A 41539-nucleotide genomic window follows, 5' to 3' on the forward strand; every position below is an offset into this window, starting at 1 on the left:
AAGTGAATATCGTTTTGCAAGTATTGTTTGGGAAAATGAGCCCCTTGGCTCTGGAGAATTGGTAAAGCTTTGTAATGAAAAGCTCGGGTGGAAAAAATCTACTACTTATACCGTTTTGAAAAAGCTGTGCGAAAGGGAAATATTAAAAAACGAAAATTCAACCGTTTGTGCTATTGTTAAACGAGAACAGGTGCAGAAATTTGAAAGTGAGCAGTTTATTGACAAAACCTTTAACGGCTCATTGCCCCAGTTTATTACAAGTTTTATGAGCGATAAAAAGTTGTCAAAGGCCGAGGCAGATGCGCTTAAAAAACTGATTGACAGCTATAAGGGGTGATAAACATGGAAGATTTCTTGTCGGCTTTGTTTCTTAAAGTACTTAATATGAGTATTACCTCAAGTTATGTCATTTTATTTGTTATGATTGCGCGGTTGTTTCTGAAAAAAGCTCCTAAGATTTTTTCCTATACTTTATGGGCGGTTGTATTGTTTCGACTTTTATGCCCATTTTCCTTTTCCTCTGCGTTTAGTTTTTTAAAAGCTGTCACCCCAAGCTCAGGTAAAATGGATTATATCTCTTCCGATGTTGGTATGATGGTACAACCCCAGATAGAAACCGGGATAGATAAAGTAAATTCAATAGTAAACAGTTCTTTACCGGCAGCAACACCATATGCCAGTGCAAATCCTATGCAGATTATCATGTTTATTCTTTCTGTTATATGGGTACTTGGTGTTCTGATCCTAGTAATTTATAGTGTTTCATCATATTTCTTATTAAAACAAAAAGTCAGCACAGCTATGCTTTTGCAGGACAATATTTTTGAGTGCGAAAATATTGCCACACCTTTTGTACTTGGAATAATTAATCCTAAAATTTATCTGCCAATAGGACTTTCGCAAACAGAAAAAAGCTTCATTTTAAGGCACGAGCAAACCCATATCAGACGATTGGATTATATCATTAAACCTTTTGCATTTTTAGTGCTTTGTGTTCACTGGTTTAATCCCTTGGTGTGGATCAGCTTTGTACTTATGAGTCGTGATATGGAAATGTCCTGTGATGAACAGGTAATCAAGGAACTTGGCACAGAAATCAAAAAGGATTACAGCGCGTCCTTATTATTCCTGGCAGTAAACAGGGGAATGATCAATGGAAGTCCTCTTTCCTTCGGAGAAACGGGTGTAAAAGGGCGTATAAAGAACGTACTAAATTACCAGCGCCCTACTTTGTGGGTAATTGTTGCGGGAGTAATTGTTGTTGCAGCCATGGTGATAGGACTTGCCAGCAATCCTAATGCCGCTGCCAGTGATAATGATGCATGGGACAGAGTGTCTTATTTTACGCCGGATGCCAAGCAAGCTATGGAGATTTATATAAAGGCACTTCGTGAAAGTGATTATCTGACACAGCTTTCTCTTGCTCATGCTGAGCCCTTTGATCCGAAGGGACAGGAAATTTGGGACACTATAAAAATTAATCATGTAAAAGTTATTAAAGAGGATGTACGTGAAAATAAGGCTTGCTATTGGTTAGAATTGGATATTAAGGATGGAGGAAATTCTGCTTTTGAGAAAGGGGTTTTCCCCCGATGGCTGTGGCTGGTAAAAGGTGAGCAGGGTTGGTATGTCGAAGGTCTGATGACAAGCGGACCACCAATTGCAAATTGGTGGCTTTCCGGAAATAAACAAGAGAAAGAAATAAGTATTGATGATTTAACAGAAAGATCAATTATCACAAGTGATCGCTACAAGAACACAGAATATCCCTTGATCGCGGAACTTCCGAAAGAGGATATTTATTTATATGGGCTAAAGCCTACCGGTGTAGTGCTTAGATATGGAGATAAAATTCAATTTTTTAATTGGGAATATACAACGCCGAGATTTATTTTGCCTGTTTTACATAAATACGATCTAGATAATGACGGTGAAGATGAAATTATTTGTGTGCTTAATGTAGGTTCAGGTACAGGATTATCCCTTTATGAATTACATGTTTTAAAGCTTTCTGGAACATCCGGCTATGTTGACTATATGTTTAGTGATTACTTAGAACAAATGAAAACTATGCTTTCCACTGCTTATCATAAAAAGGAAAATAGTATTGTAGTAAAAACTAATAATAATAGTTACATCTATGATATTCCCATAGAATATCAAAAGCTTACTTATAAAAATGTAGCTTATGGAAATATTGTTTTCTTTGACATTTCAAATGGTTTGAAAATAAAGATACCACTTGGTGTGTTGTTTGACGAGTTTGTAAGCCCGCAGTTTTTTGAGGATACTATATTTTTTGAAGGAGATATTGTGTTTAAAAATGGTAAATTTCAAATTACAAGTCCACAAATAACAAATAAGTAATGAGGGGTATATTGCTTGCCTTTTACTGAAAATCGATTGATTACATAGCACATAAGAGGTGTAAAATGCTGAAACTACGGGAAGTTGATTGATGTCGATAAAAATCTCTGCTAAACTCTCCGACTATGGTTAGGGGTTCGAGTGAGTGGAATCAGGCTCTTAACAAAATAATTCAGAGACAAGAGAGGACAGCACTAACATTGGAAAACGTATCAAATGTAAATAAATTGGAATCAATAAAATCCTTCCAATCGACAATCAGTAAATCCGAAAAGGCCTTAGCTCATATGACTCAGAAAGGCGCAAATACTACCTTATTAAAGAAACGACTCAAAGCTCTTTACATCGGCTTAGCCATGCTAGAAAATATTTGGAATCAAAGACCCCATTATTATACCCTAGAAGATTTAGCAGAAGCTCGCAATGTTCTTACTGGTTTATTCCCATCAATTGAGAACATTTATGCTAAGTCAAAGGCAGATAGTCCTCAAAGAACGCTTTTAGAAAGAAGAATTAAAGCATTGGAACTAGCTGTTCAAGCGATTGACGATCTTTCCAAATCACACATGTGAAGTGTTTAGTAAGTATACAAAGGAAGAATTAGTGGAAATTCTAGTATTCAAGAGCGAGATTTTCACCTTCACATCTGATGGTGATGGGCTAAAGAATAAAGAGAAGATTAGTAAACTAGAGGTATAATCCATTGGTATATAGTAGAGTGAACGTGTCAACCACCGATAATTTTAGTGATTGGCTAATGCTTTGATTATTTAAAAGATGTAAGATCTTTAGCATGATTTTAGCTGTGCGTGTAAAATTATGCTATAGGTCTTTTTTACTCCTCATATGAGAAATTGAAAGTGGACTTTCGGTAAAAAGAAAGGGGATTGTATATGTGGTTTGCAAAATCACAAGAGGAAGTTCTCAAAGAATTAAATGTAAACCCGGCTACAGGTCTGTTTGCAGAGGAAGCAAAGGCAAGACTTGAGAAACATGGGGCCAACAAGCTTAAGGGAAAGCCCAAGAAAAGTCTGATTTCATTATTTTTTGCACAGCTTCAGGATATGCTGATTTATGTTTTGCTGGGTGCCGCAGTAATTACTGTTTTAATTGGTGAGTATGTAGATGCAATTATTATCCTATTGGTTGTAGTGCTAAATTCAGTGATCGGTGTATTCCAAAGGTACAAAGCAGAAAAAGCCATTGAAGCTTTGCAAAAGATGACGGCACCCAAATCGTTGATCAGACGTGATGGTGAAGTGAGAGAAATCAGTTCCGAAGAAATCGTACCGGGTGACATCGTAGTTGTGGATGCAGGAAGATATATACCCGCTGATATAAGATTGATAGAAACTGCTAACCTGCAAATAGAAGAATCAGCTTTAACAGGCGAATCAGTGCCCACAGAAAAGAATGCAGATGACATACATGAGGATCCCAATACGCCCATAGGGGATAAATCAAACATGGCATTCATGTCTACACTGGCTACATATGGCAGAGGCGAAGGCGTAGTTGTGGCAACGGCAATGGAAACTGAAATCGGTAAAATTGCCAAGATACTTGATGAGGATATTGAAGGGATGACTCCTCTGCAAAAGAGGCTGGAAGAGCTTGGCAAGACACTAGGATTTATAGCTATCGGCATATGTGCTCTAATATTTATCATCGCTTTTTTCCAAAAGAGAGATTTATTCGAAATATTTCTCACTGCCATAAGTTTGGCCGTAGCGGCTATTCCAGAAGGACTTCCCGCAATCGTGGCAATTGTTCTTGCCCTTGGGGTAACAAGAATGTCGAAGATCAATGCCATTGTGAAGAAGCTCCCGGCGGTTGAAACGTTAGGTTCTGTCAATATTATCTGCTCTGATAAGACAGGAACCCTGACCCAAAATAAGATGACCGTTGTAAAGTTCTACACCTTGGACAACCTGAAGAGTGTTCCTACAGAGGGAATAGGCTTTACTCCGGAGGCAGACGAAAAGGAATTAATCAAATCCTTTGTTTTATGCTCTGATGCTACCTATGAAAATGGGGAAAGTACAGGAGATCCTACAGAAGTTGCATTAGTCGTACTTGGTGAAAAATATAACCTTTCAAGAAAAACACTTCATGCCAAATATAAGAGGGTAGGAGAAAAGCCTTTCGATTCCGATAGAAAGTTAATGTCTACCTTGAATCAGGAAGAAAAAGGCTATAGAGTCCATACAAAGGGTGCCATAGATAATATTTTAAAGATATCAAAAAATGCTTTGGTGAATGGCGTTGTGGTGCCTTTAACAGAAGAATTGAAAGCAAATTACCTAAGGGTTGCCGAAGAAATGTCGGACAATGCGTTGCGAATTCTCGGCGTAGCCTGTAAAGACATGGCTGGCATGATCAGCCCAGATGAAATGGAAAAGGATTTAACTGTTATCGGTCTAGTGGGCATGATCGACCCACCCAGGCTAGAAGTGAAGGATTCCATAACCAATGCCAAAGGGGCCGGCATCACACCGGTTATGATCACTGGAGACCATAAAAATACAGCAGTTGCCATAGCCAAAGAGCTAGGTATTGCATCCTCAATGGAGCAAAGTATTACTGGTGCTGAAATAGATGAGCTATCGGAAGAGGAATTCACAAGAAGAATAAATAACTATCGGGTATTTGCCAGGGTATCACCAGAACACAAGGTTAAGATCGTAAAGGCCTATCAGTCACATGGAAACATAGTATCCATGACGGGAGACGGAGTCAACGATGCACCTTCACTGAAAAATGCAGATATAGGAGTAGCAATGGGCATTACAGGCACTGACGTTTCAAAGGGTGCCAGTGACATGATCCTCACTGACGATAATTTTACAACCATCGTTCACGCCATAGAGGAAGGCAGAAACATATACAGCAACATTAAGAAATCAGTGGTTTTCCTTCTTTCCTGTAACCTGGGTGAAGTGGTTGCGGTATTTGCGTCAGTACTTTTTTTCTGGCCTGTACCACTGTTGCCGACACAGATTCTATGGATAAACCTCATTACAGATACACTCCCGGCAATAGCTCTTGGTGTGGATCCAGGGGATAAGGATGTGATGAAGAAGAAGCCGAGAAACCCAAAGGAAAGCTTCTTTGCAGATGGAGCCGCATTTAGAGCGATACTTGGCGGTACATTGATCGGAGTGGTTACACTGGCTGCATTCTTCTATGGTTTGAATGAGTTTGGCTACAAACTAGGGTCAAAAGACATACCTGAACCTGTGCTGACATATGGCAGAACAATGGCTTTTGTAGTTCTTGCAGCTTCACAGCTGTTCTATTCATTGACAATGAGACATTCAGCAAAATCAATATTTCAGATTGGATTGTTCTCCAATAAGTATTTGGTTGGTGCCATCACGATAGGATTTATCCTACAGCTTGGTGTCACTTCAGTACCTTTCCTGGCAAATGCATTCAGTCTTCAAATGCTTTCAGCGAGAGACTGGGGACTTGCCGTCATGTTTGCTTTGATACCGCTTATTATCAATGAAATTATTAAATTAATTGGAACCAGCCAAGAAAAGGGCAACCAGAATTCAAAGGGCTGATACCATAATGAAATAATTAACGTGTCCCATAATTGTGAAAAAATAAGATTGGTCTTTGATGATACCCGATACTTATTCATTAAGGATTTGAACAGTGAATCGACATCCCTGAGAAGCTTCTAAAAAGTAATGGTGGGGATAAATGCTCTGAAAGGCAGGAGAAGATGTGGTTGATAACCTGAAATCGAGCGAGTCGTTTGGCGGGATTGAGAATGTTCCCGGACTGATACATCATGACTTAAAGGTGTCTGGAGGCCCAATATCTGTATATGAAGCTGGCTCAAAGGAGAAACCTGCTGTTATGATGCTTCACGGAGCGATGTATGATGAAGCTCGATTTATATGGGATCAGATGTTTCCATTTCTAAGCAAGGATTATCACGTATTTGCCCTTGACACACCCAGACACGGCAAATCGCGGCCGTGGGAAGGAAATCTGGATCATTTGAGACTGATGGATATTTTACACGGTACATTCTGCAGTCTAGGGCTTGAACGCTTTAGCTTAGTTGGCCTTTCCATGGGCGGGAGCCTTAGTATTGAATATGCATCGCTGCATCCAAAGCGTGTTGCATCAATGGTGCTGTTCGAACCGGGAGGACTGGGCGATAGGATTGACCTGGAGTTCATAACATGGCTGTATATAAAAATGCCCGGAATGCTTAGAATGCTTAGTAAAAAATATATCAGGTCAAATCATGACTCTATCAGAAAAATGCTGGATTCCATCTTCGTGGGCAGTACAAAGCCAACCGACCCTGATAGGCTTGTTGCTATTCTGGAAGATGAAATCAAAGGCAAGCATGATTACGGTGAAAAGGATATGGACGATTGGCAACTGAATGCCATCGGACCATTCAGACTGAAGTGGAACCTGCTAGACAGAATTCCACTTATAAAGTGTCCTACATTGTGGCTCAGGGGATCGGACAGTGTCCTGGTAAAGCAGCACGAGATGGAAAGAGCAGTCAGGCTGGCAAAACAAGGCGGCACGGAGGCCACATTAGAAATCATCAAGAACGCAGGGCACATATTGCCATTGGAACAACCGGAGAAGGCAAATATGGCGGTGAAAGTTTTTCTGGATAAGACGATATCGACAAGGAATATTCAATCTTTGGAGGAATTTGAGGATATTCAGTAAAAGCAAAGAAATTAAGATTGAGTATATAAGAATTTGAGCCAATATGTTCGATTAAACCTATATTGAGGCAATAAAAGGAGAGAATGGAAAGCATGTTAAAACAAGAAGAAATGATTTTAATGATTTGAGATAAAGGAATAAAAGATGAAAGAATCGATTCTATACTGATGTATGGTTCTTTTACCCAAAGTTCTGGAGATAGATTTTCAGATATAGAATTTTATATTTTTGTGGATGATATTTACTGTAAGGAATTTGATACTAAAAAATGGATTTCATCTGCATGTCCAATATATACTCATTTTTTTAATGAGTATGGTTCAGAAGTGGTCATATTTACTAACTTGATCCGTGGTGAATTCCATTTTTTACCTCGTAGTGAGATGACAATTATCGAATCCTTTGCAAGTGTGGGCTATTTTCCAGATATCAATTCTATGTGTCTCTGTGACAAAAATGGTAGACTTCGAAAATCACTGCAGGCTTTACAAGATTGTAAAGTAGAAAGACAGACAGCAGAGAATGTTGAATTTATATTCAATAACCTACTAAATGCAATTCTGTTTGGAATAAATGTGTTTAAAAGAGGTGAATGGGCTCGTTCATTAGAATGTTTATATTATTCTCAAAAATATTATTTGCAACTAATAAGGTTACTTGAAAATAAAACAGAACATTGGGTAAACCCATTTAAAAGTTTGGAGAAGGAAATCTCAGTTTCTGCTTATGAATCATACAGGAAATGTACATCAAACTTAGAACCATCATCCATTTTATCTTCATATAAAAATTTGCTGAAGGAAAGTAAGAATAATATCAATATCTTAAAGTTAAAATATAGCATTACCGATTTTAATGAGTTAATAGATAATATAGAAAAGTATATAGAATCTCATATATAGTATTACTTATGACGAAAGGCTATAATCTCTGTAGCCTTTCGTATTGTTATAGTACGATTATAATAAAGATGTAATGTGAAGCATTCATAGAAAACTGCGACTAAAGATAATCATAAATCGCTACTTTTTTGCTGCATAATTGATTAACAAGGAGGTGGATCAGATGACATCAATGCAGGACGGATGTGGTTCCAAGCCTAGAAGTGATGAAGATCTTCAGAAACTAACGGTGGGTGAGCTGAAACCGCATAATGCAACCATTACCCTCGTCGAATATGACCCACGTTGGCCGAAGTTATTCGAACGGGAGGCTAACAGGGTTCGTTCCGTACTCGGCAACAAGGCATTGAGGGTAGAGCATGTTGGTTCGACATCAGTGCCAGGGTTATGTGCAAAGCCAATCATTGATATGCTGCTGGTCGTTGCAGATTCTACCGACGAGGCGTCCTATGTTCTGGATTTAGAGGCTGCTGGTTACATACTGCGGGTCCGGGAGCCTGATTGGTTCGAGCACCGTCTATTCAAGGGACCCGATGTCGACATTAACCTTCACGTGTTCAGCGCGGGCACGTCTGAGGTTGAACGAATGCTGCGCTTCCGGAATTGGTTGCGGGTTAATGATACCGAGCGGGACAAATATGCACAAGTCAAACGAAGCTTAGCAAAGAATAAATGGCGACATGTTCAGCACTACGCGGATGCCAAAACGTCCATAATCCGGGAAATCATGGAACGAGCGAACTCGGTCGAGAGAAAGTAAAAGGGGTTTTTTGGGGTAGAGTATTTGATGCTTTAAGCATGATTTCAAGTTCTATTATGCACTTTTGAAGAAAATTATTAAATGGATTGGGTTAATACTAGCCATTATTTTAGTTTTTGTACAAGCATTTGGAGTAGCAAAATAAATCATCTTAAATTTTTACTAAAGGAAATAACATTTATGAACAATACACTGATTGTTTATTATTCGCTTTTTCAAAACACAAAGAATTTAGCATTAGAAATAGCAAAACAGACTGGTGGTACTTTAAGAGAATTAATTCCTGATAAGAATTATTCTTTTGACTATAATACGGCAGCTAAAGAAGTAAGAAATGAAATTTCTCGAGGATTTTGTCCTAAGCTAATATCTGGAAATGAGTCAATAAATGATTACCAGACAATATTCATAGGTACTCCTAACTGGTTTAAAACACTAGCCCCGCCAGTAATGAGCTTCCTTAGACAACACGATTTTACAGGCAAAATAGTAATTCCCTTTTGTACTCATGGAGGCGGTGGATTTTGCCAAATTGAAAGTGATATAGCTAAAGAGTGCTCAAAATCCATAATTCTGCCTGGCATTGCTGTAAACGGTACTGTTGCACCAAAAGAGGTCACAAATTGGCTTGGGACAATTGGATATAAATTATAATAAATTCTATTACCAAAAGGTAGGTTGGCTTCCCCACATTCTATAGTAATCAAAGTTAATTTACTAACCCGATTTGATTGGCCAAGGTTTCTAAGGTACTTTGTGTTAACTGTCGCCATGCTATACTATGGAGAATATTGAGTGGTGGTGAAACAATATAAAAAACGGTTCCAATAAAATTTGGTCACTTGCACTAATAAAGGAAAAAGTTTTAAAGACATTTCATGATGATAATAGTGTCTTAGGTGAATGTGCACTTATTAATACCCGAAGGATTTATTATTTATCAATTATTGCCATCCCATTACGTATTATCACCATTTATTTATTTATTTTTACGGGATCCTATGACACATTGATTTTAAAGACGTGGAGCCAGGGAATTATTGCCTCTCATTTTGTATTGCTTATTTTTATGATCGGATTTTTTTTTATAACTCATAAACTAAAAAATAGAATAGATTCAAATACAACCATGTTCGTATTGCAATACATTGCTGTGGTTGTTATTATGGCTACCGGTATTGCCATAGTCACGATTGATCAACTGGTAACCGCTAATATTACGCCTTTTTTACTAATCTGTATTATCAGCGGAACGGTTTTTTTAATTAGGCCATTAATTTCCTTAACAATATTTTCAACCTCGTATGTGGCGTATTATCATTTAATAGCGCTAACCATAACCAACGAACAGGTGCTACTTTCGAATAGAGTCAACGGAATTACTGCTATCGGAATTGGTTTCTTGCTTAGCATTATTCTGTGGCGTTACAATTACACGAATATAACACAAAAGTGGATCATTGAAAGTCAACAAAAACAATTAGAACAAATGGCATATTATGACCCACTAACAGATCTACCTAACAGGCGTTTTTTTGATAAATTAATCAAACAAGAATGTTCTTCAATGCAACGCCAGGGTCATGAATCCGTTATTCTAATTTTAGACATTGATAACTTTAAAATCATTAATGATACATACGGTCATCCGGCAGGTGACAATATACTTAGGCAACTGGCTGATCTTTTAAAAAACAACGTAAGAAAATCTGATACTGTCTCTAGGTTTGGCGGAGAAGAATTTGTTATCTTTATGCCTAAAACTTCTTTGGAAGAAGGATATTACTTTGCTGAAGAACTAAGAAATTTAATTATGGAAAAAAGATTTACCATAGGGTCGGTTACATTACGAATTACTTCCAGCTTTGGTGTATCTTTACTGGGTGATATTAAAAATCAAAGTTCACAGGATTACTATTCCCTTGCGGATAAAGCCCTTTATTTAGCTAAACGATGCGGTAAAAATAGGGTTGAAAAAGCTTAGGGCATTCTCTAACAACAAAGACAATGACCAATCGAAGTAACGATTAGATAAATATAAAAACAGGGTATGGCCACTTAACTTTAAAGGGCAGCCCTATCTTTTTGTTATTATTAGATCTAGGGCAAGTAGGTGGAAAAAATGGGTTATAATGAATTTAACAAATAGAAATATTATGAGAGCGAGTGCAGAATGAAAAAAAGAAGAGTTATTATGGGGATCATATTCATTATTTGGTCTGTATTCTTCATTACTGATTTTTCTTTAGCAAGGGCAAATAAATCACCTATTTTTGCAATTCCAATAACAATATATAAAGATGGTGGTTCAACAGAATATTACGGGTTGGGTTATAAGGTTATAAAATATGTCAATTTAACCGTTGAGAGAGGTCCCGAGGTAGTAAAAATTGATTTTGGAACATGGTTTCTGAGATTCTCACCACAATAGGATAACGACATGAATAATTAACTAAACAACATTTAGGAGAGTAAGCAACAAAGACTAATCTCCAAATCAGGATACGTACAAATAAGGGCTGTGTCTAAAGCTAGAAAGTAGTTTAGACACAGCCCTTACCTATCTAATATAGCCCGAAAGTTTTGTTTACATCAAGGACAAAGATGATTCCCTTACCAGGTTTATCAATCTGAAGATCTTCTCTGATGGATGAAACGATGGTATCGGTTAGGTTATTCTTGCTTATGATCAGTACCATTTCTTTTTCTGGCTCTATCTCCATGGCAAACAGGGTATGGGTTTCATGAATCCCTGAACCCCGTGCGTTAATTATGGTTCCCCCTCTGGCGCCACCTTTATTTGCTGCCGTAATAACATTTTCCGCATTTCCTTTATCTACAATGGTAAAAATTGCCTGATACATGGTGTTTTCCTCACCTCTTATTATTTGGTTGTCTTGACATTGGCAGCTTTTAATCCCCAACAGGTCAACCACAGATAAGGTAAAAGCTATACCATGATTCGGTTTGTAGAAAGCCAGTTCTTTATTTAGTACATCCAGAGCTTGATTTGCGGTTGTTTTATCAGCAATCATTAAAACAATTTCTTTCCGAGAATCATTTAAATCCAAAAACTCTAAAAGGCGATTTTTGATGGTTCCCCTGCCTAAAAAAACGGTACCTTCCGATACCCCGTTTTTTTTAGCAATCTTGATAGCTTTACTACCTAGGCCAAAGTTTACGATCATACAAATCAGTGTAAGTTCCTTTGTATTATGAACATTCTGCATTACCATCTGCTTTGATTCCTCCTTTGGCGGACTTGGTTTTATAAATAAAGCCCAAGACTTGTAAAGCAATCAATGGAGTTAATGCAACCATTGATATCATGCCAAAGCCCTCTCTTAAAACATCTGCTCCTTCAACTGCTTCTGCCACACCTTGGGCAAAAGCCAAAATAAAGGTTGCTGTCATTGGCCCGGAAGCAACACCTCCCGAATCAAAGGCAATACCGACAAATAGCTTTGGCACGTAATAACTCATAACAATAGCAATTATATATCCTGGCAGTAGATAGTGCCATAATTGGACTTCAGCAATGATTATTCTGACCATGGAGAGGGCAATTGCTATGCCAACCCCAATGGATAAAGCAAACAATACTACTTTTCTTTTCACAGAACCGCTGGTTACATCTTCTATCTGGTGAGTAAGTACGTGTACAGCAGGCTCTGCTAAAATGGTTACTAAGCCTAGAATAAATCCGATAATAACCACATAATACTGATTTTCCAGTGAGGCGATGCTGTATCCTACCACACTGCCCACATCCATAAAGCCTGCATTAACACCCACTAAAAACAATACTAGACCTATAAAAGTATAGACAAGCCCTTTTAAAATTTTACGAATAGCCCTTTGGGGTAGTTTAAAAGAAGTTGCCTGAAAAAGCAAAAAGAGAATAATAATAGGCGACAACGCCAAAACAATTTCCCCAGCTATTTTTGGTAATTCGTGAACAAAAGGCGCTAAAATGGAAGCTGAGTGGGAAACATTATATTCAAGGCTTCCTGACATTTCTTCTGTTCCGGTAATAATATTCATCACCATTACAGCTATTATAGCACCTACAGATGTAATGGCAACTAGGCCGAAACTATCATTTTCAGAAGCCTGACTATCCTTCTTTAATTTGGAAACACCCAAGGCAAGAGCTAAAATAAAGGGTACGGTCAAAGCACCGGTGGTAGCACCCGAAGCATCAAAGGATATAGCAAGAAATTCAGGTGAAGTAAAGATTGCCAGAACAAAAACAATTAAATATAGAATCGTCAACAATTTGTGTAACTGTATATTATATACTATTCTAATCAGACCCAGAGCAAGAAGTGCGGCAATACCGATGGATACAATGACTACTATGCTAAACTTAGAAATCACACTGCCTGTCACAAAATCCACTTGCCCTGCTAGAATATGCAAATCGGGTTCGGCAATGGAAATAAAAAAACCCAAAGCGAGTCCGGCGATACCTACGATCCATAATTTATTTGATTTCGTCAGAGATGAACCCATTAAATTCCCAATCGGAGTAATTCCTTTATCTACTCCGACTAAAAAAATAGAAAGTCCAATGATGATTAGAAGAGCGCCGAGAAGGAATCTGATTAATTGGGGTATTTCCAAGGGTGTAAGGGTAAAGTGTAGAATCAAAACGATAATTGTAATGGGCAAGACGGAGAGTATAACCTCTTTGAATTTTTCAAAAAGTATATTCAAATAGTCACTTCCTTTCAAGTATCATTTGTTAAATTTTTTTTTACTGCGTAAAAAGTCTATAAAGCTTCTCACCTCTTCCAGTTCTTTTTCGTCCAGATCTTCAATTCCAGGTAAACTTATCTGGGTAACTGCAGTTGGTAGAAAATTATTTGTATATCCTGCCACTTGCATGATTTCATCAAAATTTATACCCAGAGCATTAGAAATGGATTTCAAGATCATGGGGGAGGGGTTTTTTCTTTCCCCGTTTTCTAAACGATATATTTCTGTATGACTGATATGAGCAAGGTCTGCCAGTTTACGCATAGAAAGGTTTTTGGCCATTCTTTGTTCAGTAATATATTTCCCTAAGAAGCTCATAAAGAAATGCACCTCTTTTTTTCTGTTACTATAATAATATAACATAAGTGTAACCTTAGAGGAACAGTTATGAGCTTTTTGGTGACAATGAGTTACAGAGATTTGTTAGATCCTTTATGAATTCGTCGTATATTCATATTAGTTGTAGGATTCAACTCTTTTTTAGCCAATATAGTAAGTAGTGAAGATACTGATTATACTTAGATTGGGGGTGTAACTAGAATGATTACTGTTTCCGATGTTTTCAAAACGTTTACGGTGGAACCTATCCTGGTGCATAAAAATGATAAAATAAAATCCATTCACCAAAAGTTTATCAAGCAGAATGTGCCAATTTGCCGATGTGCTTATGTCGTAGATGATGATAAACACGTTATTGGCAGAATAACGTTAAGAAAGATCATGGACTATATTGCGATAAAAAAAGCATTAACAGGCAGCAAGACATATTCTGTAAAAAAACTTTTTGAATATATTTCACCCGACTTAGTCGCTGAAAATATTATGGAAACTACCATTGTTGTTAACTTAGAGCAATCATTAGAAGAAGCCTTCCAACTAATGTTGGATAAACACGTGGAAGAGGCAGCAGTGGTCGATAAGGATGGGTATGCAATCGGTGACCTTAACGTATATGAGGTTCTAAAAGAAATAGAAATCGATTAGGTCCTTTATGATAATTGTAGATTCAGGCATGGTTAAAAATATGTAAATAGTTGAAAAATAAAGGTAGCCTTACGGGGCTGCCTTTATTTTAGTACGAATGACCAAAAACAAGGAATTATCACTATTTCGTCGAATAATATTTCTAATTTAGTAAACGACTTAAATTAAGGACGTAAATTATAGAGACTCTTTCCATAGTTCCTTTAAAAATGAACCCGGTCTAATCATCAATATGCAGGCATAAAGTTTTACTAGTAAGCACTATTCCTATTTTTTTATGGCAATCTCTTACCTCTCATTCTTCAAAGGGGGGCTTTTTTATGCTGATACTGGGTCTAAATGGCAGTCCGAATACCAATGGTAATACCGTCTTTATGCTGAATAAAGCACTGGATGCAGCGACTGAAATGGGTGCGGTTACGAAACTTATTCATGTAGCTGAGGTGGTGGAAACAGCCGATAAATTATTTTGTGATGCCTGTACCAATCCCTGTGCCGGGGTTTGTTATCAAGATACCCCACTAGGAGAGCTGTTTGAATTAATCAAAACAGCCGACGGTATTATTCAAGGGAGTCCTGTCTACTTTGGCACAGTGGCATCGCCGCTGAAACTACTTTGGGATAAAAGCCGTGCTTTACGAAAAGAAAAGGCGCTGGTAGATGTAGTAGGTGCAGCCCTAGCGGTGGGGGCTTCCCGCTTTGGCGGTCAGGAAACCACAGTCCGGGCCTTACAGGATATTATGCTGGTGCATGGTATGACCTTGGTAGGCGACGGAAGTTATTTAGATGATGCAGGGCACCAAGGAGCCAGTGCCCAAAGACCAGCCGAAGGCGATCTCCAGGCGGCGAAGCGTTGTCAGATTCTTGGTCGCCGGGTGGCAATGGTAGCCTTGGCCACAACCTCTTTAAGACAAAGACGAAAGGGGTAGGTTTAGGGTATGGAGATCAGGTTGCAGACGGAGAAACTGGAACAGAGGATTTTGTCACCTTATGCCTGTTGCAGCAGCAATAGCAAAGGAAGGTTACGACCAGAGGAACCTTGCCCGGTACGTACTGTGTTTCAGCGCGACCGTGACCGGATCATTCACTCCAAAGCCTTTCGGCGTTTGAAATTAAAAACTCAGGTTTTTATTATTCCCGAAGGAGATCACTATCGTACCAGGCTAACCCATACCTTGGAGGTAGCTCAAATTGCCCGGACCTGTGCTAAGGTTTTGGGCCTCAATGAAGATTTAACCGAGGCCATTGCCCTGGGACACGATTTGGGCCATACACCCTTTGGCCATGCCGGAGAGCAGGTGCTAAATAGGGTTTACCCACCGGGGTTTAAGCATAATGAGCAAAGTCTGCGAGTGGTGGATTTTTTAGAAGGACTAAACGGTCTTAACCTTACCCATGAAGTCAGGAATGGTATCCTAAATCACACCGGTGATAACAAGTCTGCTACTCTGGAGGGACAGATTGTTAAAAAGGCCGACCGCATTGCCTATATTAATCACGATATTGATGATGCTTTACGGGCAGGTATTCTAAGCCAGTCAGATCTGCCAGAGGAATGCTTGGCGGTACTTGGGCAACGGCATAGCCAGCGCATTAATACGATGGTGTTGGACTTACTACAATCGAGCCAAGGCAAGGCAGAGATTAGCATGAGCCAGCCGGTACAGGAAGCTATGGAGCGCCTAAGAACCTTCATGTTTGAACATGTATATATAGGATCGGAAGCGAAAAAAGAGGAAGACAAAGCCAGGCATGTGGTTGAAAAACTGTACTATTTCTATTGTAAAAATCCCTCCTATTTACCGGCATACACGATGAAGAATGTGGAGCAAGAAGGAATTGAACGAGTAGTTGTAGATTATATTGCCGGTATGACCGATCGATATGCTGTCGCCCAATATAAAAGCCTGTTTATTCCCAGTGGTTTTCCCCTCGGATAATGACGTTATGATATATTCATTGCAAATATTGGCAATAATAATGCTGTTGCCAGAGAAAAAATGTCGAAGTGTTGCAGGAAATTTTTTAGCAACCGCGAATAAACTTTAAACTGGTAGACGGTTGTTGGATTCTTCCAGTGGCAGGAGAATCACCCCTGAGTAGAGAAAAAGTAAGTATTTGTAGTTAAAGGGTGATTTATGGTGGGACGTATCCCGGATGCCATGATTGAAGATATCAGACAAAGAATCGATATTGTTGAGGTAATTTCTCGGTATGTTGCAATGGAAAAGCGGGGCAAAAATTATTTAGCCCTTTGCCCCTTTCACCAAGAAAAGACACCCTCCTTTAACATTAATCCAGAAAAGCAGATTTTTCACTGCTTTGGTTGTGGTGCGGGAGGGAATGTCTTTAAGTTTGTCATGATGGTGGAAGGCCTTTCTTTCCCAGAGGCAGTTAAATCCCTGGGAGCAAAGGTAGGAGTCGATATTCCCGAGGAAATTTCTCCACGGGATCAAGCTTACCATAAAAAGAAAGACAGGGCTTATAAGATATACAGCTTAGTAAGAGATTATTATCGATTCCTACTTACCTCAGATACTGGTGCCGGAGCAGTTCAATATCTGGAGAAACGCCAACTATCTGATGCCGCGAGAAATACCTTCGAATTGGGTTATGCACCTCCAAATTGGGACAGCTTAACCAAATTACTGCTCTCCAAGGGGATTTCAGGAGAAGAGTTAACAAAATTGGGATTGGTGCAAGCCAAAGAATCAGGAGGGTTTTACGATCGTTTCAGAAACCGGATAATGTTTCCCATCTGGGATAACCAAGGTCGGGTGATAGGTTTCGGTGGTAGAACCATGGGAGAGGATACACCCAAATATCTAAATTCTCCTGAAGGTGAATTCTTTAATAAGGGTCAATTGTTATATGGCCTGCATATAGCCCGCAAAGGTATTAGGGAGCAAGGTTATGCGGTGTTGATGGAAGGTTATATGGATGTAGTTTCTACCTTCCAAAAGGGTGTGATAAACGCAGTAGCCTCTCTAGGCACCGCATTTACCCGAGACCAGGGTAAGCTATTAATGACTTATACCCATAATGTTGTCATTGCTTATGATGCCGATGCTGCTGGAACCACAGCGACCCTTCGGGCGGCTGAAATACTTCAGGAACTAGGTGCTCAGGTGAGTGTGGCAACCCTTATAGGAGCCAAAGACCCCGATGAATTTATTCAGTCCCAAGGTCTGGCAGCTTGGCAGCAAGTTATAGAGAAAGCACTGTCGCTGATTCAGTTTAAGTTAGATCAAGCAGTAAAGAAATATGGTATTCAAAATAGCGCTGCTAAAGAAAGAGTTCTTCAGGAGGTGTTACCCAACTTGGCTGTTGTGGCCAGTCCTATCGAACTTGAGGATGCAATTAAACAAACGGCTACGGTATTGCAAGTAAACTGGGAAACCGTACTGGAGGCCATTAGGAATTATAAAAAAAATGCCAGAAAAAAATCCCAATTGGGGGATAATTCAGCAAAAGTAAGCCATAATATAGCGAGTGATTCCAATTATGGGAAGCCTAAAAGAGCAGCCGATGCCAGATCTCAGGCTGAAACAAGTTTATTAAGGCTAATCCTGGAAGATAAAATATGGCTGGATCGTATTGCTAAGGAATTGGGTACTGATTTTTTTCAATTTGAGGGCTACCATAAAATTTTTCAAGCCTGTCTAAAATTAGGAAAAGATTATACGCCGACCAAAGTCTTGGATACACTGGAGGAGCCTTTGCAAAGTGTGGTAAGCCAATTACTTATGCAGGAAATTCCTAGAGATCATCTAGATCAAATACTGAAAGATCTCATCTGTACCATCAAAAAAACCAGTGAGAAAGCCAAATTGGAGGACTTACTGGTTAAGTTAGCAGCGGCGGAACAGGCTGGCAATAGCCAGAGAGTGTATGAATTAAGTCGCGAAATTAATACAGCAATGAAATCCGAGGGGCCCGAGAGGGGAGTGGCAACGTGAGGGACGAAGTAAAAGTTGAACAAGTGAAAGAACTGATTGAAAAGGGCAAAAAGCGGGGAGCTCTTACCTACAACGAAATTATGGACACCCTGCAAGGAACAGAACTAACGCCCGATCAAATTGATGATATCTACGAAAAAATATCTGCTATGGGTATTGAAGTCGTCCCTGAAGCTACCGACCTTGAGACATTAGAAGTAGACGACAACGTAGAAGGCCCAACCGAAGAGGTTGAGGTTGAAGTTGATCTTAGTATTCCTGAGGGCATTGGTATAGATGACCCGGTTAGGATGTACCTTAAAGAAATTGGCCGGGTTCCCCTGCTTTCGCCGGAGGAAGAGATTGACTTAGCGAAACGCATGGAGCAGGGAGATGAAGAGGCCAAGCGACGTTTGGCTGAAGCGAATCTGCGGCTGGTAGTCAGCATTGCTAAACGTTATGTTGGCAGAGGCATGTTGTTCTTGGATTTAATTCAAGAGGGTAATCTTGGTCTGATTAAAGCCGTAGAGAAATTCGATTTCCGTAAGGGTTTTAAATTTAGTACCTATGCTACTTGGTGGATTCGCCAGGCCATTACCAGGGCCATTGCTGACCAGGCCCGCACCATTCGTATTCCGGTACATATGGTGGAAACGATCAATAAACTAATTAGGGTTTCCCGGCAATTGCTGCAAGAGCTTGGTAGAGAACCAACCCCGGATGAAATTGCTAAGGAAATGGAGATCTCTGGGGAAAAAGTGCGGGAAATCATGAAAATTGCTCAAGAACCAGTTTCTTTAGAAACCCCCATTGGAGAAGAAGAAGATTCTCACCTGGGAGATTTCATTGAAGATGCCGATGCCCGTGCACCTGCAGAAGAGGCTTCTTTTACGTTGTTACGGGAACAATTGGATGAAGTACTGAAGACTCTAACTGATCGCGAGCAAAAAGTTTTACGCTTACGCTTCGGACTGGATGACGGCAGGGCCAGAACTTTGGAAGAAGTGGGACAAAAGTTTGGTGTAACCAGAGAGCGTATTCGCCAAATTGAAGCAAAGACTTTACGCAAACTTCGCCACCCTAGCCGCAGTAAAAAATTAAAAGATTATCTGGATTAATTAGAAGAACTTGGCTTTTACCAAGTCTTTGACGAAGGCGGAAGCCTTAGTTTTTCTTATACTTTCATCAATAGAAATTTTATTCCTTACTGAAAGTGTCTTGTACTTTCAATCAATAGAAATTTATTCTATATTGAAAGTGAAAAAAGTTGGATTTTAAGGTTGACCTAAGGAAACTGTTTTAGTATAATAACTTTCGTGGTGATGCTCCTCGATAGCTCAATGGTAGAGCAACCGGCTGTTAACCGGTAGGTTGTAGGTTCGAATCCTACTCGGGGAGCCAAATAATCGGGCCTATAGCTCAATGGTGGAGCATCCGGCTCATAACCGGCGGGTTCCAGGTTCGAGTCCTGGTGGGCCCACCATACTTCAAACTAAAAAGTTGGCCCCTTGGTCAAGTGGTCTAAGACACCGCCCTTTCACGGCGGTAACACGGGTTCGAATCCCGTAGGGGTCACCAAAATAAAATAGTAACACTGTTCGAAGTCCCCTCCCGTAGGGTCACCAAATAAAATAGTAACACTGCTCGAAGCCCCTCCCCATAGAGGTCACCAAAATAAAATGGGCGATTAGCTCAGCTGGGAGAGCGCCTGCCTTACAAGCAGGATGTCGGCGGTTCGATCCCGTCATCGCCCACCAAACAAACCCTTACCTTTTTAGGTAGGGGTTTTTTCTATTTATAACTAAGAATAATAAGGTACAAACTAACCAAGTTTTTGCATTTAAGTGTCACTAATTAGACTGTTTTATTGTAAGCAACGGGACATTCCGTTAGTCTGCGTAATGGTAATTTAATAACATAATACCAATATAATACAAGTTCATATGCGAAAGGATGGTACGGTGGGTGGTTAAGAGCTGTAAGGTTAAACTTTTAGTTCCGTTAGTGATTTTGGTAACACTCTCCCTAGTGATGTTGGTAACACTGAGCTATCAACAAATGAGGAACGCCATACTATCCCAAGAGCAAGTTAGCTACCATAACATTGAATCCATTGTCAGAAATGACCTGGAAGCAGTCTTTACTTCTACAACCATGGGGCTTAACAGTGTCATTACTATGCCAGAGGTACAAAAAGCCTTTGCTGAGAGAAACAGAGAGGAACTTTTGCGGCTTACCGCACCAGTTTTTGCAGAGGTAAAAAAACAAGGAATCGAACAGTTTCAGTTTCACCTGTCGCCAGCCTTGTCTTTCCTGCGTCTGCATCAACCTCAAAAATTTGGTGATGACTTATCTTCCTTTCGGGCTACTGTTTTAGAAAGCAACAAAGAAGGAAAATTGGTGGCAGGTCTGGAGGAAGGTAAGGGAGGATATGGTTTTCGGGTAGTGTCACCGGTTCTTTACCAGGGTCAACATGTGGGGAGTGCAGAATTTGGCATGGGATTTAATCCTGCGTTGTTAAAGCGCTGGAAGGAACAATGTGGTGGAGAATTTTTTATGTACCCCTATGCCAGTTCGGGAGTAGCCTGGCAAAAGGTAGATACAAGCAAACCACTGGCCGGAACAACGGAAAAAGATGATCTCCCGGTGGAGGCTGCCGAAATAAAGAAAGCCATGTCCGGTAAAGGTTATTATTACATCAATCTAAGTGAGCAATCAGCGGCGGTTATCATTATTCCAGTTTTTGACTTTAAGGGAGAACCTATTAGTTATGTAAAAGTCAACTTGGATCGATCTAAAATTTTAACTGAATTAAATAAAGTTCTCGGAGACAGTGCCCTTCACTTGATCCTAGCTTTACTAGTGATGGGGACGGTGATGTATTGGGTTATTAGTAACATACTTAAGCCAATTCATTTGCTATCAGAGCATATGGTTGCTGTGGCCCAGGGGGATCTAACAAAGGATTTTGTTGTCCAGGGAGAGGATGAGATAGCCTCCTTGGGGCATAGTTTTAATACCATGCAACAAAATTTTAAGCAGCTAATTGGTCAAACTATCCGGGTGGCTGATCAACTTATTGATTCCAGCAAATCCCTAAGTCAATCAGCAGATGAAACCAGTAGTTCTGCCCAGGGTGCTACCGAGAGAGTGGAGAAAATGGCTTTCTCTATGCAGGGCTTAGGTAATATGGCAGAAATTGCTGCCGGTGAATCTCGGCAGGCCAGTTGCGCCGCTGTGGAGGGTAGTGAAGTAGTAAAACAAGCGGTGGATCGTATGGCAATCCTGCATCAGATGGTAAAAGGATTGGCCCTAGAAACCAGTGGTTTAGGAGGGAAAATCAATGATATTAACGGCTTTGTCCGGCTCATTGGCGATATTGCCGATCAGACTAATCTATTGGCCCTTAATGCAGCCATTGAGGCAGCCAGGGCTGGTGAACATGGTCGGGGATTCTCGGTGGTAGCTCAGGAAGTAAGAAATCTGGCAGATGAATCAAATCAGGCAGCTAAAGATGTTAGGAAAATTATCGAAGAGATTATCCAGCAATCTCAGGAGCTAAGTCAACATATGGGAGAAGGGCTACAACAGGTTCAAACAGGTCATCAACTCATTGAAGCGACTGGTGATAAATTTAACCTTATCCAAGGGTTGGTGGATGGTTTGGTGCAAAATTCGGCGGAGGTGGCTACTGCAAGTACCTTGGCTATTGCTGATAGCTCGGAAATAGCCGCGGCCATTCAGGAACAAACTGCTTCTTTCGAACAAGTGGCAGCCTCGGCAGGGTTATTGGATCAATTGGCAGAAGACTTAAAAGAACAGATTGGTAGATTCAAAAGTAACCCACCAGAAAATCCAGTTTAATAAGATATCCAAGGGAGTGGCGCAAAACTGTAGTAAGCGGCACTCTCTTTCTTGTCATAGGTCATAAGTCTTAGGCCGTAGGCGTGGTTAGTTTAAATATTTTGCAAGACTGTCTTTTGGTCTAGTAGGGGCGAGCTTTGCTCGTCCGAATGAATTGCTTTTTTCATTTCTTAGTGAGCACACTGCCCAAGTGTTCTTCCATAGCCAGAGCAGTATACTGTCTTATTCTTTGGTGACTGGTACATAATATAGAAAGATTATGTCTATAAGGAAATAAGAGGATTTTATTCTTTCTAGGCGAAATAAAGATTATTGAGGATGGTGCGATGATACACTTAAGTAATCGATTACGAAAACTAGCCAGCTATGTTTCAACAGGAAGTGTCATGGCTGATATCGGGACAGATCATGGATATTTACCGGTGTATCTGGTCTCACAAGGAATTTGTACAAGAGCAGTGGCTGCTGACATCAATAAAGGGCCATTAGAATCTGCCAGAGCCCATGTTGAACAGTATCAAGTATCCGGTAAGATAGACCTTCGCCTGGGGAATGGTTTAGAAAGGGTTCAACCCGGTGAGGTAGATACCATTGTTATTGCCGGGATGGGTGGGGGAACCATTAGAGATATTTTACAGGCATCTCCGGAGACAGCTGTACAGGCCCGCAGGCTAATCTTACAACCTATGGCGGATGAAGCGGAGCTGCGCAATTATTTGGTCAACCATGGTTGGTCCCTAGTGGATGAAGAACTGTTACTGGAAGATAATCGGTTGTATTTGATCCTCGTGGCTGAGCGGGGCAGAGAAGAGATAGCGGAACCACTGCTTTTTGAAGTTGGCCCCCGCTTGTTGGAGAAAAAACATCCTTTGTTGCCAGTGTATTTACAGCGGTTGCAACAAAAATACCAACGCATACTAGATGGTCTAGCCAAAAGCAGTCAACCAACCGTTAAGGAGAAGGCAGCTCAAATTGAGCGTAAAATAGCTAAAATCGAGAAATTAACACAAGGGATAAATCTTGAATGAGTGTGTGATGACTTTTGCATGAATACTCTAGCGATACGAAAACCAAACCGATTAATGGGTTACGATTACAGCCAAAACGGTGCATATTTTATAACAATATGCGTTAAAGATAGACGTGAATTGTTGTGGAATGTAGGGGCGACCTTTGGTCGTCCGTTGTGTGATCATAAACATTTGTCGAAATATGAAGAGATATATCATTCATCTGTTATCATTGATAAATATGTGATTATGCCAAATCATGTACATATGCTTATTGTTTTAAAAAATGATGATTTAGAGAACGGACGACCAAAGGTCGCCCCTACAATATCTCGGATAATTCAGCAATTCAAGGGGTCTATATCTAAACAAATTGGTTCTTCCATATGGCAAAAATTATTTCACGACCATATCATTCGCAACGAGCAAGATTATCTTGAGATTTGGCAATATATCGACACAAATCCTATTAAGTGGGAAGAGGATTGTTTTTATCCAAAAGGCACGACAAACACATAGATGTGACTTTATGGTTTGTTGTGAAAGAAAGGGGAGGTTAGATTGACGGTAATCGCCCAAGAAATTACGAACCTAGTAGAAGAAATGGCACCCCGTTGGCTGGCCGAGGAATGGGATAACAGTGGTTGGCAAATTGGCAACCCACGGGCAGAAGTTAGTAAAGTTCTGTTGGCTTTGGATGTAGATGCCGTGGTTGTACGGGAGGCCCAAGAAAAAAACGCCAATCTAATTATCTGCCATCACCCTATGTTGATGAAGGGCATTAAAAACATTCGGTTGGATGAACCTAGGGGGGCATTGATTGCCGAATTAATTCAGCATAATATCGGAGTCTATGCTGCTCATACCAACTTAGACAGTGCAATTGATGGAGTGAACACTATTTTAGCCCGCCGGTTGGGATTGGAAAAGTTAGAAATCATGCATCCCTCAAAGGGGGAAAGATATCTAAAACTGGCAGTTTTTGTTCCCGTGGAACAAGCTGAAGCAGTTCGTCAGGCTATCTGTCAAGCAGGAGCAGGCTGGATTGGCAAGTATAGTGATTGTACTTTCCAAACGACAGGCAGTGGAAGCTTTCGCCCATTGGAGGGCACCAACCCTTTTAAGGGACGGCAAGGTCAAGTGGAACGGGTGGACGAAATCAAACTGGAGACCATTGTGCCTGGCCACAAACTGAAAACTGTACTAAACGCTATGCTGGAGGCCCATCCCTATGAGGAAGTGGCTTACGACCTGTATCCATTGGAGAACCACAAAAACTCCCAGGGATTGGGTAGAATTGGTGAATTAAAAGAAACCATGAGTTTTGCCGATCTCATTATTTATGTCAAAGAAGCCCTTGGCTTGGCTACCGTGAAGGTAGGCGGCGGTATGTGGCGGGATGTCCGTCGGGTGGCTGTTTGTGGTGGCTCGGGATCCGAACTTTGGTCGGTTGCTGCCGCGAAAGGAGCAGAGGTGCTCATTACCGGCGATATTAAATATCATACTGCTCAGGACATGCTGACAGCGGGGATTAGCTTTATTGATGCAGGACATTTTGCAACCGAACATCTTATTTTGCCCCAATTACAAAATCAGTTAGAACAAGCCTCTCAGGCCAGAGATTTGGCTGTTGAGTTCATGCTTACTAAACGTCAATCTGATCCGTTTATGTATATTTAGGAAAGGAGAAAGGTCTCTCCTTTCTTTTTATTTTTCTTTTTTTACGTAACTTATTCTATTTTCAAAGAGGAGTGGTTGTATGGCAAAGGTTCGTAAACTGTGGGAGTTACAACTGTTAGAGGAGCAGCAAGAAAAACAAAAGTTGCAGATAGTGGATCCATCCTTGGTGAAGCAGCTAAAATCATTGAAACAGGAGATTGAAGTATTACAGAGCCAGCTTAAAGACTTAAAAAGCCAGTATCAAAGGGCCAAAGAAGAGGTCAACAGCTTAGAACGAGCAGGGGTAGAATGTAAAGAAAAACAAGGTCAACTGAATGAAAAAATTTATGATGGTTCCTTGCAAAGCAAAGAGATTAAAAATTATCAGCAAAGATTGGCAAAATTAAATGAAGAGTTTACCAGTTCTGAGGACAAGCAACTGGAGGTGATGCAGCAGCGGGAAGACATCAAAGGGATATGGGAAGAGAAGAAACAGCAACTTACCACTATCACCGCCCAATACAAAACCTTACACGAGAACTATTTACAGCAAAAAGAAGAAATAAAAACACGGGCTACAGATTTAGCCCGTGAAATTACAGAGTTAATTCAGGAAATCGGGACAGAGGAATTAGAACTTTTTCGGCAGTTACAGAAAAAACATCGCCGCCCCGTGGGTCGGGTTACTAAGGACACTTGCTCCGGCTGCCACCTGGGAATCTCCTTTGATAAGATAAAACAACTGAAAACCCCGGATGGAGTTGTGCATTGCAACCATTGCGGCCGCCTCCTACTTTGGGACCCGGTCTAGCTCTCTCGTGGAGAAGTTATAGTTATTTCATAAGTTATTTTACACTAGCTTCGCAGCTGCCTGTAAATTCTCCTTAAAGGAGTTTAGGCAGGCCTCCACCGGCTGCGGAGTTTCCATATCCACACCGGCTTTCTTCAAGAGGTTAATGGGATAATCCTTACCACCGCTGGACAGAAATTCTAAGTATTTAGCAAGCTCCGTCTGACCACCTTGGAGGATACCGTTGGCCAGGGCCACCGCTGCACTCATGCCGGTGGCATATTTGTAGACATAAAAGGCGTTATAAAATGTGGAATACGGGTCCATTCCAGGGAGATTTGATCATCCATTTGTACTCCCTGATAATAGAATTTGTTCAAGTCATAGTAAATCTCACTGAGGGCGTCCGGTGTTAGGCTGATGCCTTGCTCCACCTTTTCGTGGGTGATTTTTTCAAATTCCGCAAACATGGTTTGCCGGAAGACTGTGGTGCGTACCTGCTCCAGATTGTAATTTAAAAGGTATAATTTTTCCTTTTCATCGGTGGTTTTATCCAACAAAGCATGCATTAGCAGACTTTCATTTAGGGTAGATGCTACCTCAGCTACAAAGATGGTATAGCTGGCATTGCGATAGGGTTGGTTTTTGTGTGAGTAGAAAGTGTGCATGGCGTGACCGGCCTCATGGGCTAAGGTAAACACATCATTTAGGGTGCCATGGTAGTTTAACAAAATATAAGGGTGGTAACCGTAGGCACCGGTGGAATAAGCTCCCGAGGTTTTCCCTTTGCTTTCATAGATGTCCACCCAACCGTTTGCCAACCCCTGCTGCAAGTCGCTAACATATTGGTTGCCCAATTTTTGCAGGCCCTGCAGAACCAATGTAACAGCTTCCTGATAAGGATAGGTTTTCTTTAATTCCGTTACCAGCGGCACATACAAATCATACATCCTAAGCTCCGGCAGATCCATCACTTGCTTGCGAAAATTGACATACTCATGCAGTAGGCCAATGTTGTTATGGACGGTGGTAATCAAATTATTGTATACCGCTACATCAACGTTGTCCGAGTGGGTGCTGGCTGCTAAAGCGCCACTAAATTTTCTCAGGCGGGCATAAAGGCAATCCTTTTTTACTGAGTTGATGTAGGTTTGGGCAATGGTATTCTTAAAGTCTTTGTAAACACGATACAACTCATTATAGGCAGTCTTTCTGACTTCCCGGCTATTGCTTTGGATCAAACTTTGGTAGCGGCCGTGAGTCAGTTCAATCGGCGGGCCCTCTTCACTCGGTACCTCACCGAACTTTAAATCTGCATTGTTGAGGGTTTGAAAAATGCTCTTGGGTGCACCAGCCAGCTCGCCAAAGGAGGACAGGAGTTTCTCTTCAATATCGGACAGGGTATGTTCTTTATTACGGCTTATTTCCTGAATGAAATGCCGATAATCTTTAAACTTCGCATCGTCAGCAAAGCCTTGCAAGGTGGCCAAGTCCAGCTTCATTAATTCTGGAATAAAGAAACTGGTTCCTTCGCTATAAAGGATATAAAGACTCCTCACCTGATCAAAGAGGGCCAGAGATTTTGTGTTGGTGTTGTCTTCATCCAGCTTCATATGAGAATAGCTGTAACTTTTCTCGACAATTTGATCCATCCGGTCTTGCAGCAATAAAGCCTCTAAAAGGGTATCCTGATTCGTTAGTTTTCCCTGGTAGCCTGTGAATTTTTCTAACAGTTCCTTGACGAGGGCCAGATCCTTCAGCACTTCCTCGGAGCTTTGGTACATGGAATTAAGATTCCACTTAGACTGTTCTTCTATCTCATCCCGATTTTTAATATTACTGTTCAAAACAAAACCTCCTATCTTTTAATTTGTAATATAGTATGTCAATTTCGGAAATTATCACCATAAAGTAACCATCATCGAATATCCATGGGAAGGTTTGGCTGTTTTGCGGCTTCCACTGCCAAACGGTCGCAACGTTCGTTTTCTGGGTTACCCGCATGACCTTTTACCCAAATGAACTTTACTCGGTGGTGATCAAGTAACTGTAGAATTCTTTCCCAGAGATCAGAGTTTAGGGCAGGTTCTTTTTTGTTGCGCATCCAACCATTGGCCCGCCATTTTTTAGCCCAGCCCTTTTCTACGGCATTGACTAAATACTGAGAGTCTGTGTAGAGAGTAACGTTACAGCTTTCCTTTAGATGTTCAAGCCCTGCAATGGCACCCAACAATTCCATACGGTTGTTGGTAGTGTTTTGAAAACCCGCAGAAAGCTCCTTCCGCTGGTCTTTGTAAATCATTACCACACCATAGCCACCAGGTCCCGGATTTCCGGAACAGGCTCCGTCCGTATAGATGGTTACTTCTTTTAACGTATCCATTTTAGCTCCCCATTTCCTTTATTTTTTATGGCATGGTACTATTTTCCATTAATGTGAAATTAATTATACCATGTCTTTGGCAATCGTTAAAAGCCATGGTATGATAAACGGGAGGTGATGATATGAAAAAATTAACTTCAATTATATTGGTTCTTTGTCTGGTTTTTCTGGTAACCAGTCCAGCCTTGGCTAAAAAGGCTGGTGGTGGCTTTAAATCCGGTGGTTTTTCCAAACCCAAAACGACCACGACGAATCCTACAACGGCACCGTCTAATTCTGGTAAAACCACAGATAAAGCCGATCCCAAAGGCACAACCACTTCTGAAACAGGGGATAAAATTCCTTATACCAATTTGCCTGCCAGCAAAGTAGCACAGAGCAGCTCAACGGGTGCTGGAACAAACTTTGCCCGTTCTAATCTGGCTGGTTTCAGACCATCCTTTTCACCCTTCTCAGGTAATTTTTGGATGTGGATGTTTCTTATGAACAGTTTTGGCCATAGCCAGCCTGCTGCGGCACAAAGCGGAGAAACTCAAAGCAGTCAGAATGATGCCCAAGTGGCACAGGATGGTATCTATACACCTGGCGTGGGTGATTATTGGTCGGCAGATCCTGTTGCCAATACAGTCTCTACCTTGATTTTAGTTTTAGTTGTTGTCCTGCCAATTATGTTCCTGCTTAGATGGAGAAAGAAGAGGGCAGCCTATCATTAGAATTGACCTATCCAAAAATATAATTGTAAGCTATTTTTCATTTATCCGACACATACTAAACTGAAAAATATGGTAATATGTCCATAAATGGAATTAGCTTTGAGGAGGGACTCTAATGATCAAGTGGCGTTGCACCGTTTGCGGTTACATCCATGAAGGAGCAGAACCACCGGAAATTTGCCCGCTATGCGGGGTGGATAAAACACATTTTGAAAAGGTGGAAGAAGTACAAGAAGCAGGGAATACAGAATGCCAGGAAGCCATTAAGAAGGCACTCCGTCACATTAGCTATGGCTTATATATTGTTTCCTCCCGCAAGGGCGATAAAATTAATGGTCAGTGTGCCAATAGTGTATTTCAAATAACCTCAGACCCAGTGAAAATTGCCGTCGGTATTAACAAAAATAACCTGACCCATGAGTATATCAAAGACAGTCAGGTATTTTCTGTAAGCATATTGGATACCAGTGGTTTGGAGTTGGTAAAACACTTCGGCTTCCGCTCTGGCAAAGATGTGGATAAGTTTTCTGATGTTACGTACCAAATAGGAAGCACCGGAGCACCTCTTTTGCAAGATTGCCTTGCTGCCTTGGAGTGTCGAGTGGTGGGCAGCATGGATATGGGAACCCATACCCTGTTCATCGGGGAAGCTGCTTGTGCCCAGGCAAAGGGTGCCGGTGAACCTATGACCTACTCACTGTACCATCAGATTAAAAATAAACCGGCAGCAACTCCGGTTCCCGAGGGGGATATCCGGTGGCGCTGCAAGGTATGTGGTTATATCCATGAAGGCCAACAACCGCCTGATGTTTGTCCAGTCTGTGGTGTAGGGCCTGATGAGTTTGAAAAATTGTAACTGTGCCTACATTGTACCCACATACCTTGGTTAAACTAAGGTAATGGGTGCGGGAGGTGACAGAGCATGAATCTGCGTCGAAAATATTCTGGGAGGGCATTGTATCTCACCAACCAGCGTCACCTTAATGGGATGATGCATCAACATGGGGCCTTCAGTGGTTTAACTCCCTACTACCATCCGAGGAATTTTAAATAAGCTAGCAAATACCCTACAAAAATCTCCCCGTGGTACATTTGTTATGATATGATAATATCGGGGGGGATTTTGGTGAGAAATACCAAAATAATTCTATTGGCTTTTTTACTAATCATCGTGTTATGCTTGCCGGGTTGTAATCTTGTCAAGAAAACTGAAACACAACAACCTGTAAAGGTAGAAACTGTTATCAGCAAGGTGAAGATTGATTCTTTGGTCAGTCATCAGGAAAGTAGTTGGTTAAGGGTAACCGGACTTGTTAAGAACACCTCTGAGTATCCCGTAACCGCTATTGAGGCCCAGGTTATTCTGAATGGTGATGCCGGGGTGTTTGATAGTAGGCTTCTGACACTTGCCCAGGGAAAACGCTTGGAACCGGGGCAAACTTTGAGTTTTGACAGTACCTTTGAATACGGTGAAACAGAACTTCCCCAGATTAGCTCCGAAGCCAAAATTATCACCTTACGATCATTAGAAAAACCGATAACACAAAAATAAGCCGTCCTTTGGGAGACGGCTTATTTTTATGATTTTATAGGCATTATTCTTCGTCTTTTTTAACATCCATGCCAAAATAGGGATTGCCAGGCATGTAACCACCCATCGTATTTCCGCCCTGCTTGGGGCAGCCGGGTTTAGGGCAGCCGGGCATTTCACCCATACCGGGGCTAACAGTTCCGGGATAAGGGGTAGGGGCCGGGCAAATCTGATCCATGGTACCGGCAACATTAACTGCACAGACATTCCAGAGGGGAACAACGGTTACCTGACCATTGGCCTCAGTACCGTTATGAAGCTCCAAATAATCCTGACCAACCGCATGCAGGGTACCGGTTAGCGGGGCAGTGCATCCTTGGCAGTTAAGGTACACATTTACCCGTTGACGCAATAATTGGCAAAGGCGCTGTAGAAAGGTGGGAGCTACCATACCAGAGGGGTGGTTTGGGTTCATCATACCCATAGTCTCCATCTGTTCACTCATACAATATCAAACCTCCTATAAGGATTTGCTATATTGTATTGAGAAGATTGTAAAATGGTGCCAAAAGATAAAAGAAAAACTTGGCTTGCGCCAAGTCTTTAGACACCGGCGGAAGCCTTAGTTTTTCTTTTATTTTCATCAATAGAAATTTTATATTTTCTGAAAGTGAAAAAGAGCCGGTTATTTTTTTACCGGCTCTCGGAAATTTATTGCTTTGGCTTGAAGGTATCGCATTGTGTTTCTTCAGAGGTATTAGACTCCTCAGACCCGCAGTGATTCACCTGAATCATGGGGGCATCACACATAACGTTAGAGTTATATGCACACTCAGTTACACTACATTTAATGTTGGCCATTTATTTCACCTCCCCGTATCAGGATAACTTTATTGTACCCAAGCGGGAAGATACCATTCATTTAATTTAGGCCAACTGTATAATTATACAATTTATTATATAATTTATCAATTGATGTCCGACAAGTATACAAAATAATCTTCTGTATTTAAAGGAAAATTGAATTTTTTGCAGAAAAATATTAGTTAACATACCCAGTAGACTTTTGCTAGAGGAGAGGGTACACTGGGTAATTGAGAAGTGATTTAGGGAGAGGAGATGTCAATTGATGCTTCGCAAGAGAAGTATTCTGTTGCTAATGCTGGTATCCTTGCTGGCACTGGCACTGGTTGGCTGTGGTGGCGACAAAGAAAAAGCTGCCCAAACTGCTAAACCGAAAGTTTTTGTTTTTGGTCAAGGTGCTGATCCCCGGGGATTAGACCCCGCCTTTGTGGATGACGGTGAATCCGCCAATCCCATTGTTAATATTTATGATGGACTTGTTCGTTACAAAACAGGCAGTACTGAAATTGAACCCGCTCTGGCTACTGAGTGGAGTCCCTCTGCGGATGGTAAAGAGTGGACCTTTAAACTCCGCCAAGGGGTTAAATTCCATGATGGTACTCCTTTTAATGCAGATGCAGTGGTCTTTAGCGTTAGTCGACAATTGCCTCCCCAGCGTACCGACGCTATGCCCTATGCTTCCTTTACCTTTGGTCCCGTAGAAAAGGTAGAAAAGGTTGACGATTATACCGTTAAATTTGTCTTGAGTGAACCCTATGCTCCTTTCCTAGCCAACTTGGCAATGGCACTGGCGGCTCCCATTGTAAGCCCCGCTGCTGTTGAAAAATATGGTGATAAATTTATTGAAAATCCTGTAGGCACAGGTCCTTTCAAGTTCGTACAATGGAAAAAGGGTGAACAAATTGTCCTGGAAGCCAACAAGGAATACTGGGACGGTGCTCCCAAACTTGACAAACTGGTGTACAAGTTTATTAAAGAAAACTCCGTACGTGCCAGTGAGTTAAGAACCGGTTCCATCCAAGCCATGAATGGCTTAGATCCTAACGATGTGAAGATGTTGGAAGATGCCGGACTGAGCGTTATTAAAAACCCCGGTATGAACATCAACTATTTAGGTTTCTTCTGCAATAAGAAGCCCTTTAACGATCCTAAACTGCGTTTGGCTGTAAGCCATGCGATCAATCGTGAGAACCTGATCAACTTCTTGTACCAGGGCTTGGCAGAACTGCCCAACAGTGTATTGCCTTCCTTTATGCCCGGTCACGATAAGAGCTTACAAGCTCCTGAGTATAATCCCGAAAAAGCGAAGCAGTTACTAGCGGAAGCTGGTTATGCCAATGGTTTAAAAGTAACTCTGCTAACTTACTCCAACGTTCGCCCTTACAACCCAGTGGGTGGCGATAAATTAGCTGCTGCTATCCAGGCTGACCTGCGTAAAGTAGGTATTGAAGCAGAAATTAAGACCTATCCTTGGAAAGAATATAAGGAAATTTACACACCCGAAATCGTTGAAGCCGGCGACTTTATGCTCTATGGCTGGATCGGTGATAACGGTGACCCGGATAACTTCCTATCTTTGCTGGAAACTAAAGAAATTAAGAGTACCCTCAACGCTGCTAAGTACTCTAACAAGAAAGTGGACGAACTGTTGGTGAAAGCTCGTACCGCTCAGAAACAAGAAGAGCGTAACGCTGCTTACAGCGAGCTGCAAAAGATCGTTCAAGATGAAGCTCCCTGGGTATTCTTAGGTCACAGTAAAGATATGGCTGCGGTGAGCAAGAATGTAGAAGGCTTTGATCTACATCCCGTAGGTGTTATTTACTTCCATAATGTTGATATCAAGTAATTGATATCGATATCGTAAGTATTCTGAACTACCTTTTAAAAACACGAATATGGCCCAGGGCCATATTCGTGTCTTCATGTTTACAACTAAGAGGAAGAATTTGTATTTAATTACCCCCTGAAATAGAAGAGAGGGAAATGTTATGCTTAAATATATAGTCAAGAGACTATTACTTCTTATCCCGGTGCTCTTTGGGGTTAGCCTGTTTGTTTTTTTAGTACTGCATCTGTTTACTGCAGACCCGGCGGCTATGATGCTAGGCCAGCACGCCACGAAAGAACAGGTGGAAGCCCTTCGAGAATCATTGGGTTTTAACAAACCATTATACGTTCAATTTGGTATATTTCTCAGCCAAATACTGCAGGGTGATTTTGGCACTTCCTTAATGACCCGTTCAGCAGTTACCGATGAATTATTGACACGCTTTCCTGCCACCATTGAACTGGCCTTTGCAGCTATGCTCATAGCCACTGTGGTGGGTGTAACAGTGGGCGTTATCTCTGCTGTTAAGCAATACTCCCTTTTCGACTACCTAAGCATGGTGGGTGCCCTGTTGGGTGTTTCCATGCCCATCTTCTGGCTAGGCCTTATGCTAATTATTTTCTTCTCTGTTACCCTTGGCTGGCTGCCAGTGTCAGGTCGTATCGCGGTGGGTATGGAACCGTCCACCATCACTCATTTCTACCTGATTGATAGTTTACTGACCGGGAATTGGGAAGCCTTTAAGTCTGCGGTTAGCCACTTGATTTTACCGGCGGTGGCACTGGCATCCTACTCCATGGCCATCATTGCCCGGATGACCCGCTCCACGATGTTGGAGGTTATTCGACAGGATTATATTCGTACCGCTCGTTCCAAAGGTCTGGTTGAATCCGTAGTGGTCTTTAAGCACGCCCTACGCAATGCTCTGATCCCGGTAATCACCGTTATTGGTTTACAAATGGGTTCTCTCCTGGGCGGCGCAGTGTTAACAGAAACCGTATTCTCTTGGCCTGGCATCGGCAGCTTTGTAGTAAACGCTATCCTAGCGGGTGATTTCCCAGTGGTGCAAGGTGGTGTCATCATGGTAGCCACGGTTTTCGTGGTAGTGAACCTGATCGTCGACGTGCTTTATGCATTCCTTGATCCAAGAATTAAGTATTCTTAATTGGTCATAAGCCCTGAGCTATAGGCCTTTCAAGAAATTTTTTAAACCAAAGGCCTAGACTGACCCCAAAGAAATCCCCATAAGAAAGGACGCTTTCTCATGCTGCAAGCTCAAGCATCTGTGCCGGTTCAGGAAGCTGCGGAACCGACCTACTCTCCGATAGTCGATTTCTGGCGTCGGTTGCGAAAAAATAAACTAGCGATGGTCAGCTTGGTGTTTTTAGTCACGCTGTCCTTGGTGGCCATCTTTGCTCCCTTGGTAGCACCCTACGATCCCTACTTTAGTGATATGCCAAAGGCTTTGTCTAGCCCCAGTGGTGAACACCTATTGGGTAATGATGAATTGGGGCGGGATATTCTTAGCCGCATCATCTATGGAGCCAGAATCTCCCTACGCGTTGGCCTCATCGCTGTAGGCATTGCCCTATCCGTTGGTATGGTGGTGGGATCGATAGCCGGGTATTACGGTGGTCGTATTGACATCATCATTATGCGTTTTATGGATATTATGCTGGCATTCCCCTCTATCTTGTTGGCCATTGCTCTAATGGCGGTGTTGGGCCGAGGGGTAGAAAATGCCATCATTGCCATTGGGATTGTGTCTATCCCGGAGTTTGCCAGGATTGTTCGAGGATCTGTGTTATCCGTTAAAGAGAACGAATATGTGCAGGCCGCCCGGGCCATTGGAAATAACGATTTTCAGATTATCTTTAAGCATATCTTGCCCAATGTCATGGCTCCCATTATTGTACGGGCTACTCTGGGCATTTCCACAGCGATTCTGGAAACCTCTGCCTTGGGTTTCCTAGGTCTCGGTGTTGCGCCACCCTTTGCCGAGTGGGGGACCATGTTAGGCAGCGGGCGTGGTTATCTGTTTAATGCACCGCATCTGGTGTTTTTCCCTGGTATTGCAATTACCTTAACGGTAATGGCCTTCAACCTGCTGGGCGATGGTCTCAGGGACGCATTAGATCCGCGGTTGCGTCGCTAGGAGGTGGGTGTACATGACAACAGAGACATTATTACAGGTAAAGGATTTGAAAACCCACTTTTTCCTAGAGGATGGTGTGGTGCCTGCTGTAGATGGCGTGAGTTTTCACCTGAACAGGGGTGAAACCCTGGCGGTGGTAGGGGAGTCCGGCAGCGGTAAGAGTATTACTGCCACATCCATTATGCGGCTGATTCCTAACCCCCCTGGAAAGATTGTCGGGGGAGAAATATTGTTTAATGGGCAAGACCTGTTAAGGAAGACCGAGAAAGAAATGCGAGATATCCGGGGCAACCGAATTTCTATGATTTTTCAGGAGCCTATGACATCTTTGAACCCGGTCTTTCGGGTAGGGTATCAAATTTCTGAATCTTTAATGATCCACCAGGGATTAAATAAAAAGGATGCTCTGGAAAAGAGCATCGAGATGCTGCGGTTAACAGGTATTCCTTCGCCAGAAAAAAGAGTTCACGATTTTCCTCACCAAATGAGTGGTGGTATGCGTCAGCGGGTGATGATTGCGATGGCACTTTGCTGCCGACCGGAACTACTCATTGCTGATGAACCAACCACTGCCCTGGATGTGACCATTCAGGCCCAAATTTTGGATCTGATGTTAGAACTAAAGGAACAAATGGGCACCGCCATCATCATGATTACGCATGATTTAGCTGTGGTAGCCGAGGTGGCAGACCGGGCGGTGGTAATGTATTGCGGTAAGCTGGTGGAAGAATCCACTGTTTTGGAGTTGTTTGACAAACCTTTACACCCTTATACCAAGGGGCTGTTAAAATCCATTCCCCATGTCAACAGCACTCAGGAAAAACTTTATATGATCGATGGCATGGTACCCCCTTTAACTCACCTGCCTGCAGGATGTGCCTTTGCCCCCCGCTGCCCGGAAGCGCAGCCACGCTGCCATATGGAGCGGCCGATGCTACGAGAAATTTCACCGGGACGCAGGGTGAGTTGCTGGCTCTACGAAGGGGGTGGAGAATAGTGTCCACACTGGTGCATATTAGTAATCTCACAAAATATTTTCCTGTTAACAAAGGAATGTTTAGCAAAGAGGTTAGCCAGGTAAAAGCAGTGGATGGCCTAAGCTTTGATATTCGGCAGGGGGAGACCCTGGGATTGGTAGGCGAGAGCGGTTGCGGCAAATCCACCACGGGACGCCTTATTTTACGACTTTTAGAACCGACGGCCGGTAAGGTAGAGTTTGCGGGTAAAAATGTCTTTGAGGCATCTGCTTCCGAAATGAGAGCGCTGCGTAAGGACATGCAAATTATCTTTCAAGATCCCTATGCCTCACTAAATCCTCGTATGTCAGTGGGTGACATCATTGCCGAACCCATACGGCTTTATAAATTGGCCCATGGTCCGGAAGTGCAAAAGAAGGTGGAACACCTGTTGTCCTGTGTGGGACTGGCAGCTTACCACGCTCGGAGATACCCGCACGAATTTAGCGGCGGTCAGCGACAACGGGTAGGTATTGCCAGGGCATTGGCCTTAAATCCTAAGCTCATAATTTGTGATGAGCCGGTTTCTGCTCTGGATGTATCCATCCAGTCACAGGTGCTCAATCTTTTAAAGGATTTGCAGCAGGAATTCGGTTTAACCTACCTATTTATTGCTCACGGACTTAATGCAGTAAAACACGTTAGTAACCGCATTGGTGTCATGTACCTGGGTAAAATGGTAGAACTGGCCGGGGATGAAGAGTTATATAGCAATCCTCTCCATCCCTATAGCAAAGCACTGCTCTCAGCCGTTCCTATCCCGGATCCACGAGCCAAGAAGGAACGAATTATTTTAAACGGCGATGTGCCAAGCCCGGTCAACCCGCCCCAGGGTTGTCGCTTCCACACTCGTTGCTACTGTGCCCAGGATATTTGTAATCACCACGAGCCAATCTTTAAGCGGATCAAACCCGGCCATTGGGTGGCCTGCCACTTGGTGGAGTCGGAGATAGAATAGCAAGAAGGGAGTGTGCAAAACTACTTTTATGTAGTAAGCGGCACTCCCTTTTTTAGCTATAGGCCATAAGCCTTAGGCTCTATTTTGCAAGACTGTCTTTTGGTCCAGTAGGGGCGAGCTTTGCTCGTCCGAATGAACTGCTACCAAAAGTCTAACTCCAAAATTGCGCATCATCAATTTATTATGCAACAGCCCCTACAAATGGCCGACGGCTATTCTATATCCGAAGCCACAACCACCCGGTTGCGTCCGTTTGCCTTTGCCTGATACAAGGCTTTATCCGCCAATTTCAGCAGTTCAATACTATGAGGTGTATGGGCAGGATAGTGGGCAACTCCCAGGGAAGCCGTGATCGGACGGTAGGCAAAATCCGTGTTTGCAACGGCACAGCGAATTTTTTCGGCCAGATGAATTCCCTCTTGGGGGCTGGTGTTAGGCAGAATAAAGGCGAATTCCTCTCCACCATAACGAGCCACCACATCCATGGGGCGAATCGTTTGGGTAAAGGTTTTGCTCATAGTTTTTAACACCCGATCTCCTGCCGGGTGACCAAAGCTATCGTTGTAGTTTTTAAATTTATCAACATCCAGCATAATTAGACATAATTCTTTGGGCATACAACTACATAGGCTTACTTCTTTTTGCAATCTTTCGGCAAAATAACGGTGGTTATATAAACCGGTTAATGCGTCTGTAATGGAGAGGTTTTCAAACTTTTTATTCAACATGGCATTTTCTAAAGCCAAACTCACCTGAATAGTAAATAATTCCAGAATCATTTGGGTTTCATCGTTAATCGTAGGATGGTTTAGATGTTGGGCTAACAGGACTGCCAGTGGGTTACCATGTTTATTATGCAGGGGCAGGATCTGCAGCATAGCTAAGCCACACTCACCTGAACAATTATTACAAAAGTGAGAGTGGGGTAACAACAAATTCTGGTTGCCAATGGTATTTATCTGACTAAAAATTTTTTGATAGGCCTCACAAGACACAAAGGGATTATCCTCAATACTTCTTTTAACTGTTTGGAATGGTATGCCATTATCGTCCAAAAGGATAAAATGGCAACCGGGAACCTCTGCAATTTGCATGAAACCATTGAGAATTAAATTGTGCATGGTGTTTAGATCGGTTTCTCCAGCCACCTGTGCCACAATCCAATGCAATTGGGTAAGCTTTTCGTTGATTTTTAAAAGCTCTTTATATTTAGCTAACATGTTTTGATGTTCTAACATGTTTTGCCTCCAAAGTGTTAGTAATTTATAATTCTAGCTAGAGCTAGAATTCTCCTTGTAATTTTATACTAATTAATGTCGATTTTATATCTGCCAAGGAGGATTTAAAGTAAGATTAACCGACGTGAATTTACTTTTGGGCGGTTATATACTAAAATTTATTTAGCGAATCAATCAAGGAGGCAATTTATGAAAAAGACAATTTTTCACCTGCTTCAATTGTCCTGGTTAATGCTGGGGCTTTTTCTTTACGGCTTGTCCCTTGTTTTTATTGTTGAGGGGTATCTGGGGATTAGCCCCTGGGATGTATTACATATGGGGTTAACCGGCTATCTACCCTTTACCTTTGGCCAAATCATGATTGGCGCGGGTTTACTTTGTATTCTGGTGGCTTACCCGATGGGAGTAAAACCAAGTCTTGCTACCATCCTAAATATGATCTTTATCGGGGTCTTTGTTGATCTGATTATTAACCAAGGTTGGATTCCTAGCTACGAATCTTATGTCGTACGGGTCATCTACCTGCTTATTGGTGTAATGGGCTGTGGCTTTGCAACTGGTATGTATATCTCAGCCAGAATGGGGACTGGGCCTCGGGATAGCCTCATGATGGGCTTGCATAAAATCACCGGCTGGCGAATCGGTGTAGTCAGAACCGCTATCGAGTTGGTGGTGGTTAGCCTAGGCTTTTTCCTGGGCGGTCCTGTAGGCATAGGTACTCTGATTTTCTCTCTGTGCATTGGTTGGGCAACTGAAATTTCCATGAATTTCTTCAACAATTGCGCTCGCAATGAGTGGCTGATGAATTACCTGGGTCACCTAAATCCCGGTCTGGTACAAAAGAGAGAGGTGCAGAGTTAAAACGGTTGACACCAATCATAAAAGCCAAACATAACCTGTGGTAGCACGGAAAGAAGGTGTGAACCATGGGTTCTATTGTTTTTATCCACGGTATGGGTCATGATACCAACCGCGAATATTGGCGTAGGTGGGCAGATGCACTGTTGCCCTATTTGATAAAACAAGGAATTCAGCCAGCTGAAGTTTACTTTAGCGGTATTTATTATTACGATTTAGTGCCTCAACCTGGAGATGGCTGGAAAAAAATAACTTCCCCTTTTACTCGGGATATTCAAGAGGAAATGCAAAAAGATCTCTTTGGTCAAATTGCACGGGAGGAAAGCACCAGGGATAGCTTGGGGCGGGGCCCACTGGCTAACTTTATTGATTTAGTGGCAGATAACTTTGGTGATATTTTTACCTATATTTTGGATGAACAAGTTTACCAACAAGTGAACAACCGTTTTTACCAGGGCATAGTCAACCTGCCGGGGCCTGTTACCTTAATTGCTTATAGCCTGGGCACGATGGTGTCCTTTTGTGCCATGCAGCAGAGACCCGATTTGGTGTACCCGATAAACCACTTTATTACCCTGGGCAGTCCCATTTTTTGGTTTCGCAAATGGCTGCAAAAGAGAACCAAACTTACCCATCGACCCACTGACGCTCATTGGACCAACCTAGCCGGTCATATTGATGTGGCCTGCCCTCATTTGATTAGCTACGAAGCTTGCAGCCCGGATACTAACCTTGAATGCGAGCTGGATAAATTTAATCCAGTGAAAGGACATTTGGCCTACTTCCATCAACCTGCTGCCCTCCAGTTGCTGGCCAAGGAGATCGCCGCCCGTTGGCAAACGGGTCATTGGTAGTTGTAAAACCAAAGACAAAGTGGCACAATAGAAAGATGCATACCATTATTGTAACCGCCGCCATTATTCAGCGAGCAGAGAAAATACTTATCGCCCAGCGTAAGGGAACGGCCGATCACGGATTAAAATGGGAGTTTCCTGGTGGTAAACTACACTTTGGCGAAGATCCCAAGGCCGGATTGAAAAGAGAGATCCAAGAAGAATTAGATATGGAGATCGAAGTGGGTCCAATTTTTGAGGTGGTTTCCCACCTCTATGGAGAGCGGCACATCTTGCTGTTGTGTTATACCTGCCGTTACCTGGGAAGCCAGCCCTCCACCAAGGACTGCCAGGACTTTCGTTGGGTTACTCCCCAAGAGATGCGAGACTTTGATTTCACAGAGGCCGATCTACCCGTGGTAGAAAAATTACAAGCCTATCCCTGAGGATGGGCTTGTGGTGATTTTCAATTGCTTTTTATGGTATAATGCCTATAATTGTTAAAAATCATAGATTGCAGATACAGGATTCAAAGGGGCGATTGTTTTGCATAAACAAGTAGTATTTCCCGAATTTCTTGGGGAATCTGAAATAGCGGTGGTCGTGGTAATACCTACCTTAAAAGAGGATATGAGCGAGCTATTTGAACGGTTTCATGCCGGGGAAGAAATTGATTACTGGTTTTCTTGGGATTTGGTAGTTACTAATACTGCAGAATATCTGGTGGTTTTAGAGATACATTGGGAGGCAGAAGACGGATTAATTGTAGCCTTCTCCTCGGAAATGTGGGAATTTATCCACCTCATTGCCCAAAGAGAAAATTTGGTTCTGCTGGGTGATTGGAATCAACTGGAGGAAGGAGCTCCCCTGGTAATGGATCAAGGAGGGGAATACAAGCCCCATGCTCTGTTAATTCGCGATGTCCACCTAGGTCTGGAAAAACTCTACAAGCATGTGAAAGACTTAGTGGAAGTGAATCAACCGATCGAAGAACTGTCCAGACTTCAGTTGATCCTGCAGGGAGCAAAATCAGATACCACTACCTATCACTAAAGGCACCCCCTAAGGGGTGCCTCAGTTTGTCGAGAAACTAGCCAATTTTTTTGGCCATACTGAATAAAGCATGATAATTTCCAAACCGGAATAACCAAATTCCTAATAAAAATGAAAGATCACAAATCTCTAGGCTATCTTAGCCAAATGATTTGCGATCTTTTTTATGTTTTGACAGGTTGCTGTCATCAATGCCTGCTCTAGGACATGCTTCTTCCCTCGAAAACGGCAATAGCGATAGCCGTGCAGCTGTTTAGCGTCTGCAAAGCTTCTTTCTATGGTTTCTTTTCTCTTTTTGTATAGCATCTTGCCCGATTTCGTTAAGCGGTTTTTATGAACCCATTCCTTACTGTCTTCCCAG

The 41539-nt window shown here is 42.0% G+C and carries 41 protein-coding genes, 4 tRNA genes and 2 pseudogenes (1 of these 47 running past the window's edge); 37 read left to right on the top strand and 10 right to left on the bottom strand.

Annotated elements, in window-relative coordinates:
* The 10 genes from BUA78_RS15390 to BUA78_RS15435 form a co-directional block, all read left to right on the top strand.
* Nucleotides 1-337, top strand: the 3' portion of a protein-coding gene (locus tag BUA78_RS15390; RefSeq protein WP_072916310.1) for a BlaI/MecI/CopY family transcriptional regulator. It extends 23 nt beyond the left edge of the window; the window shows 337 of its 360 coding nt (coding positions 24-360); the start codon falls outside the window, past its left edge; its stop codon occupies nt 335-337.
* A 5-nt stretch (nt 338-342) separates the two neighbouring features.
* Nucleotides 343-2367 (top strand): M56 family metallopeptidase, encoded by a 2025-nt coding sequence (locus tag BUA78_RS15395; protein WP_072916312.1) that lies wholly within the window; start codon nt 343-345, stop codon nt 2365-2367.
* Nucleotides 2368-2567: 200 nt separating this feature from the next.
* Nucleotides 2568-2939 (top strand): hypothetical protein, encoded by a 372-nt coding sequence (locus tag BUA78_RS15400; RefSeq protein ID WP_072916314.1) that lies wholly within the window; start codon nt 2568-2570, stop codon nt 2937-2939.
* 321 nt (nt 2940-3260) lie between these two features.
* Complete coding sequence (locus BUA78_RS15405) at nt 3261-5936, top strand: cation-translocating P-type ATPase (RefSeq protein WP_072916317.1); 2676 nt, start codon at nt 3261-3263, stop codon at nt 5934-5936.
* 166 nt (nt 5937-6102) lie between these two features.
* Nucleotides 6103-7080 carry an alpha/beta fold hydrolase gene (locus tag BUA78_RS15410; protein ID WP_084082460.1) on the top strand — a complete coding sequence of 326 codons (978 nt, stop codon included), beginning with the start codon at nt 6103-6105 and terminating at the stop codon, nt 7078-7080.
* Between the two features lie 167 nt (nt 7081-7247).
* Entirely contained in the window at nt 7248-7982 is a 735-nt protein-coding gene (locus BUA78_RS15415; protein WP_084082461.1) for a hypothetical protein, read from the top strand.
* A gap of 163 nt (nt 7983-8145) precedes the next feature.
* Nucleotides 8146-8742 (top strand): GrpB family protein, encoded by a 597-nt coding sequence (locus BUA78_RS15420; RefSeq protein ID WP_175549041.1) that lies wholly within the window; start codon nt 8146-8148, stop codon nt 8740-8742.
* A 180-nt stretch (nt 8743-8922) separates the two neighbouring features.
* Entirely contained in the window at nt 8923-9396 is a 474-nt protein-coding gene (locus BUA78_RS15425) for a flavodoxin (RefSeq protein WP_072916319.1), read from the top strand.
* Nucleotides 9397-9751: 355 nt separating this feature from the next.
* The gene (locus tag BUA78_RS15430) at nt 9752-10726 is read left to right on the top strand and encodes a GGDEF domain-containing protein (RefSeq protein WP_072916321.1); all 975 of its coding nucleotides are present in this window, start codon (nt 9752-9754) and stop codon (nt 10724-10726) included.
* Between the two features lie 189 nt (nt 10727-10915).
* The gene (locus tag BUA78_RS15435; RefSeq protein ID WP_072916322.1) at nt 10916-11173 is read left to right on the top strand and encodes a hypothetical protein; all 258 of its coding nucleotides are present in this window, start codon (nt 10916-10918) and stop codon (nt 11171-11173) included.
* Between the two features lie 133 nt (nt 11174-11306).
* On the opposite strand, the gene BUA78_RS15440 is transcribed toward BUA78_RS15435, so the two are convergent.
* Genes BUA78_RS15440 through BUA78_RS15450 form a run of 3 tightly spaced genes read right to left on the bottom strand, consistent with a single transcriptional unit; the run spans nt 11307 to nt 13866 of the window.
* Complete coding sequence (locus BUA78_RS15440) at nt 11307-11978, bottom strand: P-II family nitrogen regulator (RefSeq protein ID WP_338011629.1); 672 nt, start codon at nt 11976-11978, stop codon at nt 11307-11309.
* Nucleotides 11956-13461 (bottom strand): DUF1538 domain-containing protein, encoded by a 1506-nt coding sequence (locus BUA78_RS15445; RefSeq protein ID WP_072916324.1) that lies wholly within the window; start codon nt 13459-13461, stop codon nt 11956-11958. The genes BUA78_RS15440 and BUA78_RS15445 overlap by 23 nt, the downstream gene beginning before the upstream one ends.
* A gap of 21 nt (nt 13462-13482) precedes the next feature.
* Complete coding sequence (locus BUA78_RS15450; RefSeq protein WP_420795518.1) at nt 13483-13866, bottom strand: helix-turn-helix domain-containing protein; 384 nt, start codon at nt 13864-13866, stop codon at nt 13483-13485.
* Nucleotides 13867-14043: 177 nt separating this feature from the next.
* On the opposite strand from BUA78_RS15450, the gene BUA78_RS15455 reads away from it, so the two are divergent.
* From BUA78_RS15455 to BUA78_RS15520, 14 genes are all read left to right on the top strand, one after another.
* Nucleotides 14044-14487, top strand: a complete 444-nt coding sequence (locus tag BUA78_RS15455; RefSeq protein WP_072916327.1) for a CBS domain-containing protein — start codon at nt 14044-14046, stop codon at nt 14485-14487.
* Nucleotides 14488-14807: 320 nt separating this feature from the next.
* Nucleotides 14808-15416 carry a flavodoxin family protein gene (locus BUA78_RS15460; protein WP_072916329.1) on the top strand — a complete coding sequence of 203 codons (609 nt, stop codon included), beginning with the start codon at nt 14808-14810 and terminating at the stop codon, nt 15414-15416.
* A 9-nt stretch (nt 15417-15425) separates the two neighbouring features.
* Entirely contained in the window at nt 15426-16427 is a 1002-nt protein-coding gene (locus BUA78_RS15465) for a deoxyguanosinetriphosphate triphosphohydrolase (RefSeq protein ID WP_072916330.1), read from the top strand.
* Between the two features lie 198 nt (nt 16428-16625).
* Nucleotides 16626-18446 carry a DNA primase gene (gene dnaG / locus BUA78_RS15470; protein WP_072916332.1) on the top strand — a complete coding sequence of 607 codons (1821 nt, stop codon included), beginning with the start codon at nt 16626-16628 and terminating at the stop codon, nt 18444-18446.
* Nucleotides 18443-19543, top strand: coding sequence for an RNA polymerase sigma factor RpoD (gene rpoD, locus BUA78_RS15475; protein ID WP_072916333.1), 1101 nt, complete (start codon nt 18443-18445; stop codon nt 19541-19543). The genes dnaG and rpoD overlap by 4 nt, the downstream gene beginning before the upstream one ends.
* 208 nt (nt 19544-19751) lie before the next feature.
* Nucleotides 19752-19826: transfer RNA gene (locus tag BUA78_RS15480), tRNA-Asn, on the top strand.
* A 7-nt stretch (nt 19827-19833) separates the two neighbouring features.
* A tRNA-Ile gene (locus BUA78_RS15485) sits at nt 19834-19908 on the top strand.
* A gap of 19 nt (nt 19909-19927) precedes the next feature.
* Nucleotides 19928-20003 (top strand) — tRNA-Glu (locus tag BUA78_RS15490).
* A gap of 103 nt (nt 20004-20106) precedes the next feature.
* Nucleotides 20107-20182, top strand: a tRNA-Val gene (locus tag BUA78_RS15495).
* 208 nt (nt 20183-20390) lie between these two features.
* Nucleotides 20391-22289 carry a methyl-accepting chemotaxis protein gene (locus tag BUA78_RS15500; protein ID WP_139257415.1) on the top strand — a complete coding sequence of 633 codons (1899 nt, stop codon included), beginning with the start codon at nt 20391-20393 and terminating at the stop codon, nt 22287-22289.
* Between the two features lie 326 nt (nt 22290-22615).
* A complete protein-coding gene (locus BUA78_RS15505) occupies nt 22616-23317 on the top strand; it encodes a tRNA (adenine(22)-N(1))-methyltransferase (RefSeq protein WP_072916336.1) in 702 nt (233 codons plus the stop codon).
* A gap of 18 nt (nt 23318-23335) precedes the next feature.
* Nucleotides 23336-23818: a transposase gene (locus tag BUA78_RS15510; RefSeq protein WP_072916386.1), complete on the top strand. Its 483-nt coding sequence runs from the start codon at nt 23336-23338 to the stop codon at nt 23816-23818.
* Nucleotides 23819-23860: 42 nt separating this feature from the next.
* A complete protein-coding gene (locus BUA78_RS15515; RefSeq protein WP_072916338.1) occupies nt 23861-24979 on the top strand; it encodes a Nif3-like dinuclear metal center hexameric protein in 1119 nt (372 codons plus the stop codon).
* 79 nt (nt 24980-25058) lie between these two features.
* Complete coding sequence (locus BUA78_RS15520) at nt 25059-25769, top strand: zinc ribbon domain-containing protein (protein ID WP_072916340.1); 711 nt, start codon at nt 25059-25061, stop codon at nt 25767-25769.
* A gap of 39 nt (nt 25770-25808) precedes the next feature.
* Here the strand turns inward: BUA78_RS15520 and BUA78_RS20895 are convergent, their stop codons facing one another.
* The 3 genes from BUA78_RS20895 to rnhA all read right to left on the bottom strand — a co-directional run bounded on the left by BUA78_RS20895 (nt 25809) and on the right by rnhA (nt 28131).
* Complete coding sequence (locus tag BUA78_RS20895; protein WP_274377404.1) at nt 25809-26018, bottom strand: hypothetical protein; 210 nt, start codon at nt 26016-26018, stop codon at nt 25809-25811.
* A complete protein-coding gene (gene pepF, locus BUA78_RS15525; RefSeq protein ID WP_274377405.1) occupies nt 26015-27595 on the bottom strand; it encodes an oligoendopeptidase F in 1581 nt (526 codons plus the stop codon). Before pepF ends, BUA78_RS20895 begins: the two co-directional genes overlap by 4 nt.
* A gap of 71 nt (nt 27596-27666) precedes the next feature.
* On the bottom strand, nt 27667-28131 hold the full coding sequence (gene rnhA / locus BUA78_RS15530; protein ID WP_072916342.1) for a ribonuclease HI: 465 nt from the start codon (nt 28129-28131) through the stop codon (nt 27667-27669).
* Between the two features lie 122 nt (nt 28132-28253).
* Here rnhA and BUA78_RS15535 point away from each other — a divergent pair, with 122 nt between their 5' ends.
* From BUA78_RS15535 to BUA78_RS15545, 4 genes and pseudogenes are all read left to right on the top strand, one after another.
* Nucleotides 28254-28844, top strand: a complete 591-nt coding sequence (locus tag BUA78_RS15535) for a hypothetical protein (RefSeq protein WP_072916344.1) — start codon at nt 28254-28256, stop codon at nt 28842-28844.
* A 115-nt stretch (nt 28845-28959) separates the two neighbouring features.
* Nucleotides 28960-29526 (top strand): annotated as a pseudogene (locus tag BUA78_RS15540) (flavin reductase family protein); the annotation flags it as partial.
* Nucleotides 29527-29595: 69 nt separating this feature from the next.
* Nucleotides 29596-29697: pseudogene (locus BUA78_RS21105) on the top strand (rubredoxin-like domain-containing protein); the annotation flags it as partial.
* 273 nt (nt 29698-29970) lie between these two features.
* Nucleotides 29971-30396 carry a hypothetical protein gene (locus BUA78_RS15545; RefSeq protein WP_072916349.1) on the top strand — a complete coding sequence of 142 codons (426 nt, stop codon included), beginning with the start codon at nt 29971-29973 and terminating at the stop codon, nt 30394-30396.
* A gap of 43 nt (nt 30397-30439) precedes the next feature.
* Here the strand turns inward: BUA78_RS15545 and BUA78_RS15550 are convergent, their stop codons facing one another.
* Together BUA78_RS15550 and BUA78_RS15555 are read right to left on the bottom strand one after the other, a co-directional pair.
* Nucleotides 30440-30880: a hypothetical protein gene (locus BUA78_RS15550; protein ID WP_072916352.1), complete on the bottom strand. Its 441-nt coding sequence runs from the start codon at nt 30878-30880 to the stop codon at nt 30440-30442.
* A gap of 206 nt (nt 30881-31086) precedes the next feature.
* On the bottom strand, nt 31087-31236 hold the full coding sequence (locus tag BUA78_RS15555) for a DUF1540 domain-containing protein (protein WP_072916355.1): 150 nt from the start codon (nt 31234-31236) through the stop codon (nt 31087-31089).
* Between the two features lie 268 nt (nt 31237-31504).
* Between BUA78_RS15555 and BUA78_RS15560 the strand changes: the two genes are divergently transcribed.
* The 5 genes from BUA78_RS15560 (at nt 31505) to BUA78_RS15580 (ending at nt 37196) form a co-directional block, all read left to right on the top strand.
* On the top strand, nt 31505-33085 hold the full coding sequence (locus BUA78_RS15560) for an ABC transporter substrate-binding protein (protein ID WP_072916356.1): 1581 nt from the start codon (nt 31505-31507) through the stop codon (nt 33083-33085).
* Between the two features lie 142 nt (nt 33086-33227).
* A complete protein-coding gene (locus BUA78_RS15565; RefSeq protein ID WP_072916358.1) occupies nt 33228-34232 on the top strand; it encodes an ABC transporter permease in 1005 nt (334 codons plus the stop codon).
* Between the two features lie 99 nt (nt 34233-34331).
* Entirely contained in the window at nt 34332-35222 is an 891-nt protein-coding gene (gene nikC / locus BUA78_RS15570) for a nickel transporter permease (protein ID WP_072916361.1), read from the top strand.
* 13 nt (nt 35223-35235) lie between these two features.
* Entirely contained in the window at nt 35236-36219 is a 984-nt protein-coding gene (locus tag BUA78_RS15575) for an ABC transporter ATP-binding protein (protein WP_072916363.1), read from the top strand.
* Nucleotides 36219-37196 carry an ABC transporter ATP-binding protein gene (locus BUA78_RS15580; RefSeq protein WP_175549043.1) on the top strand — a complete coding sequence of 326 codons (978 nt, stop codon included), beginning with the start codon at nt 36219-36221 and terminating at the stop codon, nt 37194-37196. The genes BUA78_RS15575 and BUA78_RS15580 overlap by 1 nt, the downstream gene beginning before the upstream one ends.
* Before the next feature lie 212 nt (nt 37197-37408).
* On the opposite strand, the gene BUA78_RS15585 is transcribed toward BUA78_RS15580, so the two are convergent.
* On the bottom strand, nt 37409-38434 hold the full coding sequence (locus tag BUA78_RS15585; protein WP_072916367.1) for a GGDEF domain-containing protein: 1026 nt from the start codon (nt 38432-38434) through the stop codon (nt 37409-37411).
* A gap of 189 nt (nt 38435-38623) precedes the next feature.
* Between BUA78_RS15585 and BUA78_RS15590 the strand changes: the two genes are divergently transcribed.
* The 4 genes from BUA78_RS15590 (at nt 38624) to BUA78_RS15605 (ending at nt 41178) form a co-directional block, all read left to right on the top strand.
* Nucleotides 38624-39295: a YczE/YyaS/YitT family protein gene (locus tag BUA78_RS15590; RefSeq protein ID WP_072916369.1), complete on the top strand. Its 672-nt coding sequence runs from the start codon at nt 38624-38626 to the stop codon at nt 39293-39295.
* Nucleotides 39296-39360: 65 nt separating this feature from the next.
* The gene (locus BUA78_RS15595; RefSeq protein WP_072916371.1) at nt 39361-40146 is read left to right on the top strand and encodes a hypothetical protein; all 786 of its coding nucleotides are present in this window, start codon (nt 39361-39363) and stop codon (nt 40144-40146) included.
* Nucleotides 40125-40571 carry a (deoxy)nucleoside triphosphate pyrophosphohydrolase gene (locus BUA78_RS15600; RefSeq protein ID WP_238456850.1) on the top strand — a complete coding sequence of 149 codons (447 nt, stop codon included), beginning with the start codon at nt 40125-40127 and terminating at the stop codon, nt 40569-40571. Before BUA78_RS15595 ends, BUA78_RS15600 begins: the two co-directional genes overlap by 22 nt.
* Nucleotides 40572-40671: 100 nt before the next feature.
* Nucleotides 40672-41178 (top strand): hypothetical protein, encoded by a 507-nt coding sequence (locus BUA78_RS15605; protein WP_072916372.1) that lies wholly within the window; start codon nt 40672-40674, stop codon nt 41176-41178.
* 129 nt (nt 41179-41307) lie between these two features.
* Here BUA78_RS15605 and BUA78_RS15610 read toward each other — a convergent pair.
* Nucleotides 41308-41539: transposase (locus BUA78_RS15610; RefSeq protein ID WP_084082463.1), on the bottom strand; the 232-nt coding region annotated here is incomplete at its 5' end.

This window comes from Desulforamulus aeronauticus DSM 10349, from assembly GCF_900142375.1.
Taxonomy (GTDB): Bacteria; Bacillota; Desulfotomaculia; order Desulfotomaculales; family Desulfotomaculaceae; genus Desulfotomaculum; species Desulfotomaculum aeronauticum.

What these genes read in the sequence shown, in the direction of transcription:
- BUA78_RS15395 (WP_072916312.1), top strand. Translation starts at nt 343, where the DNA reads ATGGAAGATTTCTTGTCGGCTTTGTTTCTTAAAGTACTTAATATGAGT.
- BUA78_RS15405 (WP_072916317.1), top strand. Translation starts at nt 3,261, where the DNA reads ATGTGGTTTGCAAAATCACAAGAGGAAGTTCTCAAAGAATTAAATGTA.
- BUA78_RS15415 (WP_084082461.1), top strand. Translation starts at nt 7,248, where the DNA reads ATGTATGGTTCTTTTACCCAAAGTTCTGGAGATAGATTTTCAGATATA.
- BUA78_RS15420 (WP_175549041.1), top strand. Translation starts at nt 8,146, where the DNA reads ATGACATCAATGCAGGACGGATGTGGTTCCAAGCCTAGAAGTGATGAA.
- BUA78_RS15425 (WP_072916319.1), top strand. Translation starts at nt 8,923, where the DNA reads ATGAACAATACACTGATTGTTTATTATTCGCTTTTTCAAAACACAAAG.
- BUA78_RS15435 (WP_072916322.1), top strand. Translation starts at nt 10,916, where the DNA reads ATGAAAAAAAGAAGAGTTATTATGGGGATCATATTCATTATTTGGTCT.
- BUA78_RS15440 (WP_338011629.1), bottom strand. Translation starts at nt 11,978, where the DNA reads ATGGTAATGCAGAATGTTCATAATACAAAGGAACTTACACTGATTTGT.
- BUA78_RS15450 (WP_420795518.1), bottom strand. Translation starts at nt 13,866, where the DNA reads ATGTTATATTATTATAGTAACAGAAAAAAAGAGGTGCATTTCTTTATG.
- BUA78_RS15455 (WP_072916327.1), top strand. Translation starts at nt 14,044, where the DNA reads ATGATTACTGTTTCCGATGTTTTCAAAACGTTTACGGTGGAACCTATC.
- BUA78_RS15460 (WP_072916329.1), top strand. Translation starts at nt 14,808, where the DNA reads ATGCTGATACTGGGTCTAAATGGCAGTCCGAATACCAATGGTAATACC.
- BUA78_RS15465 (WP_072916330.1), top strand. Translation starts at nt 15,426, where the DNA reads ATGGAGATCAGGTTGCAGACGGAGAAACTGGAACAGAGGATTTTGTCA.
- dnaG (WP_072916332.1), top strand. Translation starts at nt 16,626, where the DNA reads ATGGTGGGACGTATCCCGGATGCCATGATTGAAGATATCAGACAAAGA.
- BUA78_RS15505 (WP_072916336.1), top strand. Translation starts at nt 22,616, where the DNA reads ATGATACACTTAAGTAATCGATTACGAAAACTAGCCAGCTATGTTTCA.
- BUA78_RS15510 (WP_072916386.1), top strand. Translation starts at nt 23,336, where the DNA reads ATGAATACTCTAGCGATACGAAAACCAAACCGATTAATGGGTTACGAT.
- BUA78_RS15520 (WP_072916340.1), top strand. Translation starts at nt 25,059, where the DNA reads ATGGCAAAGGTTCGTAAACTGTGGGAGTTACAACTGTTAGAGGAGCAG.
- BUA78_RS20895 (WP_274377404.1), bottom strand. Translation starts at nt 26,018, where the DNA reads ATGAGTGCAGCGGTGGCCCTGGCCAACGGTATCCTCCAAGGTGGTCAG.
- rnhA (WP_072916342.1), bottom strand. Translation starts at nt 28,131, where the DNA reads ATGGATACGTTAAAAGAAGTAACCATCTATACGGACGGAGCCTGTTCC.
- BUA78_RS15535 (WP_072916344.1), top strand. Translation starts at nt 28,254, where the DNA reads ATGAAAAAATTAACTTCAATTATATTGGTTCTTTGTCTGGTTTTTCTG.
- BUA78_RS15550 (WP_072916352.1), bottom strand. Translation starts at nt 30,880, where the DNA reads ATGAGTGAACAGATGGAGACTATGGGTATGATGAACCCAAACCACCCC.
- BUA78_RS15555 (WP_072916355.1), bottom strand. Translation starts at nt 31,236, where the DNA reads ATGGCCAACATTAAATGTAGTGTAACTGAGTGTGCATATAACTCTAAC.
- BUA78_RS15560 (WP_072916356.1), top strand. Translation starts at nt 31,505, where the DNA reads ATGCTTCGCAAGAGAAGTATTCTGTTGCTAATGCTGGTATCCTTGCTG.
- BUA78_RS15565 (WP_072916358.1), top strand. Translation starts at nt 33,228, where the DNA reads ATGCTTAAATATATAGTCAAGAGACTATTACTTCTTATCCCGGTGCTC.
- nikC (WP_072916361.1), top strand. Translation starts at nt 34,332, where the DNA reads ATGCTGCAAGCTCAAGCATCTGTGCCGGTTCAGGAAGCTGCGGAACCG.
- BUA78_RS15575 (WP_072916363.1), top strand. Translation starts at nt 35,236, where the DNA reads ATGACAACAGAGACATTATTACAGGTAAAGGATTTGAAAACCCACTTT.
- BUA78_RS15585 (WP_072916367.1), bottom strand. Translation starts at nt 38,434, where the DNA reads ATGTTAGAACATCAAAACATGTTAGCTAAATATAAAGAGCTTTTAAAA.
- BUA78_RS15590 (WP_072916369.1), top strand. Translation starts at nt 38,624, where the DNA reads ATGAAAAAGACAATTTTTCACCTGCTTCAATTGTCCTGGTTAATGCTG.
- BUA78_RS15595 (WP_072916371.1), top strand. Translation starts at nt 39,361, where the DNA reads ATGGGTTCTATTGTTTTTATCCACGGTATGGGTCATGATACCAACCGC.